The 53,797-nt window shown below is 44.5% G+C and carries 48 protein-coding genes; 20 read left to right on the top strand and 28 right to left on the bottom strand.

Annotated elements, in window-relative coordinates; genetic code table 11:
• Positions 1-28 precede the first annotated feature (28 nt).
• From B3143_RS09165 to B3143_RS09155, 3 genes are read right to left on the bottom strand one after another with little or no spacing between them, the layout of a single operon-like run.
• Positions 29-280, bottom strand: a complete 252-nt coding sequence (locus B3143_RS09165) for a DUF6587 family protein (RefSeq protein WP_286740170.1) — start codon at positions 278-280, stop codon at positions 29-31.
• Positions 281-337: 57 nt separating this feature from the next.
• A complete protein-coding gene (gene feoB, locus B3143_RS09160) occupies positions 338-2,194 on the bottom strand; it encodes a ferrous iron transporter B (protein WP_125279504.1) in 1,857 nt (618 codons plus the stop codon).
• Complete coding sequence (locus tag B3143_RS09155) at positions 2,191-2,451, bottom strand: FeoA family protein (protein WP_034169774.1); 261 nt, start codon at positions 2,449-2,451, stop codon at positions 2,191-2,193. Before B3143_RS09155 ends, feoB begins: the two co-directional genes overlap by 4 nt.
• A gap of 176 nt (positions 2,452-2,627) precedes the next feature.
• Between B3143_RS09155 and xerD the strand changes: the two genes are divergently transcribed.
• The 4 genes from xerD to thrC all read left to right on the top strand — a co-directional run bounded on the left by xerD (position 2,628) and on the right by thrC (position 7,085).
• Positions 2,628-3,545: a site-specific tyrosine recombinase XerD gene (gene xerD / locus B3143_RS09150; RefSeq protein WP_286740167.1), complete on the top strand. Its 918-nt coding sequence runs from the start codon at positions 2,628-2,630 to the stop codon at positions 3,543-3,545.
• A 98-nt stretch (positions 3,546-3,643) separates the two neighbouring features.
• A complete protein-coding gene (locus tag B3143_RS09145; RefSeq protein WP_034703409.1) occupies positions 3,644-4,456 on the top strand; it encodes a DsbC family protein in 813 nt (270 codons plus the stop codon).
• Between the two features lie 127 nt (positions 4,457-4,583).
• Positions 4,584-5,888 (top strand): homoserine dehydrogenase, encoded by a 1,305-nt coding sequence (locus B3143_RS09140; RefSeq protein WP_286740164.1) that lies wholly within the window; start codon positions 4,584-4,586, stop codon positions 5,886-5,888.
• A gap of 57 nt (positions 5,889-5,945) precedes the next feature.
• Positions 5,946-7,085, top strand: coding sequence for a threonine synthase (gene thrC / locus B3143_RS09135; protein WP_034703411.1), 1,140 nt, complete (start codon positions 5,946-5,948; stop codon positions 7,083-7,085).
• Positions 7,086-7,143: 58 nt separating this feature from the next.
• Here thrC and B3143_RS09130 read toward each other — a convergent pair whose 3' ends face one another.
• Positions 7,144-8,196 carry a serine hydrolase gene (locus tag B3143_RS09130; RefSeq protein WP_005233476.1) on the bottom strand — a complete coding sequence of 351 codons (1,053 nt, stop codon included), beginning with the start codon at positions 8,194-8,196 and terminating at the stop codon, positions 7,144-7,146.
• Between the two features lie 216 nt (positions 8,197-8,412).
• On the opposite strand from B3143_RS09130, the gene B3143_RS09125 reads away from it, so the two are divergent.
• The 3 genes from B3143_RS09125 to B3143_RS09115 are packed head-to-tail and all read left to right on the top strand — an operon-like array spanning position 8,413 to position 12,080.
• Positions 8,413-9,048 (top strand): response regulator transcription factor GacA, encoded by a 636-nt coding sequence (locus B3143_RS09125; protein WP_005233474.1) that lies wholly within the window; start codon positions 8,413-8,415, stop codon positions 9,046-9,048.
• Positions 9,049-9,075: 27 nt separating this feature from the next.
• Positions 9,076-10,641, top strand: coding sequence for a sensor histidine kinase (locus B3143_RS09120; RefSeq protein WP_286740162.1), 1,566 nt, complete (start codon positions 9,076-9,078; stop codon positions 10,639-10,641).
• 17 nt (positions 10,642-10,658) lie between these two features.
• The gene (locus B3143_RS09115; protein WP_376745106.1) at positions 10,659-12,080 is read left to right on the top strand and encodes a sigma-54-dependent transcriptional regulator; all 1,422 of its coding nucleotides are present in this window, start codon (positions 10,659-10,661) and stop codon (positions 12,078-12,080) included.
• On the opposite strand, the gene B3143_RS09110 is transcribed toward B3143_RS09115, so the two are convergent.
• From B3143_RS09110 to lptF, 4 genes are all read right to left on the bottom strand, one after another.
• Positions 12,081-13,253, bottom strand: coding sequence for a S41 family peptidase (locus B3143_RS09110; protein ID WP_286740158.1), 1,173 nt, complete (start codon positions 13,251-13,253; stop codon positions 12,081-12,083). It lies immediately after the preceding gene.
• 23 nt (positions 13,254-13,276) lie between these two features.
• Positions 13,277-14,824, bottom strand: a complete 1,548-nt coding sequence (gpmI, locus tag B3143_RS09105) for a 2,3-bisphosphoglycerate-independent phosphoglycerate mutase (RefSeq protein WP_286740157.1) — start codon at positions 14,822-14,824, stop codon at positions 13,277-13,279.
• Between the two features lie 124 nt (positions 14,825-14,948).
• A complete protein-coding gene (lptG, locus tag B3143_RS09100; RefSeq protein WP_286712762.1) occupies positions 14,949-16,019 on the bottom strand; it encodes an LPS export ABC transporter permease LptG in 1,071 nt (356 codons plus the stop codon).
• Between the two features lie 2 nt (positions 16,020-16,021).
• On the bottom strand, positions 16,022-17,122 hold the full coding sequence (lptF, locus tag B3143_RS09095; RefSeq protein ID WP_286740156.1) for an LPS export ABC transporter permease LptF: 1,101 nt from the start codon (positions 17,120-17,122) through the stop codon (positions 16,022-16,024).
• A 156-nt stretch (positions 17,123-17,278) separates the two neighbouring features.
• On the opposite strand from lptF, the gene B3143_RS09090 reads away from it, so the two are divergent.
• From B3143_RS09090 to blhA, 3 genes are read left to right on the top strand one after another with little or no spacing between them, the layout of a single operon-like run.
• On the top strand, positions 17,279-18,727 hold the full coding sequence (locus tag B3143_RS09090; protein ID WP_286740154.1) for a leucyl aminopeptidase: 1,449 nt from the start codon (positions 17,279-17,281) through the stop codon (positions 18,725-18,727).
• Positions 18,720-19,127: a DNA polymerase III subunit chi gene (locus B3143_RS09085; RefSeq protein WP_004787296.1), complete on the top strand. Its 408-nt coding sequence runs from the start codon at positions 18,720-18,722 to the stop codon at positions 19,125-19,127. Before B3143_RS09090 ends, B3143_RS09085 begins: the two co-directional genes overlap by 8 nt.
• Before the next feature lie 26 nt (positions 19,128-19,153).
• Positions 19,154-19,768: a cell division protein BlhA gene (gene blhA, locus B3143_RS09080; RefSeq protein WP_286740151.1), complete on the top strand. Its 615-nt coding sequence runs from the start codon at positions 19,154-19,156 to the stop codon at positions 19,766-19,768.
• A gap of 102 nt (positions 19,769-19,870) precedes the next feature.
• Here the strand turns inward: blhA and B3143_RS09075 are convergent, their stop codons facing one another.
• The 7 genes from B3143_RS09075 to glnK all read right to left on the bottom strand — a co-directional run bounded on the left by B3143_RS09075 (position 19,871) and on the right by glnK (position 26,010).
• Positions 19,871-20,416, bottom strand: a complete 546-nt coding sequence (locus B3143_RS09075; RefSeq protein WP_005233462.1) for a VTT domain-containing protein — start codon at positions 20,414-20,416, stop codon at positions 19,871-19,873.
• 109 nt (positions 20,417-20,525) lie between these two features.
• On the bottom strand, positions 20,526-21,185 hold the full coding sequence (locus B3143_RS09070) for a riboflavin synthase (RefSeq protein WP_286712766.1): 660 nt from the start codon (positions 21,183-21,185) through the stop codon (positions 20,526-20,528).
• A 23-nt stretch (positions 21,186-21,208) separates the two neighbouring features.
• Positions 21,209-22,501, bottom strand: coding sequence for a DNA adenine methylase (locus B3143_RS09065; protein ID WP_004787305.1), 1,293 nt, complete (start codon positions 22,499-22,501; stop codon positions 21,209-21,211).
• Entirely contained in the window at positions 22,498-23,586 is a 1,089-nt protein-coding gene (ribD, locus tag B3143_RS09060; RefSeq protein ID WP_286740149.1) for a bifunctional diaminohydroxyphosphoribosylaminopyrimidine deaminase/5-amino-6-(5-phosphoribosylamino)uracil reductase RibD, read from the bottom strand. The genes B3143_RS09065 and ribD overlap by 4 nt, the downstream gene beginning before the upstream one ends.
• 2 nt (positions 23,587-23,588) lie before the next feature.
• On the bottom strand, positions 23,589-24,056 hold the full coding sequence (nrdR, locus tag B3143_RS09055; RefSeq protein WP_004787309.1) for a transcriptional regulator NrdR: 468 nt from the start codon (positions 24,054-24,056) through the stop codon (positions 23,589-23,591).
• A gap of 139 nt (positions 24,057-24,195) precedes the next feature.
• Complete coding sequence (locus B3143_RS09050) at positions 24,196-25,611, bottom strand: ammonium transporter (protein ID WP_286740147.1); 1,416 nt, start codon at positions 25,609-25,611, stop codon at positions 24,196-24,198.
• Positions 25,612-25,671: 60 nt separating this feature from the next.
• Positions 25,672-26,010 (bottom strand): P-II family nitrogen regulator, encoded by a 339-nt coding sequence (gene glnK, locus B3143_RS09045; protein WP_004650081.1) that lies wholly within the window; start codon positions 26,008-26,010, stop codon positions 25,672-25,674.
• Between the two features lie 278 nt (positions 26,011-26,288).
• Here glnK and B3143_RS09040 point away from each other — a divergent pair, with 278 nt between their 5' ends.
• Together B3143_RS09040 and B3143_RS09035 are read left to right on the top strand one after the other, a co-directional pair.
• On the top strand, positions 26,289-26,516 hold the full coding sequence (locus B3143_RS09040) for an accessory factor UbiK family protein (protein WP_034169813.1): 228 nt from the start codon (positions 26,289-26,291) through the stop codon (positions 26,514-26,516).
• 65 nt (positions 26,517-26,581) lie between these two features.
• Positions 26,582-28,069 carry a YifB family Mg chelatase-like AAA ATPase gene (locus B3143_RS09035; protein WP_286740146.1) on the top strand — a complete coding sequence of 496 codons (1,488 nt, stop codon included), beginning with the start codon at positions 26,582-26,584 and terminating at the stop codon, positions 28,067-28,069.
• Positions 28,070-28,114: 45 nt separating this feature from the next.
• Here the strand turns inward: B3143_RS09035 and B3143_RS09030 are convergent, their stop codons facing one another.
• The gene (locus B3143_RS09030) at positions 28,115-28,846 is read right to left on the bottom strand and encodes a TorF family putative porin (protein ID WP_125279424.1); all 732 of its coding nucleotides are present in this window, start codon (positions 28,844-28,846) and stop codon (positions 28,115-28,117) included.
• A gap of 867 nt (positions 28,847-29,713) precedes the next feature.
• On the opposite strand from B3143_RS09030, the gene B3143_RS09025 reads away from it, so the two are divergent.
• A complete protein-coding gene (locus B3143_RS09025; RefSeq protein WP_286740144.1) occupies positions 29,714-31,051 on the top strand; it encodes an OprD family outer membrane porin in 1,338 nt (445 codons plus the stop codon).
• Between the two features lie 100 nt (positions 31,052-31,151).
• Here B3143_RS09025 and ppa read toward each other — a convergent pair whose 3' ends face one another.
• Positions 31,152-31,688, bottom strand: coding sequence for an inorganic diphosphatase (gene ppa, locus B3143_RS09020; protein WP_005233448.1), 537 nt, complete (start codon positions 31,686-31,688; stop codon positions 31,152-31,154).
• A gap of 120 nt (positions 31,689-31,808) precedes the next feature.
• Positions 31,809-32,207, bottom strand: a complete 399-nt coding sequence (locus B3143_RS09015) for an MAPEG family protein (RefSeq protein ID WP_034169791.1) — start codon at positions 32,205-32,207, stop codon at positions 31,809-31,811.
• 100 nt (positions 32,208-32,307) lie between these two features.
• On the opposite strand from B3143_RS09015, the gene B3143_RS09010 reads away from it, so the two are divergent.
• Positions 32,308-32,694: a hypothetical protein gene (locus tag B3143_RS09010; RefSeq protein WP_004787363.1), complete on the top strand. Its 387-nt coding sequence runs from the start codon at positions 32,308-32,310 to the stop codon at positions 32,692-32,694.
• Positions 32,695-32,731: 37 nt separating this feature from the next.
• Here B3143_RS09010 and B3143_RS09005 read toward each other — a convergent pair whose 3' ends face one another.
• The 6 genes from B3143_RS09005 to B3143_RS08980 all read right to left on the bottom strand — a co-directional run bounded on the left by B3143_RS09005 (position 32,732) and on the right by B3143_RS08980 (position 41,219).
• A complete protein-coding gene (locus B3143_RS09005; RefSeq protein WP_005233446.1) occupies positions 32,732-34,408 on the bottom strand; it encodes a long-chain-fatty-acid--CoA ligase in 1,677 nt (558 codons plus the stop codon).
• Positions 34,409-34,558: 150 nt separating this feature from the next.
• Positions 34,559-36,778: a DNA topoisomerase IV subunit A gene (parC, locus tag B3143_RS09000; RefSeq protein WP_286740141.1), complete on the bottom strand. Its 2,220-nt coding sequence runs from the start codon at positions 36,776-36,778 to the stop codon at positions 34,559-34,561.
• 163 nt (positions 36,779-36,941) lie between these two features.
• Complete coding sequence (locus B3143_RS08995; protein WP_286740140.1) at positions 36,942-38,261, bottom strand: MFS transporter; 1,320 nt, start codon at positions 38,259-38,261, stop codon at positions 36,942-36,944.
• Positions 38,262-38,392: 131 nt separating this feature from the next.
• Positions 38,393-39,037 (bottom strand): trimeric intracellular cation channel family protein, encoded by a 645-nt coding sequence (locus B3143_RS08990; RefSeq protein ID WP_104426945.1) that lies wholly within the window; start codon positions 39,035-39,037, stop codon positions 38,393-38,395.
• Positions 39,038-39,098: 61 nt separating this feature from the next.
• Entirely contained in the window at positions 39,099-39,563 is a 465-nt protein-coding gene (locus B3143_RS08985) for a YchJ family protein (RefSeq protein WP_005233442.1), read from the bottom strand.
• Positions 39,564-39,638: 75 nt separating this feature from the next.
• Positions 39,639-41,219, bottom strand: coding sequence for a TerC family protein (locus B3143_RS08980; RefSeq protein ID WP_005233441.1), 1,581 nt, complete (start codon positions 41,217-41,219; stop codon positions 39,639-39,641).
• A gap of 323 nt (positions 41,220-41,542) precedes the next feature.
• Here B3143_RS08980 and B3143_RS08975 point away from each other — a divergent pair, with 323 nt between their 5' ends.
• Entirely contained in the window at positions 41,543-42,163 is a 621-nt protein-coding gene (locus B3143_RS08975) for a TIGR00730 family Rossman fold protein (RefSeq protein ID WP_004787380.1), read from the top strand.
• A gap of 89 nt (positions 42,164-42,252) precedes the next feature.
• Here B3143_RS08975 and B3143_RS08970 read toward each other — a convergent pair whose 3' ends face one another.
• Positions 42,253-43,218 (bottom strand): hypothetical protein, encoded by a 966-nt coding sequence (locus tag B3143_RS08970; protein ID WP_125279419.1) that lies wholly within the window; start codon positions 43,216-43,218, stop codon positions 42,253-42,255.
• 352 nt (positions 43,219-43,570) lie between these two features.
• Between B3143_RS08970 and mdtD the strand changes: the two genes are divergently transcribed.
• The 5 genes from mdtD to B3143_RS08945 all read left to right on the top strand — a co-directional run bounded on the left by mdtD (position 43,571) and on the right by B3143_RS08945 (position 48,876).
• A complete protein-coding gene (gene mdtD / locus B3143_RS08965; protein ID WP_179992221.1) occupies positions 43,571-44,962 on the top strand; it encodes a multidrug transporter subunit MdtD in 1,392 nt (463 codons plus the stop codon).
• Between the two features lie 50 nt (positions 44,963-45,012).
• Positions 45,013-45,774 carry a GH25 family lysozyme gene (locus B3143_RS08960; protein WP_104426941.1) on the top strand — a complete coding sequence of 254 codons (762 nt, stop codon included), beginning with the start codon at positions 45,013-45,015 and terminating at the stop codon, positions 45,772-45,774.
• A 167-nt stretch (positions 45,775-45,941) separates the two neighbouring features.
• On the top strand, positions 45,942-46,997 hold the full coding sequence (gene dinB, locus B3143_RS08955; RefSeq protein ID WP_286740137.1) for a DNA polymerase IV: 1,056 nt from the start codon (positions 45,942-45,944) through the stop codon (positions 46,995-46,997).
• Between the two features lie 222 nt (positions 46,998-47,219).
• The gene (gene shiA / locus B3143_RS08950) at positions 47,220-48,515 is read left to right on the top strand and encodes a shikimate transporter (RefSeq protein WP_004787389.1); all 1,296 of its coding nucleotides are present in this window, start codon (positions 47,220-47,222) and stop codon (positions 48,513-48,515) included.
• A 4-nt stretch (positions 48,516-48,519) separates the two neighbouring features.
• Positions 48,520-48,876: a RidA family protein gene (locus B3143_RS08945; protein ID WP_286740135.1), complete on the top strand. Its 357-nt coding sequence runs from the start codon at positions 48,520-48,522 to the stop codon at positions 48,874-48,876.
• An 80-nt stretch (positions 48,877-48,956) separates the two neighbouring features.
• On the opposite strand, the gene B3143_RS08940 is transcribed toward B3143_RS08945, so the two are convergent.
• From B3143_RS08940 to B3143_RS08930, 3 genes are all read right to left on the bottom strand, one after another.
• Positions 48,957-49,505, bottom strand: a complete 549-nt coding sequence (locus tag B3143_RS08940; RefSeq protein ID WP_286740133.1) for a DUF2726 domain-containing protein — start codon at positions 49,503-49,505, stop codon at positions 48,957-48,959.
• A 398-nt stretch (positions 49,506-49,903) separates the two neighbouring features.
• The gene (locus tag B3143_RS08935; RefSeq protein ID WP_286740172.1) at positions 49,904-52,294 is read right to left on the bottom strand and encodes a YgiQ family radical SAM protein; all 2,391 of its coding nucleotides are present in this window, start codon (positions 52,292-52,294) and stop codon (positions 49,904-49,906) included.
• Positions 52,295-52,437: 143 nt separating this feature from the next.
• The gene (locus tag B3143_RS08930) at positions 52,438-53,652 is read right to left on the bottom strand and encodes an MFS transporter (protein WP_286740131.1); all 1,215 of its coding nucleotides are present in this window, start codon (positions 53,650-53,652) and stop codon (positions 52,438-52,440) included.
• Positions 53,653-53,797: the final 145 nt, after the last annotated feature.

Raw genomic sequence — 53,797 nt, 5'->3', positions numbered from 1 at the left:
CTACTTTCGCAAGAGGTCCAATGAAAATTTACTTCCATTTCACTGCCTGAGCTTTAGGCTTAGCATCCGAACTTTGTTCCGATGCCGGGCAGGCACAGTTACCACCACAGCCACTGGCCATAGCCGGTTTTAACCATTTCGCCAGCGTATGCCAGCCCTTGACTGCACAGGCATCAGACAACTTCTGGAAGACTGAGCGTGAAGTATTCGGAAATACCTTTTTAAATACCACTAGTGCACTCCAGACAACCAGTACCGCTACAATCAGAATTTCAATCATCTCAATCTCCCATTCACATGATCATTCAGATCTAGCCAAGGTTTCCCTTCAGCCAGTTTAACCCAAATAATGTGATGCAATTTGATAAGTCAGGAATGACATGAAATATGCCAAACCAAACAGGTAGAAGGTCATAAAGCTGACCGTTTTCCATGAACCGGTTTCACGCTTCACAGTGGCTAAGGTCGCCAGACAATGTGGTGCATAAATAAACCAGACCAGTAGAGACAAGCCGGTCGCGATCGACCAGCCCAAATCACCGCCGCCACTAATCAGTGCCGCCAGACCCTCAGACATAGCATCTTCATCAACTGCAGACAAGGCATAAACCGTACCCAATGCTGCCACGACAACTTCACGCGCTGCCATCGCCGGAATCAGTGCAATACAGATCTGCCAGTTAAAGCCCAATGGTGCAAAAATAGGTTGCATCACATGGCCGAGCATCCCGGCAAAGGAATAATCGATATCCGGTAAAGTTGCACCTTCTGGCGGTTGCGGGAACGTACACAAGAACCAAAGCAGGATAGATAACGCAAAGATGATGCCACCGACACGCTTCAAGAAGATTCTGCCGCGATCAAGCAAACCAATCCAGACGTTTTTAACATCCGGGAAACGGTAACTTGGCAGCTCCATCAACAGCATGTGCTGAGACTTGTCTTTATGGAAAAATTTCAGGATAAAGGAAACAATCAGTGCACTTAGAATACCGGCCATATACAGACCAAATAACACCAGACCTTGCAGGTTCATGAAGCCCCACACGGTTTGCTCAGGAATGAAGGCTGCAATCAGCAACGCATATACTGGCAGACGTGCAGAACAGGTCATCAGTGGTGCTACAAAAATTGTGGTCAGACGGTCACGTGGATCACTAATCGTTCTTGAAGCCATAATCCCCGGCACGGCACAGGCAAAGCTGGACAATAGAGGGATGAAAGCACGACCCGAAAGACCTGCCTTAAACATCAATTTATCTAGCAGGAAGGCGGCACGTGGTAAATACCCGGACTCTTCCAAAACCAGAATAAAGAAGAACAGAATCAGAATCTGCGGCAGGAAGACCACGACCCCACCCGCACCGGCAATAATCCCGTCAACCACCAAGCTGTTTAATAAAGGATGAGCGATCAGTCCACCCATGTACTCGCCCAGCCAGCCGAAGAAAGTTTCAATTCCGTCCATAAATGGTGCAGCCCAGGCAAAGACCGCCTGAAACACCACAAACATCATGATGGCTAGGCTAAGTAGGCCCAATACCGGATGCAGGAATATCTTGTCCAGGAAATCAGTACGTTTATCTTCCTGATCGGCATAATTCACCACATCTTTCAGAATACTGGCAATCTGATGATGGTGATCGCCACTCAAACCGCTGAGTTCAGTTTGCGGAGCAGAAAACTTGTTTTTATCCAGTGCATTTTTCAGGTTTTCAACGCCTGAAGTACGCACGGCAACAGTTTCAACCACAGGTACACCCAGACGTTCAGATAGTTTCTGGGTGTTGATCTGCATCCCGCGACGGCGTGCTTCATCCATCATGTTCAGCACTACCAGCATTGGACGACCCAGTTGAATCATTTCCAGTACCAGTCCCAGATGCAGTTTTAGGTTGGTTGCATCTACAACACACAGGAAAGTATCTTGCTGGCCTTCTTCTGCAATTTTACCCTGAACCACATTACGGGTAATTTCTTCGTCCGGGCTGGTCGCATCCAGACTATAAGTTCCTGGCAGATCCAGTACACGTACCGGTTTGCCTGAAGGAAGTGTAAAATTCCCGACTTTACGCTCAACCGTAACCCCGGCATAGTTTCCGACTTTTTGACGGGAGCCGGTTAAATGGTTGAATAAAGAAGTTTTACCGCAGTTTGGGTTACCGACAAGGGCAATACGTAAGGTATCACTCATGCCGCGGCTCCCTGTTCAATTTCAATCTTGGCCGCTTCCGATTTTCGTAAAGCAAAACGCGTAAACCCCACCTGAATAAGAATCGGATCCCCACCAAAAATACCTTTGGTAATGACTTGTACCTGAGTCCCTGGTACAAAACCTAAAGTTTCCAAGCGACTGGCCACAACATCGTGGGAAGCGCCTTTACCATCAGTAGTTCGATTAACTTTTCGAATGATGGCAGTTTGTTTTACTTTCAAATCAGACAAACGCACCGTGAAAATTCCTAAGACTTTTGTACAGTATACAAACAAATGAGAATAATTAACAAATAAGTATTAATTACATTTCTTCTTGGCTGTATAGCACATCGACATGTTCGTAAAATTAAACTAGAGTGGAGAATAGCAATCAGGCTTCTCGCTTTTAAAAATTATCTTCATTAAACATCATGCTGAATAAAAAACCTCGCATTCCTAGTCCAGTTCAGATTCCTGAAGCTTTCAGTTACTTACAGGGTTTTCGTGATTATCTGATTGCCCAGACAGTGAGTCCCCATACCCGGAATGCCTATTTGTCTGATCTGATCCAGTGTGCCGAATGTCTGGTTAAACCTTTACCGGAATGGGACCATGATGATATTTCCGATGTGCTGATTGAACTGACCAAACAGCAAAAAAGTCCACGTTCAATTGCACGATGTTTATCCGCCTTACGTTCTTTTTATAAATTCCTGCGGGAACAAAAACTGCGGAGTGACAATCCGGTCGCTGCCCATAAAACACCAAAACTGGGCCGTGCCCTGCCCAAAGACCTGTCTGAAGCTGATGTCGAAGCATTGATTCATGCACCCGATATTAATAGCGCATTGGGTTTACGTGATCGTGCCATGTTTGAAGTGCTTTATGCCTGTGGTTTACGGGTGACGGAACTGATTAACCTGCGTCTCGATCTGATTAATTTAAAACAAGGCTATTTGCGTATTGTCGGTAAAGGCAATAAAGAACGTCTGGTGCCAATGGGACAGATGGCCTGTGAATGGCTAGAAAAATACCTACAGGAAGCACGCCCCCAATTGTATAAGACAGCGACTGATTATCTGTTCCTCACCCAGCATGGCGGGATCATGAGCCGACAGAATTTCTGGTATGCCATTAAACGCTATGCACTACAAGCCGGAATTCAGGCTGAACTGTCTCCGCATACTTTGCGTCATGCCTTCGCCACGCATTTACTCAATCATGGCGCTGACTTACGGGTAGTACAAATGTTGCTAGGTCATAGTGATTTATCAACCACACAGATCTATACCCATGTGGCACAAGTCAGAATGCAGCAACTGCATGCAACCCATCATCCACGGGCTTAAGAGCTGATTCAAATAGAATAAACTGAGAAGTTTGACGTAGCTCTATCTTTTTTTGCTATGCTAATGCTCTGTTTTTAGTCCAAGAAAAAAGGGTTATTATGACATTTGCCCGCACCAAAATTTTTATCGCTTGTCTGCTTGCTACCGGTCTGGGACTGAGCGCATGTTCCAATTCCAATAATTCAGATAAAAAGCAAGATACGCTTACAGCAAGTGCACCGGCGACGGGTGAAGCCTCTAACCTTAGCGAACGCAATGCACAGCAACGCCTGATTTCAACGCTCGAAGGTCATTTCAAAAAAGCGGGGATTAATGCAAAAATCACGGGTATTAAAACCACTGAAGTACCAAACATGTCTTGGGTCAGCCTAGAAGGTATGGCACCCGTCTATGTGACAAATGACGGTAAATATCTGATTCAGGGCGATGTCATTCGTCTTGGAGACAAAGAGCTGCATAATGTCAGCGAAACCCTGCAATCTGACGTGAACAAGAAAATCTTTGCAAACCTTAAAGCGGAAGACCTGTTGATCTACCCAGCCAAAGGTAAAACCAAACATGTGATCTATGTGTTTACCGATGTCAGCTGTCCGTATTGTCACAAATTCCATGAGCAGATGGATGAGATGAACAGCAAAGGTATCGAAGTACGTTATATTGCCTGGCCACGTGGCGAGCAGCATATGCCTGCCATGGAAGCCATCTGGTGTAATTCCGACCGTCGTGCAGCCTTCGACCAAGCCATTGCCGGTGGATCTATCACGCCGACTACTTGTAAAAATCCTGTGAAAGATCAATATCAAATGGGTCTTAATATTGGTGTGAATGGCACCCCGGGTGTATACAGTTCTGAAGGACTTTATCTCGGTGGCTATATGAGCACATCAGAATTATTGGATCGACTTAAATAACTCATTTTAATTAGTTATTTAACTTTATTTTATAGATAAAGATATTCTGAAATGACCCTAGAGTCAGGCCGCTTTTTTAGCTATGATCTAGGCTCTCGTAAAAAACTGTTTATATTTGGAGTGTGACGTGAAACCAGTTCGTCTGGCAATCCTCGGTCTTGGTACTGTGGGTGGTGGTGCCCTTAAACTATTAAAAGAAAATGCTGCTGAGATTAAACGTCGCACCGGTCGTGAAATTCAAATTACCCATGTTGGTACGCGTCGCCCGCGTCCTGATCTGGATCTACCTGAATCAGTCAAACAAAGTGCAGATCTGCTCGACATCGTACGTCAACCTGATGTAGATGTAGTGGTTGAAGTCATGGGCGGTATTCACCCTGCTTATGAAGTGATCAAAGAAGCCATTCTGCATGGCAAACAGGTCGTGACTGCCAACAAGGCCTTATTGGCTGAACATGGGAATGAACTGTTCAAACTTGCCGATGACAACGCTGTGCAAATTGCTTACGAGGCAGCGGTGGCTGGCGGCATTCCAATTATTAAAGTGATGCGTGAAGGTCTGGCAGCCAACAAGATCGACTGGCTGGCTGGCATCATCAACGGTACAGGCAACTTTATTCTGACTGAAATGCGAGATAAAGGCCGTGCCTTTGTTGATGTACTGAAAGAAGCACAAGAACTGGGTTATGCAGAAGCAGATCCAACCTTCGACGTAGAAGGTATCGATGCAGCACATAAACTGACATTACTGGCCTCTATTGCTTTTGGTATTCCGTTGCAGTTTGATAAAGTCTTTACTGAAGGCATCAGCAAAATTACTGCACAAGACGTGAAATATGCTGAAGACTTGGGCTTCCGTATCAAACATCTCGGTATTGCGCGTCGTGCTGAAACCGGTATCGAACTCCGCGTGCATCCGACCCTGATTCCTGAAGAGCAATTGATCGCTAATGTCAATGGTGTGAAAAATGCAGTTCTAGTTCAAGCCAATGCGGTTGGTCCTACACTGTATTACGGTGCGGGTGCTGGCGCGGGCCCTACAGCTTCTGCAGTAGTTGCAGATGTCGTGGATATCGTACGTGATATTTCTTATACTGAGGATGGTGCTGGTACGATTCCGCAACTGGCTTTTGAAAGCTTAAGTGACCTGCCAATCCTGCCACGTGAAGAAATGACGACTGGATACTACATCCGGATCAATGCTGAAGATCAAACCGGAGTACTGGCTGAAGTAACCTCTATTCTAAGCCGTGAAGGCATCAGTATTGATGCAATTCTGCAGCAGTCACGTCTGAAAGATCTTATTCCTATCGTGATCCTGACTGATCCTGTCAAGGAAGCGAAAATGGATGAAGCGTTAAAACAAATTCAAGCTCTTCCTGTCATTCATGGCGAAATTGTACGAATTCGTTTAGAATCGCTTGATAATTAATCGGGTCGAGGGGACACTCTCCCCTTGCCAAGCTCTACACACAATTGGAACATCATCATGTCGAATGCCAATCGTTATACTGGTTTAGTTGACCGCTATCGCGACCGTTTACCAGTGTCTGCAACTACTAAAGCCGTTTCTCTGGGTGAAGGTAACACGCCACTGATTAAGCTTGCGAATATTCCGCGCATTATTGGCAAAAATGTTGAAATTTATGTGAAGTACGAGGGCTTAAACCCGACTGGTTCATTTAAAGACCGTGGTATGACCATGGCGGTAACAAAAGCGGTTGAAGAAGGCTCTAAAGCGATTATCTGTGCATCTACAGGTAATACTTCAGCAGCTGCAGCAGCTTATGCTGCGCGTGCAGGTATCAAAGCATTTGTGTTAATCCCTGAAGGCAAAATTGCGATGGGTAAAATGGCACAAGCAATGATGTATGGTGCAATCACCATGCAAATCCGCGGTAACTTTGATGACGGTATGCGTCTGGTAAAAGAAATCGCTGACAAAGCACCTGTGACGATTGTTAACTCAATTAACCCATACCGTCTGCAAGGTCAAAAAACCATTGCTTACGAAATCGTGGATGAATTGGGCCGTGCACCAGACTACCACTGCCTGCCAGTAGGTAATGCAGGTAACATTACTGCGCACTGGATGGGTTATACCGAAGCAGTTGCGAATCAACCTGCTGATCAATTCGAGCAAGTGGTTTACGATGCTGCCACTGATGCCTTCACTGGCCCTAAACCTGAAGGTCTGCCAACAATGGTAGGTTACCAGGCTTCTGGCGCTGCACCTTTCCTTCGTGGTGCACCTGTTGAAAATCCTGAGACTGTTGCAACTGCAATTCGTATCGGTAATCCACAAAGCTGGAACCACGCGAAAGCGGTTGTTCGTGATTCTAAAGGTTGGTTCGATGAACTGACTGATGCCGAGATTCTGGAAGCGCAACGTCTTCTTTCTATGTATGAAGGCGTATTCGTAGAGCCTGCATCTGCAGCGTCTATCGGTGGCGCAATCCGTGACATTAAAGCAGGTAAAATTGCTGAAGGTTCTGTGATCGTGTGTACTGTAACTGGTAACGGTCTGAAAGATCCGGATACTGCGATCAAACAATGTTCTGATGCTGTAATGCTGTCTATTGACGCAACTTTAGAACAGGTTCGTGAATCAATTCTTTCAAATATGTAAGATACAGAATCAAAAAAGCCCTGCACTTGCAGGGCTTTTTATATGCGCTTAAAAAAGATTAAACACGTTGTTTAGGCAAGCTAGACACCCAGGTCATGAGACGAGTCGCATCATTGGTACGTGCAGCAGTTGAATCCGCACCTAATACCACGACCACCACAGGACGGTTATTCAAGGTCGTGTGCATAACGACACAACGTCCTGCTTCATTGATATAACCGGTTTTAGACAGGTTGATGTTCCAACCACCATTTCGTACCAGTGAATTGGTGTTGTTCGATTTCAATACACGATACCCGAGGTTGAAATCATAGCTAGCAGTGGTAGAGAACTGACGGATCAGACCATACTGTGAAGCGGTATTCACCAGAATCCCCAAATCGCGTGCAGAAGACACATTACCAGGATGCAGGCCGGTAGATTCCATATAATGGGTTGAATTCATGCCCAGCTCTTTAGCTTTGGCATTCATCTTCGCAATGAAGGCTGCACGACCGCCTGGATAGGTACGCGCCAATGCAGCTGCAGCTGGGTTCTCAGATTTCATCAAAGCAAATAATAAAGCTTCAGCACGATTCATGCTGTCCCCGGCTCTTAAGGTAGAACTTGAGCTCTTACAGCCTGCACAGGAAAAATCAGCCTGTTGCAAAGTAATTTTTTCAGACATATTCAAACGCGCATCTGAAATCACCACTGCAGTCATCAATTTGGTAATCGACGCAATCGGATAAGCATTATTGGTATTTTTACTGAATAACACTTCACCCGTCTGTGAATCCATCACCAAAGCTGCACGCGCACTTACAGGAGGTTGATTACTAAAATGACTATTATCAATAATCTGCACAGGTTTTGTCGGTACTGGTGCTGGTGCACCGCCTTGACGAATCGTCGTCGTAACAGTTGCAGAACCTGGTGGTGAAGGTTCTGCAGCAGATACGCTCAAATTATCATTCATGAGCTGATTGACTTCATCAGAAGACCAGCTGATGCTAGATCCGCCCTCTGTTGTGCCAGAATTCATAATGATTTCAGCAAAACTTGTCGTGCTCATGCTGATTAACACGGACAGGCCGAGTAGATGCCTTAAAGACTTGTTTATTTTCTTCACTATTCCTTCACTCAACTAACAGAGGTAAGATTGATTTGCGTATTACCTCTAATATGCCTTACATTTAAACACAATGCCGAACATTTTTTGTTCTTGACACTATGTGATAAGTTTCAGATTTAATCTGCGAATAGGATTGCTAATTTTGTAGTTTCATTGCAAGCTTATTTTGCTTTATGTAACAAAAAAATGATTTTTTAATGAGGGAGAGTCTAGGTGATCACAGTTTTAGTTGTCGACGACCATGAATTAGTTCGTACTGGAATTTGCAGAATGCTGGAAGACCATGCGGATGTTCAGGTGATTGGACAGGCTGAATCTGGTGAAGAAGCAATTACCCTCGTCCGTCAGCATCATCCCAATGTGGTTCTATTAGATGTCAACATGCCAGGTATCGGTGGTGTAGAAACCACACGCCGTTTGCTACAGACTGCTCCTGAAACCAAAGTTCTTGCGGTGAGTGGCCTGGCTGAAGAGCCTTATCCTTCTCTTTTACTTAAGGCAGGTGCCAAAGGCTATATCACCAAGGGTGCACCTGTATCAGAGATGGTTCGTGCCATCAATAAAGTCATGCAGGGCGGTAAATATTTCAGTGCTGATATCGCAGAACAGTTGGCCAGCTCCTACCTGTCTGATACACAGCAGTCTCCTTTCGACGCACTGTCTGAACGTGAAATGCAGGTAGCCATGATGGTAGTGAACTGTATCAGCGCGCAGGAAATTGCCGACAAGCTGTTTGTAAGTGTTAAAACAGTCAATACTTACCGTTACCGGATCTTCGAAAAACTAAATATTGATAGTGATGTTAAACTGACCCATCTTGCAATGCGCTATGGCCTGATTAAACCTTAATTTAACCCTCTGCTTAATGCGGTTTCTATGGCGCAAACATCCAGTTATTCTGAACTGAATCAATATCATCTGGGCCTATGGTATAGCGCCTACCGCCTGATTATCAGCACGGGTCTGTTGCTGATTTTCCTGCTGACTTATCCCGATATGACTGCGGATTATCAGTATCCTAAACTCTATCACTATGCCTTAATGATTGGCGTCGCCGTCAATACTGTGCAGCTGTTTACACTAAGATGGGTAAAGCGCCTGATTCAGCCACAGTTCATTCTAATTTTTGCCAGCGATGTCTTTTTTCTCAGTTTATTGACCTTGGCCAGTCAGGGTCCAAATGTCCATCTCGGACTGATTTTTGTTATTACTATTTTTTCAGCCTCATTATTACTGGATGCCAAGAAAGCCCTGATCATCACTCTGATTGCGGTGATTAGTATTATCTACCAGCATTTTATCGGCAGTATTTTTGCTTTTTCTTCCCTTACCAATATCGGAAACAGTGCCCTGCTGGCCTTTCTGTTTTTTGTCGTCTATGGCTCAGGACAAATTGCGGTACGGCGCTTTCAGATTTTGGAAAACCTGAATTTTTCTCAATCGCTGGAACTATATCGCTTACAAAATATTAACCGCTATATTTTGGAACAGATTGAAACCGGCTATCTGGTCTTAGATGAGAATTACCATGTGGTGCTCAGTAATCCGGCTGCCTGTCATCTGCTCGGCATTGAGCCAATGTATGCCCATGAAAGGTTTTCGTTATACCAATCTCAAAATGACTTGTTTGAACTGATCCGTTTTGAAAATCTGGAAAATGGCGAGCGGTTTCAATTTGAATCCCAGCAGAGTCGTTATAATATTCATGTGCAGGTACAAAAGCTGATTGTGCCGCACCAGACTCTGACTCTCCTCGTGCTGCAAGATGCCCGCAAACTTAATCAGCAGGTGCAACAGTTAAAGCTTGCTGCTCTAGGCCAGCTTTCCGCCAGTATTGCCCATGAAATTCGCAATCCTCTGGCTGCCATTGTACAGGCCAATGATCTTTATCTCGATTCTGAACCTGAACAGCAGCAGGTCCTGCATCAGATGATTAGCCGACAAACCACCCGTATTGACCGGATTATTCAGGACACCCTGAATATGGTGAAGAATAAAGAAACCCATCCGGTCGTAATTCAGCTGAATGAATTTATACCACTATTTATTCAGGAAGATTTAGCAGATGTGGCCGACCAGATTCAATTTAATATTGATGTACCACTGGCAATTCATTTCGATGAAGCCCAGTTACGTCAGATTCTAATTAACCTGATTCGTAATGCTATCCGTCATAATTCACCGGATTCGCCCCATATTCAATTGAATATTCACCCATATGAACATAAGGTATGGATAGATGTTCGGGATTTTGGCTCTGGTATTGCCACCCATGATCAGGAATTATTATTTAAACCTTTTTTCAGCACGTCTATCCATGGAACGGGACTCGGACTATATTTATCACACAGTTTTTGTGAAGCCAATCAGGCACAACTCAACTACATTTCACAAGAACAGGGCGCATGCTTTCGGATTAGCTGTCAATGTGTAACAGCATAAAAGGAATAAGGGGAAATATTGTGGAACAACAACCACTGGTCTTATTGGTGGATGATGAGGAAGATCTATGTACCCTCATGCAAATGTCATTGATGCGCATGGGAATCCGTACACATATTGCCCATCGTCTGGAAGATGCAAAAAAATTTCTGACAGATCATCAATATGATGCCTGTCTGACGGATCTAAATCTTCCTGATGGCAATGGTTTGCAATTACTGGACTGGATTAACCAGCATTCTCCTCACCTTCCGGTAGCTGTTTTAACGGCCTATGGCAATATGGAAATTGCGATTGCTGCACTCAAGGCAGGTGCATTTGACTTTGTCAGCAAACCGATCAATCAAAAGCATCTTGAGCAACTGCTGCAAAAAGCACTAAATAAACCAGTAGACTATTATCAGAATAATTCCAATGATTCACTAGAACATAAACTGCTGATTGGACAATCTCTGCCTATTCAGCAATTGCGTGTCACCTTGAAAAAAATTGCCCGTTCCCAGGCACCCGTGTTTATTACTGGCGAATCAGGTACCGGGAAAGAAGTTGTCGCCAATCTGGTTCATCGTCTCAGCAATCGCAATGAAGGACCTTTAATCGCAATTAACTGCGGTGCAATCCCGACTGAACTGATGGAAAGTGAACTGTTTGGCCATAAGAAAGGCAGCTTTACTGGCGCGACACAGGACAAACAAGGACTAGTTCAGTCTGCCCATGGGGGTAGCCTATTCTTAGATGAGATTGCTGAATTACCCCTGTCTATGCAGGTCAAACTGTTACGTGCTGTTCAGGAAAAACGCATTCGTCCAGTCGGTTCCGATACTGAAATTGATGTCGATTTCCGTGTCATCAGTGCCAGCCATCAGGATCTCGATGCGCTGGTACAACAAGGCAAATTCCGTCAGGACTTGTTCTTCCGTATTCATGTGATGGATCTGGTCTTACCACCCCTGCGTGAGCGCGGCCAGGATATTCTGCTCCTCGCTGAGCATTTTATTCAAAAGATCTGCCAAGAATGGGAAATTCCTGCGAAAAAGTTGACGGAACGGAGTAAAGAATTTTTACTCGAGCAATATTATCCAGGCAATGTACGCGAACTGCGTAACATTATTGAACGAGCGATTACTTTGAGTGATGAAGATAAGATTGATCTTCAGCATCTGCAAACTGCTCCACTGCGTCATATGGCTCCCGTCTTATCAGAAACTACCAATCTGGCAGAGCCGACTTCATCTTCGGATCAGATCATTATTCCGAAAAAATTACCTGAAGAAGGTCTGGAACTGTATTTAGAAAAGATTGAAAAAGAAATTCTGTTGAATGCTTTGAATCTGACCCATTGGAACCGTACATTGGCCGCGAAGAAACTGGGGATGTCATTTCGGTCTTTACGTTATCGTCTAAAAAAATTTGGACTGGATACTGAAGAAGAGGAATGATTATTTCTGCAGGAGCAGCAAGTCTGTGACGTGATCCAGATAGCTCTCCTCACGCGCATCCTGACCTAGGGGATAGGTGAAATGTGGTTGAATCCCATATCCTTCGATCATATTGCCGCTCGGGCTAAAGTATTGCGACACCGTCATCTGTAAAGCGGAGCCATTGCTCAAAGGAAATAATTTCTGTACCACCCCTTTACCATAGCTCTTTTCTCCTACCACCCAAGCACGATTATGTTCTTTCAGAGCAGCAGTAAATACTTCTGCAGCAGAAGCAGAACGGTTATTGATCAGAATCCCGACTTTTAGGTTCTGAAACTCAATTCCTGGTAGTGCCTGAAATTGCTGATTGCCTTCAGAACGGCTCTTGGTCGAGACAATAATACCCTGATTCAGAAACAAATCTGCTGATTCAACAGCTGCAGATAATAAACCACCCGGATTATTACGCAGGTCAAACAGCACCGCTTTCAGGCGATTAGTTGAATAACTTTCAATAATCCGTTTGATTTCATTAGCGGTATCCTGCTGGAAGACTTTGACCTGTAGCACCAAAACCTGATTGCTGTGTAAGGTCGATTTAATCTCGGTATCCACTTTGGTATTGCGGACCAGTGTAATCGGTACACTTTGCGCAGAAAGCTGTAGCGTTAAAGTAGAGCCAATAGCACCAGTCAATAAATCTCGCACCTGCTCACGTTTCAGTGCACTCAAGACCTGATCATCAATCTTGTAAACTGTGACACCATTGCGAAGGCCTTGTTTGGCAGAATCAGCATCCGGACTCAAGCCTTGTACCATCCATTGTTTTAGCTGCGGATTAAAATGCAGATCAAAATCAATACTGGCCAGATCACCTTCGGTATATTCACGCAGCTGCTTATAGTCTTCAGGAGATAAATAGCGGGAATAGCGGTCTAAGCCACTTACCAGACCTTGAATGGCCTGCTGGAAAAGCACATCGTCATTTTTGTCTTGAATATAATTATCTTTGACGATGCCATAAATCTGAACAAATTCCTGGATGGATGTAACAGGAATTTCATTATAGACCTGTTCGTCCATTTCCAGTTCATCGAGTGCCATCTCGGTTGAAACAGCACTCCAAGCGGAATGACTCAAACACATCAGTAAGCAGGATAAGACTACAGACTTGCCATGTGTTTTTATCATTCTTATACCTGTTTTATAAAAGATTAAGCGTGCAGCTCAATAAGATTGCGACCCTGCATTTCAGCTGGTACCGAAATTTGCATCAGGTTCAGCAGGGTTGGTGCGACATCAGCCAATACACCACCTTCTGCGATTGTTGCAGAACTTGGACCCACATAAATAAATGGAACCAGTTCAGTGGTATGCTGGGTATGCACCTGACCACTCTGATAATCCTGCATTTGCTCCACATTACCATGATCGGCAGTAATAATCATATGACCTTTTTTCGCCATCACAGCCTCATAAACACGGCCTAAGCAAGTATCCACGGCTTCAACGGCTTTCACTGCTGCATCAAATACACCGGTATGACCGACCATATCACCGTTGGCATAGTTCACAACCAGTAGGTCAAACTCGCCTGAATTGATCGCTGCCACCAGTTCATCAGTGACTTCATAGGCACTCATTTCCGGTTTCAGGTCATAAGTCGCAACATTTGGAGATGGGATCAGGATACGTTTTTCACCTGGATATTCATCTTCACGGCCACCGCTAAAGAAGAAGGTTACATGCGCATATTTCTCGGTTTCTGCAATACGTAGCTGAGTTTTACCCAGGTTCGACAGATACTCACCTAAAGAATTTACCAGCGCTTCTGGCATATAGGCTATTGGCGCATCAATGGTCGCCTGATAACGGGTCAACATCACGAATTTCGCCAGATTCGGTACAACCTTACGTTCAAAACCGGCAAAATCTTTTTCAACAAAGGCACGAGTCAATTCACGGGCACGGTCAGCACGGAAGTTCATGAATACGACGCTGTCGCCATCCTGAATCTTCACAGTGTCGCCAATGCGAGTCGCTTTTACAAATTCGTCTGATTCCTCTGCAGCATAAGCCTGTTCCAGACCTTCAACTGCACTAGCTGCAGTACGCACTGCTTCACCTTCAGTCAGCAGACGATACGCTTGCTCTACACGATCCCAACGGTTGTCACGGTCCATGGCAAAATAACGACCGATCATGCTGACAATACGACCCTGGCCCGGATATTGAGCAAATAATGCATCCAGTTTTTCTAAAGAGGGTTGCGCACTTTTTGGTGGTGTATCACGGCCATCGAGGAACGCATGCAGATAAACCTGAGCACCGCGTTTTAAAGCCAGTTCAGCCATCGCAACGATATGATCTTCGTGTGAGTGCACACCGCCTTCAGACAGCAGACCCATAATGTGGACTGCGCCATTTGCTGCTTTGGCTTTCTCAACCGCATCTACCAGCACTTCATGTTCGAAGAAAGCCCCAGTACGGATATCTTTGGTAATACGGGTAAAGTCCTGATACAGCACACGGCCAGCACCAAGATTCATATGACCGACTTCAGAGTTCCCCATCTGACCATCAGGCAGGCCGACATCTTCACCTGAACCTGAGATCAAACCATGCGGATGCTTTTCCTGCATAGCAGTTAAATTTGGTCGTTTAGCCGCTAAAAACGCATTGTCTTCGACCGCTTCGCGATGACCCACACCATCCATAATCACCAAAACGTGAGGGATTTTGCCAGCAGTTGCATCCGTCATAATGAAATACTCTTTTCGTCTACGAATTAATCGCTCTAGTTTACCGAATTTTGCAAAAAGAGGCCATGACCAGACGATGGTTTAAGCCTCTTGTTGCGATTGATTTCTTCTATTTTCCTGTAGCTTAGCGGGCCCGATGGAGCAAGTAGCCGCCAATAGCAAACATCAGCAAAATAGGAATAAATACGAACCATGCCGGTGACGGCGCATAGACCAGACTGGCATAGCCAAGAAAATCCTGCAGGTAGAAGAAGCCTAAACCTGCGAATAATGCAATCACCAAACGGAAACCCATGGATTGCTGACGCAATGGTCCGAAAATAAATGAACAGGCAATCACTACCAGCGCAATCAGGGCAAATGGCGAACCGACTTTCTGCCAGAAGGCCAGCTGATAGGTTTTAGGTACCTGACTATATTCATGCATATAGCTCATAAAGCTCACCAGCTGGCTTGGCGATAAATCTTCCGGATCAATCGTGACCATATGCACATATTTTGGCTGCAAGGCCAAAGCCAGTGGCTGCTCATCATGCTGTACCAGTGTCGCATTACCGTTTTGTAAAATATCAAACTGTTCTGTGCTATCTAGTTTCCAAGCCCCATCTTTGACAAACTCACCCTGTTTGGCATCCAGAGTACCCCGCAGACGGTAATTGTCATCGAAGTCCAGCATCTGTACATTTTTCAGCTGGCCTTTGGCATTTGCATAATCAATATAGATAAAGCGATTCCCCTCACGCGTCCAGTAACCTTTAACTTCACCAATTTTGACCGGTTTGTTATAGCTTTTGACTGCTTTGGCCTGTTCATTGGTATATGGAATCACCCATTCGCTCAGGGCAAACGACAATACGACCAATAGCAATGCTGATCGAATAACCCAGCCGACAATACGCCACAGGCTAATGCCGACTGAACGCATTACGATCAGCTCACTATTGGAAGCTAATGTACCCAAACCGAGTACCGCACCAATCAGTGCCGAAATTGGCAGGATTTCATACAAATAATTGGGTGCGCCCCAGAGTACATATTTCAAGGCATCCCAGGCACCATAGCCTTCTTTCAGGGAACCCAATTCACCTAAATACGTAAATAAGACCTGCAGACCTGAAAGAACAGCGGTTGCCCCAAGCATCGCCAGCGCAGTGGTTCCGGTCACATGTTTGGCAACTATACGACGTGCTAACATTGTTAAGACCTCACTCGCTGAATCCGTTTTTTAATTTTTGGCGCCAAATTCTGTTTACGTGAGAACAATGCACCGGCTATAGCATAAATGATCAGGACTAATGGATAAGCCCAAATGCCCATTTCCGCCTTACTGACCCGGGTTTTGATTGCCATCAGGGCGACAATCAGGCTGGCAAAGATCATCAGTGCCGGGAACAATTTGAGATAGCGACCTTGACGTGGGCTCACTTCAGATAGCGCCACAGACAAAATCAGGGCAATCACAATGGCAAATGGCACAAAGACACGCCAGCCAAACTCACTGGCTACGACAGGATCCTGACGATTTTTCCAAAGCTGTCCGGTCGGCAAGGCTTCAACTTCATCACTGGCCAGTGATGCTTCTTTATCACTTTCGATCCGTAAACGATAGCTTTCAAATTCAGCCTGGGTATATTGCGGCGTGCCTGGATAAATTTCATAGCGGCGACCATTGACTAGGTCGACCACATTAGCTGCATCATTCGGCATTTCAATCCGGGTCGCTTCCTGCGCCAGAATCATCACATCTGGCTTGCCTTCTTTTTCCGCACGCTGATAGAAGAAGATATCTTTCAGGTTTTTGCGATCTTCGGATAGATCTCCGGCATAAATGGTATAAGGTCCGGAAGAGATAAATTCTTTGGGCCGAACCAGATCAAAGCCGGTTCGTACTGCCTGCTCACTGGTCAAGGCTTCGAACTGTCGAATCCCCCACGGTGAAGCCCACAACATGAGAAAGCCTTGTGCAAGGAGATAGACCAAAGTCATCGGAATCAAAAGACGTGCCAGCTGATGCCGGCTAATTCCGCTACCATTTAAGACCGCCATCTCATGATCAACATAGAGACGACCAAAGACCAGCATTAAACCAATAAAGAACCCAAGTGGAAGAATCAAGGTCAGGAATTCAGGCAAACGATAACCAATGATGCTGAACAGGATTCCAGCATCCAGACGCCCCTGTGCGGCCACACCAAAATACTTGATCAAACGACCGCCCATCATGATAAGGGTCAGTAAGGCAATCACCACCAAGGAGGTCGATACCACTTGCTTGACCAGATAACGCCGAATAATCAAATTAGTTCTTCCAAAATGAGCTCCATAAAACGAGTGCTAGTTTACCCGAATAGCAAAAATATAAAACCTAGGTGGCTCTGCCCATTGAAAATCTATTCGGATAAATGTTTCAATGCTTGAATGATTTGCAAATCTAAACAGGCGTGAAAACAAGATATGAACCTTACAATTAATACGTCATTCCCAGAGAATGGATCAAGTCAATCTTTGTTGATTTTAGTCAACTCAGAGCAAATTCAGAGCGCTGCATCAACATACCAAATCAACAACCTAGACACATTAGTTGAAGCCTCCCAATTCAAGGCCGGTCTAGCAGAAAGTTTAAGCCTGATTGGACAGGTCAGCCAGTCTCAGCATGCGGCCCTTATCGGCCTCGGCAAGACTGCCGAATTACAAGCGGGAAAACTGGCGAAAATTGCCCAAGCCATTATTAAAGCCTCTCAAAAAAAATTCAAACAGATTTCTGTTGATCTGACACAACTTCCACAAGAATTGCACTATCTGTTTGCATTGGCTTTAACACAGGCCAGCTATGGCTATGACGAATACAAGTCGAAAAAGAACGAATTTATTCTACAGCAGATCGACTTCATCGCTGCCGAAACTACGCTAACAGCTGAACAGTTGCAATTGATTCAGGCCGTACAGACTGGCCAGAATCTGGCGCGTGATCTGGGTAACCGTCCTGGCAATATCTGTTTCCCGGAATATCTGGCAGAACAGGCCCAAGCGCTGGCGGCTCAATATCCGGATCTACTTAAAGTAACTGTGCTCAATGAACAGCAAATGGCTGACCTTGGCATGGGGGCCTTCCTTGCAGTCAGCAAAGGTTCAGACCGTCCAGGCCGTATTATTACGATTGAATATCTGGCGCATCGTCAAGAAGCACCAGTGGTATTACTGGGTAAAGGCATTACTTTTGATACCGGTGGTATTTCATTAAAACCAGGCGCTGGCATGGACGAAATGAAATACGATATGTGCGGTGCAGCTTCAGTTCTGGGCACGCTTCGTGCACTATGTGAATCTCGTTTACCAATTCACGTTGTAGGTGCGATTGCTGCAGCGGAAAATATGCCGTCTGGCAAAGCAACACGTCCAGGTGACATCGTCACCACCATGAGTGGTCAAACCGTTGAAATTTTAAATACTGATGCTGAAGGCCGTCTGGTACTCTGCGATGCATTAACTTATGTGAAACGCTTTAATCCTGCTCTGGTGATTGATATTGCAACTCTAACCGGTGCTTGTGTAGTGGCGTTAGGTTCAGTCTTGACCGGTATGTTTACGCCAGACAATGAGCTGGCTGCAGAACTTGAAACCGCCGGCCAAAACGCATTTGACCGTGTATGGCGCATGCCGGTACTGGACGACTATCAGGAACAACTGGATTCTCCATTTGCGGATATTGCCAATATTGGTGGTCCTAAAGCTGGTTCTGTAACAGCTGCATGCTTCCTGCAACGTTTTACACGTGACTATCGCTGGGCTCACCTGGATATTGCAGGTACTGCATGGAATTCAGGTCCAAATAAAGGCGCAACTGGCCGTCCAGTACCTCTATTAATGCAATTCCTGGCTAATCGCGTTCAAAAGCATGGCTAAGGTCAGCTTTTATTTATTTGAAAAAAGTCCTGAACGACAAGTGGACAGCACTTGTCGTTTATGCCGTAAAATTTTGCGTCAGCCAGAGCGCATCTGGCTGCTGTGTGCTGATCCTGCTTTACAGCAGGAACTGGATGAAAAGCTATGGAACTTTGATCCTGCCAGCTTTATTCCGCATGGAATCGATCAGCCAGATGCAACCGTTTGTATCTCGGCTCAATTACCAGAGCAGTCGGGCTGGATTATTTTTAATTTTAATCCGGAAGCACTTGAACCTGATGCGAAATTTAGTCACATTATTGAGATTATTGAAAACAATGAACCGGCCAAACAGCTGGGACGTGAAAAATATAAACAATATCGTCGCTTTGGCATTCAGCCAAATACCTTTAAGCTCTAAGTAATCACGTGAACAAGGAGATGCAAGTGGCATTAAATGTAGGTCCAGATTTTAAACAGCGCTGGTTAAACACACCTGAGGCTGTACGTCAGACCTTTATCGATGACCTCTCGCGCATCTGTGAAGTACTTAAGCCTGAAACCGCTGTAGAAGAATGGCTGGTCCGCGACCAGCAGTTACAGAAAGAGTCTGAGCGTAAAATTGAAGCAGCGTATGCACAGCGCAAGGCCGAACTGATTGAAGAAGCACGCATTCGCAGACAACGGGCACTCGAAAAAGCCTTAGCCGAAAAACGTGCTGAAGAACAGGCTTATGCCGAACAGCTACGCCGTGATGAAGAGCGAAAATTTGCCGAGCAAACCCAGAAGCTTGCTGAAATGCGTCATATACTGGATACTGAAGTTCAGGATTATGCCGCACGCTATCAGAAAAATCCGGATCAGGTTCTCGACTTTGCCAAAGGTCGCTTAAATATCGATGATACCCAGATTTTGTCTGAGCTGGAAAGCTTACGGTTACGTCTGGAACTCGAAGCAGAAACTGTGATTGAACAAACCATCAATGCACTGCGTGAGAAATTACGCGCTGCAGCCAAAGAAGAAATTGACTATATTCTGAAAAATTCTGATCTGGCTGAGTAAAGTTGATCGTCATTTGGCTGAAATAGTCTTTTTATTTTTCAGCCTTAACTCCTTGCTTGCCTTGTTTAAACTTATTCTATCTAGCTAAAATCTACTTTAAAATTAAAACAAGTCAGCCAGTAAAAATGCGGTATTACCAAGCAGATAGCCCACCCCTAGCAAAGTGCTGATCCAGAGAATTCCCCCAGTTACATTATAAAAACTGAAAGTCGCAAAGCTCATATGGCCAGAACCTGCCGCAAAAGGACCGAAGGAACGTACAAAGGGAATAAAACGCGCAATTAAGATCGTCTTGCCACCATGTTTCATAAAATAATGATTGGTTTTGACCATATATTCGGGTTTGAAAAACCGTGAATGTTCATTGAAATACTTTAATCCGAGCACCCTGCCCGAATAATAATTCACGGTATAACCCAAGATCGAAGCAATCAGCAGCAATAATCCCATGGAGTGCAAGGTAATCAGATCGGAGCTGGAACACAGCGCACCGACAGCAATCAACAAACTGTCACCTGGCAAAAAGAAGAAAAACGGCGAACCTGTTTCCGCAAAAATCACCAGGAACAAAATTGCATAGATCCATACCCCATACTGCTCCAGTAATAAGGGTAAAGACTGTTCAAGATGAAGTAAAAAATCGAGCATTCGACCTGTCCACTGGGGCTAAAATCGCGAGTTGAGCCACGTATTATCCCGAAAAATAAAAAAACAGTCTAATTTTTCAATTAGATTGTCTGGTAATTGTGTAGCTAATTTATTTCAAAAAGCCATTTTCGGCTAAGAAGTCCATGCTGATTTTAGACTGTTGTGTAGTTTCTGCGGCCTTGTCACCAAGCAATAAACGCTCGATATAACGCGCCAGTATATCCACTTCCAGATTGACTCTAGTGCCTAGCTTCCAGGTACTAATATTGGTACGTTCGGCTGTATGCGGGATCAGATTCAAACTAAGGATATTTCCACGTAAGTGATTGATGGTCAGGCTGATGCCATCTACTGTTATAGAGCCCTTCTCTGCCAGATATTTGGCAATTTCTTTTGGTGCAGTCACTTCAAAGTAGATGGAACGGGCATCGGAACGTACCACCGTAATTTCACCCACAGCATCGACATGACCAGAAACAATATGTCCACCAAAGCGTGTAGTTGGCAGCATCGCCTTTTCGACATTTACAGGTTGGCCGACTTTCCAGTTAGCCAGTGTAGTCCGGTCCAGACTTTCACGTGATACGTCTGCAGCATACCAGTTCTCACCCCAGTCAATTACGGTCAGACAGATGCCATTGGTGGCAATCGAATCACCTAGATGTACATCAGACATATCCAGATCCGTCTGGATGCGTAAACGCACATCACCACCAACGCTTTGCAGGCTCTCGACCTTGCCCAGACTTTCAATAATACCTGTAAACATCTTTATTTCCTTTTTCTCTGCGCTTACCACAAGGCCAATTGGGTACTCACCCCGGTCGTATCCACACCGCCCAGCTCGGCATAATGATGCAACTGGCTCAGTAACTGACGAATTGGTGGACCTGACTTGGCATGTGTGTCGGTAATTACAATAAATTCCAGTACACGTGCACGTTCAGACTGGCGCTGTTTGCTGACACGATAACGTGGCACATCCTGAGTGAGCAAGGTTACACGGCCGCGTTTCAGGTTGGCCTGCAACAAATCTGTGGCACTGATATTACCATCAGTCGAATAACTGGTCAGGATAAAACGCGCATTAATGGTCGCCAACAAAGTTTCATAGGCCTCTTTGGCATGCTTGGACGAGTTGTACTGACTTGGACGTTCTTTGCGCCATGCACGGTCAATTCCGCTCTTGAAGCCTTTAGTGTCTGGCGTAGGCAGATCTACCTGATCCCATAGTGTTAAAGCATTCAGCACATGATAGTTGCTGCTATAGGCATGCTGGTTATACGGTGGATCCAGATAAGCTACATCGACTTCAAAACCACTCATCTGATTGGCCAGATGCTGGGCATCGACACACCACATTTCTGCGGCAGGCCCTTGATGCTTAGCATCTTCACAGAAACGACTTGGGGTTAACCAAAGTAAAGATTCAATACGTTCTAGTGCAGTCTGGGTTTTACCGCCCCAACCATGGTGGAAACTTTTAAATACGCCTGAGGTATTGCTGACAAAACTGGCTGAATAAAGTAATGGTGCCAGCAAGGCACTCATTTCCACGTCATCAATCGCACCTTGCGCTTGCCAGGTGGCAATCTGCTGACGGATGGCATCGATACGCATGCCGTTACGGCGTTTGAAGAATAAACGGTCACGGGTCGGATCATAGATTTCGTCATTGCGTGGACACAGATTATGCGTCACCCAGCCTTTGACTTCAGGCAGACGGTTCAGATAATCAATTGCTTTCTGATAGCCACCCAGTTCTTTAAATGCAGGTGCATCAGTACAAGCCAGAACTGCATGATTCAGCGCATGGCTATACGGTTCCCAGTCATTGGCAATCACACGATAGCCATTTTGACGTGCTAAACGCGACACCACACCAGAACCAGCAAAGAAATCGGCAAAAATAGGCGCACGACCATCTTCACGTTTTAAGGTTCCCGTGCTCTCAAGTGCTTCCAGAATTAAATGTAGTAAACGGCGCTTGTTCCCCAAATAAGGAACCAACTGATGGAAAAGATATTCATCGGTAGTACGTGCCGCATGGCGGCGTTTGTGATAAACCGTAGACTCTGAATTCATAGTGTCTCTTGAGAAGGAATTAACCTGAAGCGCACGTCATCACCCACGCGAGTGACATCCTGTAGCTTGAATCGAAGTTGTTCTGCCATTCGGCTAAATTCTGCATTGAACATACTACGCGCAGTTTGCCCCAATAAGGTCGGTGCAACATAACTGATGAGTTCATCCACCAGTCCTGCCTGTAAAAATGCGGTAGATAAGGTTGCGCCTGACTCAACCAGCACATCATAAATCTGATGCAGCTGAACCAGTTGCTGTAATAATTCTTTTAAAGGCTGAATTTCGAGTTGGATCACACCCAACTCAGCCAGCTCCTGACGATAAGGCCCCATGACCATGACAGTTTCTGGATTTTCTAAAATTTTGGCAGTCAGTGGCAAACGCCCCTGACGATCCAGAATAATCCGTTTTGGCTGAACGATTGTGCTGATGTCATCAACTTCTTTCAGACTACGAACATTGAGCTGGCAGTCATCTGCTAATACCGTATCAATCCCGGTAATTACTGCACCGGAAATCGCACGCCAATGTTGTACATCCTGTCGAGCCTCTACACCAGTAATCCATTTTGATTCACCCGATGCCATTGCCGTACGGCCATCCAGACTGGATGCAATTTTTAGACGCACATAAGGCATACCGGTTGCCATGGCTTTCAGGAAGCCATCATTTAGTAGATGCGCTTCATCTTCACAGATGCCAACTTCCACTTCGATACCGGCCTCTTTCAGGATCTGCACACCTTTTCCAGCGACCAGTGGATTCGGATCAGGACAAGCCACAATCACTTTGGCTAAGCCTGCTTCAACCAGACCTTTGGCACACGGCGGTGTACGGCCATAATGTGCGCACGGCTCCAGAGTGACATAAGCCGTTGCTCCACGTGCCTGTTCACCCGCCTGACGCATGGCAAAAACTTCCGCATGAGGTTGACCTGCTTTAGGGTGAAAACCTTCACCTACGATTATGCCATCTTTGACAATGACACAGCCGACATTCGGGTTGGGTTTAGTGGAGTACTGTCCCTGACGTGCCAGTTCGATGGCACGGCGCATCCAGATTTGATCTTGAGTGAGTTCAGTCATGCTTATTCTTGAAACTCACCGCGTTGCTGCATTTGTTCAATCTGACGACGAAAGGCTTCGACATCCTGGAAGTCCTGATAGACTGAAGCAAAACGGACATAAGCGACATGATCAAGTGCAAATAGAGATTGCATGACAATTTCACCAATCGTGCGTGATTTCACATCACGTTCACCCAAACGGCGAATCTGTAATTGAATATCACTGAGCACCGTTTCAATCTGTTCTTGCGTCACAGGACGTTTCTGCAAGGCATGCATCAGTGAACGGCGTAATTTGGCTTCATCAAAGGGTTCATTCTTGCCATCAGATTTAATGACACGCGGCATCACCACTTCATAACTTTCAAAGGTGGTAAAGCGTTCATTACAACTGACGCATTCACGACGGCGGCGAATCTGGCAACCTTCAGCGGCCAGGCGTGAATCAATCACTTTACTGTCTGGTGTATTGCAAAATGGGCAATGCATAGCGGTTTAATTGAACAAATCCTGATGATTTCCGAGTGTAGCAAAAATTCCAAACTTTGTAGAGTTTTACGCAACATATAGAAAAAAAACAGCCCATATGGGCTGTTTTACACAATATATTGATTATTGTTTTAGCAGATTATTCTACGCGTTCGCCATGTTGACTCAAGTCCAGACCCATACGTTCATCATCAGAAGAAACACGGATACCGATGATCAGATCGATCACCTTAAGAATCACAAAAGTTAATACTGCAGAGTAAGCGATGGTTGCAAGTACACCTTCAACTTGAACCCAAAGTTGGCTCATTACATTTGCTGGAGCAGCATCACCCATGATGAATTCGCTTGCAAAGAATGCTGTCAGAATCGCACCAACGATACCACCGACGCCATGCAGACCAAAGGCATCTAGAGAATCGTCGGCTTTCAGTACACGTTTCAAGGCAGTAATACCCCAGAAACATACCACACCACCGATCAGACCCATTGCCAGTGCACCACCGACAGTAACGAAACCAGCTGCTGGAGTAATCACCACCAGACCTGCTACCGCACCAGAAGCACCGCCTAATACAGAGGCTTTACCACGTACTACTTTTTCAGTAATTAACCAAGAGATTGCTGCTGCCGCTGCTGCAACTTGAGTTACGATCAGTGCATAGCCTGCAGAACCATTTGCACCCAATGCTGAACCACCGTTGAAGCCGAACCAGCCTACCCAAAGTAAGCTTGCACCGACGACGGTTAAAGTCAGATTATGTGGCGCCATTGATTCACGGCCAAGGCCCATACGTTTACCTAGCATGTAGGCTGCAACCAGACCCGCTACACCTGAGTTGATGTGAACGACTGTACCACCAGCAAAGTCAAGCGCACCATCGTTGCCTAACCAGCCACCACCCCATACCCAGTGAGTAATTGGCGCATAAACTAGAATCACCCAAAGTGTAATAAATGCCACAAAAGCACCAAACTTCATACGTTCCGCAATTGAACCGCTGATGATGGCAACCGTAATAATGGCAAACGTCATTTGGAAGATCACGAACAGGATTTCAGGAATTGTGCCGGATAGCGCATCGGTGGTTATTCCAGCCAGCATGAGCTTGTCCAGACTGCCGATAAAGGCATTTCCTTCACCAAAGGCCAAGGTATAGCCAATCACGACCCAAGCAATACTGACTACGGCTGCAGCAACAAAGCTGTGTGCCATTGTTGCCAGCACATTTTTCTTACGAACCATACCGCCATAGAACAGGGCTAAACCTGGAATGGTCATCAGTAATACAAGGGCTGTTGAAGTGAGAATCCAGGCTGTATCGCCAGTATCGAGAGTAGCTTCTTCTTCTGTAGGCGCTGCTGGTTCAGCTGGTGCCACTTCAGCAATCTCTGCTGTAGTTGTGTCTGTTGTTGTAAGTGAAGTATCACCAGTCTCTGCAACAAGTGCGACTTCTTCAGTAGGTGTTGGTGCTGTTACGGCCTCTTCAGCCCACGCAACAGAACCACCTAAAAGAGCGCTGGACAAGCCGAACGCCATTAGCATTTTTTTCATTCGTATCCCCCAACCATGTTTTTTGTGAGTTATTAGGTACTCAGCAAACTTCGTGCCAAATTAAACAGCGTCTGCACCTGTTTCACCGGTACGAATACGGATGACTTGTTCTAAGTTAGTTACGAAAATTTTTCCGTCACCGATTTTGCCAGTGCTTGCAACACGAGTAATTGATTCAATTACCGAATCAACCATTTCGTCGCTGATTGCGATTTCAATTTTGACTTTCGGTAGGAAATCTACAACGTATTCAGCACCACGATAAAGTTCAGTATGGCCTTTTTGACGACCAAAGCCTTTGACTTCAGTCACAGTGATGCCTTGAACACCAATTTCAGATAATGCTTCACGCACATCATCCAATTTGAAAGGTTTTACAATTGCAGTTACGAGCTTCATGTTTGTTTTCCTTCGGCTTATTTCACCAGTAAGGTTTTATGTTCAAATTTCATGCCAAGATTCCTAAGGTCGGGGGAAATTAGAAAGCCCGGCACGATGTTTCTTGCTCCTTTATTTTATACTTATAACGTATTGGAATCTGCACAAATTGGATATTTTTTATGTGGATTTTTACAATATTACTAATCGAAGCAGCCTATATTTTATCTGAAATACTGTCAGTCACTCTTGCAGCAATGCTACACTGTCCGCGCATTTATATGGCGATGGATCGGATTATGATTGAAACCCTGTTACAAGCAATTTTGCAGCAAGTTGAACAACCTAAAAAGGATCTGGAACACAATCTGCGTGCCCTGCTCAATGAAGCCGTTAGCAAGATGGATTTAGTGTCTAAAGAAGAGCTTGAACGCCAACGCACTGCCCTAAATAATGCCAATCAGCGTTTAAATGATTTACTAAAACAAGTCGAAGAGCTAGAAGAAAAAATCTCGATTAAAAAATAAGCACAACTACAGTGCACAAAAGACACGAGAACAATAAAAATAATGCACTATATTGGAACAACAATATGTCTTTTGCCAAAATTTATACGCGAGGCCTGTTAGGCCTGCATGCACCTTTAATTGAAGTCGAAGTCCATGTCAGTTCTGGCATGCCTTCCCTCACCATTGTGGGGCTTCCTGAAGCCGCAGTCAGAGAAAGTAAGGATCGGGTTCGCTCTGCCATTCTGAATAGTGGCTTTCAGTTTCCGACTAAACGCCTGACGATTAATCTGGCACCTGCCGATCTACCTAAAGATGGCTCACGTTTAGACTTGCCGATTGCGCTAGGAATTTTACTGGCCTCAGGGCAGCTTCCAGAAAATTGTACTGATAATCTTGAGTTTATTGGGGAGCTGGCCCTAGATGGTCAATTGCGGCCTGTAACAGGCATCTTGAGCATTGCAATCGCCTGCCAGCAGGCACAGCACCAGCTGATCTTGCCTAGTCCGAATGCTCAGGAAGCCTCTCAGCTCCCGGATTTTCAGGTATTTGCTGCCAATCATTTACAGGAAGTCTGTGCACATCTGGCTCAAGCAGAAACCTTGACCCCGTTTAAGACCAGTCCATTAGATCAGCACTCTTTTTATAAATTTGATCTAGCGGATGTGAAAGGACAATTGCGACCACGACGTGCCTTAGAAATTGCAGCTGCAGGTGGCCATTCCCTGCTGTTCCGCGGCCCACCTGGTACAGGTAAAACCTTGTTAGCATCGCGCCTTGCCAGTATTTTACCGCCCTTAAATACTCAGGAAAATCTGGAAGTTGCCAGTATCTATTCAATTGCTAATGCCAATCATCCCTTTGGCCAGCGGCCATTTCGGGCACCGCATCATACTGCCTCTGCCATTGCACTGGTCGGCGGTGGCTCACATCCTAAACCTGGAGAGATCACACTGGCACATTTGGGCGTGTTATTTCTGGACGAACTGCCTGAGTTTGACCGCAAGGTACTCGAAGTATTACGTCAGCCGCTTGAGTCCAAAGAAATTGTGATTTCGCGTGCTTCCCGGCAAATTACCTTTCCAGCCAATTTTCAGCTGGTGGCAGCCATGAATCCTTGTCCATGCGGTTATGCATTTAATCAGGACATCCGCTGTCAATGTTCACCTGAAACCATCAAGCGTTATCAGAACCGGATTTCTGGTCCATTACTGGATCGGATTGACCTGCATATTGACGTACCACCTTTACAGGCACAGGAGTTACAGGACAATAAACCTGTCGAAAACTCTGAAACGGTCAGACAACGCGTGATTACCGCTTATAACATTCAGATCAAACGGCAAAATGCCTTAAACATGAGTCTTAGCCCAAAACAACTGGAACAATATGCCCCTCTCGATCCACCAGCTCAAAAAATGATTGAACTGGCTCAGCAGAAACTGAATTTATCAGCACGAGGCTATCATCGGATTTTGCGTGTTGCCCGAACCATTGCCGATCTTAACCAAAGTCTAGATATTCAGACTGGGCATTTATCGGAAGCCCTGTCTTATCGCGGGCAACACATTTAAATAATAAAAAAGGCGACTTAGAGTCGCCTTTTTATTTAGAGAAAATTAGAAGCTATAACCTAATCCGAATACTACTTTGTTCTTTTGTTTCACATCCATACGATCATAACCACCAATAATGTAATTGATGCTTGCAGTCACACCAGTATCTGCAAGAGGTTTACTTAAACCGATGTCAAAATGACGGAAACCAAAACTTTCCGTAGTTCCTTCGATATCACCTGATTTTTCATAAGCATATAAGCCTAAAGCTGTATCCAAGCTGAAATCTTGTGGTAAAGCATAGCTATAAGTAGCTTTTAAATAGGTATCACCTGCATTGCCCCAAGTGGTATCTTCAAGAAGAGTTTGTGCTGTAATACCTAAATCTTTATAGCTCAGACCTAATAACAGCTCAAATCCATTCGTTTCTTCATCAGATTCATAATAATAGTAGTAAGTCGTACCGATCGTTAAACCCAAATCATCATTTACCGAATGGCTGTAGCCTGCATAGAAATTATTTTCAAAAGCATCACGGCCTTCTTCAACCAAAGAATAATCTAAGGTAGAACCCCACCAACCAACATAGAAGCCAGAGGAATGATTATAGTCAAGCCCACCTTGTAAAGTAGCTCCGCTATTTTCAGGTGTGTTGGTAATCCCACGCAGGTTATAGCTTGAAAGTACACTGATATTCCCAGAAACTGAATGTTCAGCAGCTGGTTCATCCGCGAAAGTGAAAGAAGATGCAGCACCTAGTAAAGCAAAAGATAATACTTTTAATGTTGATTTCATTGTATGACTCCCCCAGATCGTTTGAGACGTTTTTATGATATTGATTAAACTCGAGTTCGAAATTTGCAAGAGCTATGCCAATCTGGAATAAAACAACTAAAATCTGATGAATAAAAATAAAATAAATCACTAGGTATTTGTTTTTAAATTATATTTAAATTTTTAAAAAAAGTACTTTGATAGATTCTTTTTAACATTAGCCCTTTTTCAAAGATTTATTTTCTTTTTTCGGCCTTATACATAATCATTTACAAGTTGCGCCATTTTGAAACTTTTTTCGCTTTGATTAAATTTTGTGCTAAAAAAAGGTGCAGAAATAAAAGGTAAAGAAGCAGATTGCTTTATTCGAGTTTTTGATTCTTACCCAAACTCAGAAATTTCTGGATTAAAAAGTTCAAAATAGTGCTAAGCAACAAAAAGTGACTCTCATAGAATGACTTTTTATTATTCGGAAATCTATCAGCATTTTTGGATTTATAAATATTTAAATTAAATATTTATAAATTAAAATTCAATAATTTATAATCAATTCTCACTTTTAAGAAATTATTAATGGATAGTCTGAGACAGAAAATGAAGATTTTGAACACTCAACTTTTTCATTCTAAGAATTTCAATTTTAAATATTATTGATGCACTCATGAGTCATACCCTTCAGAGAATTTAGATTTAAAAAATATCTTTGTTTTTATTTGTTTTTTTACTATATGGTCAGGAGTTAGACTGTTAGATCTCTTACCATTATTCACTTTAGATTAAAAAAATCCCTCGACTTTAGTGGAGTATCGTAAATAAAAATGACATTTATTCAGCGAATCTTATACAATTCCTAAAAATTTTCATCAATTTGTATAAGGCTCTCTCCCAATGCAAAACACAAAAAAATTAACATTGGCAGTTTTGATTCAGGCTGCATTGATCTCAACCACTTTTGCTAGCGAGCAAAGTGAGTCTAAAGGTTTTGTAGAAGATGCAGAAGGATCTGTACTTTTCCGTACAGGTTATTTATCTCGTGATAAGAAAAATGGCGTAGCAGATACAAGTTCAGCTGCACAGACTGCAATCGTAAAACTGGATTCTGGCTTTACTCAAGGTGTAGTCGGTTTTGGTGCCGGGATCATCGGTGATGCATCATTCAAGCTTGGGGAAAATGCGCATGCTGGTAACGGCATGATTCCTCTCCATAATAATGGAGCAAAAGATGAGAATGGTCATGTTGATTCCTATGACCATTGGGCACGTGGTGGTGCTTATGTGAAAGCTCGTGTATCTAATACCACTGCTGTATATGGTACCCAAGTCTTAGATCTTCCTGTATTGGCATCAAATACTGCACGTCTTGTTCCTGAATACTTTGAAGGCGTATTAGTGACGAGTAATGAAATTGACAACCTGTCATTAACAGCTGGTAAATTTACTAAAAACCAATATTCAGACCAAATCAACTCTGATGGTAACGAGCTGGATCGTGCTGTTGTTTGGGGTGCGAAATATAAATTTAGTGATGCTTTAAACGCTTCTTACTATGGTACAGATATTAAAGACCGTTTAGACCGTCATTATGTAAATGCGAACTATAGCTATGCAGTAGCCAATGGCGGCACTTTAACTCACGATTTTAGTGGCTATCATACCGAGTGGGATAAAAAAGCTGACGGTGGTGCATATACTTATTCTCATACCACAAATGACTTAAGTAACTTAAGCAACAATATTTGGGCTATTTCTACCACTTACAATACTGGTCCGCACAATGTCATGGTGGCTTACCAACAAAATACTGGTAACACAGGCTATGACTATGGTTTGGGTCGCGGTGTAGGTGATGGTCATCAAACGATTTATCTACCAAACTCATACCTGTCTGACTTCATTGGTAATAATGAAAAATCAGCACAACTTCAATACACATTTGACTTCGGTGCTGTAAATGTTCCTGGTCTATCTTGGACTTCAGCATTTGTATATGGTTGGGATATTGATGTAGCAGGTAGTCCAGATCGTTCTCAGTTAGTGACTAATGATGCACAAGAACGTGAATTCTTTAACCAGGTGAAATACACTGTTCAATCTGGTTTTGCTAAAGATGCGAGCTTGCGTTTACGTCACTCTTACTACCGTGCAAGCAATGATTACCAATCTAACTACATTGGTGACACCAACGAATGGCGTATCTGGTTAGACATTCCTGTGAAATTATTCTAATTCACCCGAATTTCAAGCCATAATAAAAAACCTGCACATTGTGCAGGTTTTTTTGTTTAAGCTTTAAAAAGTTAAAGACTCAAACTGAAAAGCAAATGAATTATTTATTTGCTTCTGCATAAGCTGCAATTGAGCTAAGTACTTCCTGTTTTGCAACATCAGCACCTTCCCAACCACTTAACTTAACCCATTTACCTGGTTCCAAGTCTTTGTAGTGCTGGAAGAAGTGTTCGATTTGGCTAATCAGTAATGGAGGAAGATCAGTATATTCTTGAACATCTTTGTAGATCGGAGTCAGTTTGTCGTGTGGAACTGCAACCAGTTTCGCATCAACACCACCGTCATCTTCCATGTTCAGTTTACCAACAGGACGGCAACGAATTACAGAACCTGGCTCTACTGGATGTGGAGTTACCACCAATACGTCTAGAGGGTCGCCATCTAGAGAAAGTGTATTTGGTACATAACCATAGTTTGCTGGGTAGAACATTGCTGTACCCATGAAACGGTCTACAAACAATGCATCAGAATCTTTATCGATTTCATATTTGATTGGTGCTGCATTTGCAGGAATTTCGATAATGACATAGATGTCGTTTGGCGCATCTTTACCCGCTGGGATATTGCTGTAGCTCATAGCATCACTCTTTAACAAGTTATATCTTTTAAAAACCGCGACAATTATAACGGTTTTTACAGATTTTTTTTGATTTTAAAATACCGAACTGTAAATATCTCAAACTGCTTTATTTTTGGCTTAAGAGATTTTGATAATTAACAGCAGTAAGGTTATTGGACATAATAAGGATAACAGCCAGACAATTGAACGTAAGGTCGACCAGTTCGCCAGATAACAGATCCCATAGATGACCCGAAAAACTAGATAGGCAATCCCAAAGGTCATGACCAGACTTTGTGTAACGACCATATATTCTGCCATCAGAATCGAGGCGATAAAGAGCGGTAAGCTTTCAAAGCTGTTCTGCTGAGCAGCATTGGCGCGACTGGCCAGGCCTGTGGACTTTTCTAAAAATGCCCGTGGATTCTGATTGTCTTTTGCACGAAACCCTGCCGATTTTTTCGCAATCAAGGTAAAAACATAAGGTAAAAGACAAGCTGCCAAAATGAGATAGATAACCCCACTAATGCTATGCATCTGATTTTTCTCTTGAGAATTTTTATGTCTATCATAGCATGGCGTTTCGTGAATAAATTTTGTTAAATAGAGTGTTTTTATAAATGATTAAGGATTCACTATGGTCAGCCCTGATCAAAATGAAATGTTCGATGTCCTCGAGAAACAGCGCCAGCATCAACGTCAAGTGGATCGCGTATTAAAAATCGTATTACCGATTGTTGCATTTCTGATGGCCGTCATTTGTGCCAATATGAATATCTGGTCTCCCCTCTTTACCTTTGCCATCTTATGGATTGCTTTTTATGCGGTAGGCATCAAGCGTATGCCGATCTGGCACTGGGTAGTCGCGATCATCATTTATTGCCTGATAGATAATATTCTCAGTTATGGCAGTTTTAATTTGAGAGGATTTAACCGCCAGTTTGGCACCATGTTTATTTTCTTGGGTGTGATCGGGGTAGGTCGTCCTTACTTCGACCGCTGGCTAATGAAAAAAGAGAATTAAAAAAAGCGCCCTTAGGCGCTTTTTTTAATTGCAGGATTTATGCAGACTTACGTAGGTCTTTACGCAGGATTTTGCCTACGTTAGATTTCGGTAACTCGTCCATAAATTCCACATAACGTGGGCGTTTATAACCGGTCAGGTTTTCTTTCGCAAATGCCAGAACTTCTTCAGTCGTCAATGAAGGATCTTTCTTCACAACAAACAATTTTGGCACTTCACCTGATTTTTCATCTGGTACACCAATTGCAGCCACTTCCAGTACCTTTGGATGTTTCGCAACGACTTCTTCAATTTCAGAAGGATAAACGTTGAAGCCAGAGACCAGAATCATGTCTTTCTTACGGTCAACGATTTTGATGTAACCACGTGAATCCATAACACCGATATCACCGGTACGGAAGAAGCCATTTACCATCACTTTATCGGTTTCATCCGGACGGTTCCAATAGCCTTTCATCACTTGAGGACCACGGATTGAGATTTCACCCTGCTCACCGAGTGCAACCTCATTACCGTCATCATCCAGAATTGCAACTTCAGTCAAAGGTAACGGAATACCAATCGTACCGCTAAATGCTTCAGATGCTGGCGGGTTCGCAGTTGCTACTGGAGAAGTTTCAGACAGGCCATAACCTTCAATGATGTTAGTGCCAGTAATTTTCTTCCAAGCTTCTGCAGTAGAAGGCAGAACAGCCATACCACCGCCCATCGCCATTTTTAAACGGCTATGATCCAGTTGCTTGAACTCTTCGTTGTTTACAAGCGCATTAAACAGCGTGTTCACAGCAGGAAAGAATGTTGGCTGGTATTTACGTAATTCTTTCATCACCGCAGGCAGATCACGCGGGTTAGGAATCAGAACGTTCGCCTGACCTTTATACATGCCGTAAAGTGCACAGACCATGAAAGCAAAGATGTGATAAAGCGGTAAAGCACAGAAAATACGGTCATCTGGCTGGCCATCTTGCGCACCGAATTTGCTCTGGAAGATACCGTCACACTGCAACAGGTTAGCAACTAGGTTACGATGGGTCAGTTCAGCACCTTTAGAAACACCAGTAGTACCACCTGTGTACTGAAGTACAGCAGTATCACTCAAAGTCAATTCAGGGCGTTTATAGTTGCTTGGGTTAACTTTATTCAGGGCTGCATTGAACTTGATGTGACCTGGAATATCCCATGCCGGAATCTGCTTACGTACTGAACGTAATACAAAGTTCACCAAAGTACCTTTTAAAGCACCCAGCATGTCACCCACAGAAGCAACCACGACGTGCTTCACAGGTGTTTTGCCAATAATTGACTGATAAACGCTTGCAAAGTTCTCAATAATGACCAGAACTTCAGCGCCAGAATCTTTTAATTGATGCTCAAGCTCACGTGATGTATACAGTGGATTTACATTCACCAGTACTAAACCAGCGCGGAACACCCCCAATGCTACGACCGGATACTGAAGAACGTTTGGCATCATTACGGCAACACGTGTGCCTTTTGCCAGACCCAAACTTTGCAAATATGCTGCGAATTTACGACTAGCTTCTTCCAACTCATTGAACGTTAAAGTCTTATCCATAAAGATAAAGGCATCACGTGAGCCAAATTTTTGGAAATTGCGTTCAAAAATATCAACCAGAGATGTATTTTCTGCTGGTAATTCTACAGTTTCTGGAATCCCTGTTTTTTGGTATTCAGCGAACCAAATCTTTTCCATAATGCCAATCTCTCCAATCATAATCCTTAGTAGTTCAACTGTTTTTTTCAATGCTGCACGTCATTTTTTAGACTTGTATATGTGCAACATTGCATCCATTTGTCGAATCGTTACTCATATATAACGTATTTCGATTCATGGATGCTAGTATTATCTTTGAATCAACAGTTTATTTGCTTTTTGATATCCACGTGGTAACAGGGTTCCTTTAGAGCCTCGTTTCCCAATATATTTTTGCAGGTCATCCCCTTTAAGTTTTAATTGTTGCTGTCCTGCAAGCACTTGAATTATTTCATCAAGTTTCAATATTGTCATGGATAAAATTTGATCTTTATTTTCAAGTTGTATCAATTTATTACCTTTACCTTTATTGAGTACAGGTAATTCCGACAGATCAACAACCAGTAGACGGCCAGCTGAACTGAGTAGTGCAACATGAGTTGCGTCTTCCAGCGGTTGCAGGTTCATGACCTGTGCACCTTCAGATAGGTTCAGGAAAGCCTTACCAGCTTTGGCATTGGTATCCAGCTGCTTGGCCTGGGTTTTAAATCCATAACCTTTACTGCTGACTGCCAAGATTTCCGCATCATCTTCAGCGACCAACACCTGCTTGAAGCCTACCCCACTTGCCGGAGACAGTTTTGAACTCAATGGTTCACCAAGTCCTCGTGCCGATGGCAGGCTATTGATTGGCAAACCATAGCTACGACCACTATCGTCTAATACATAGACGCGTTGATTAGACTTACCTTGGGCATGACTGAGATACTGATCGCCCACACGGAAATTCAGATTTTCAGCATCCACCTCATGCCCTTTGGCACAGCGAATCCAGCCCGCTTCAGACAATACGACCGTTACAGGATCCGCTGGCAGCATTTCAGTTTCATCAATTGCAGCGGCTTCGGCACGTTGTACGATTGGAGAACGGCGATCATCCCCAAATTTCTTGGCATCTTCTTTTAATTCATTGATGATCAAGGTTTTTAAAGACTCAGGATTCGCCAACTGTTCACGAATCACCGCAGCTTTGGCTTCCAGCTCTTCCTGTTCGCGGCGCAGTTCCATTTCTTCGAGTTTGGCCAGATGACGCAGCTTGAGTTCTAAAATGGCTTCGGCCTGAATCTCATCAATACCGAACCGTTCCATCAACACCGGTTTAGGCTGATCTTCCTCACGAATAATCCGAATCACTTCATCAATATTTAGGTAAGCAATGATCAAACCGCCGAGAATATGCAGGCGTTTTTCGATCTTGTTCAGATGATATTGCAGACGGCGAGTAACAGTAGTCTTACGGATTTCGATCCATTCCAGCAGAATACGACGAATCGATTTCACTTGTGGACGGCCATCCGCGCCAATCATGTTCATATTGACGCGATAGCTGGATTCGAGATCAGTGGTCGCAAATAGGTGGCTCATTACCGCTTCCGCATCAATACGGTTCGAACGCAGTACCACCACTAAACGTGTTGGATTCTCATGATCCGATTCATCACGAACATCAGTGACAAATGGCAGCTTTTTTGCCTGCATTTGATCTGCAATCTGGCTGATGATTTTTGAACCGGATACCTGATACGGCAATTCGGTAATCACGATTTCATTTTTATCAATGGTATATACCGCACGCATGCGATAGCTGCCACGACCTGTCGTCTGAATTTTAAGCAGCTCTGATGGTGGGGTGATGATTTCTGCTTTGGTCGGTAAATCCGGTCCCGGAATGTATTCTGCCATTTTGGCATCGGTCAGGTTCGGATTACGGATCAGGGCGATAGTACCTTTCACCACTTCGCGCAAGTTGTGCGGCGGAATATCGGTCGCCATCCCCACAGCAATCCCGGTGGTACCATTTAGCAGGATATTGGGAACACGTGCCGGCAAGTTGATCGGTTCTTTCATCGAACCATCAAAGTTATCCTGCCAGTCACAGGTACCCTGTCCTAGTTCGGATAAAAGCAGTTCACTATATTGCGATAGCTTGGCTTCAGTATAACGCATCGCTGCAAAGGATTTAGGATCATCCGGTGACCCCCAGTTGCCCTGTCCTTCAATAAATGGATAGCGATAACTGAATGGCTGCGCCATCAGGACCATGGCTTCATAACAAGCCGAGTCACCATGTGGGTGGTATTTACCCAGTACATCCCCGACAGTACGTGCCGATTTTTTCGGTTTACTGGTCCATTTCAGACCCAGTTCACTCATGGCATAGACAATACGGCGCTGTACCGGTTTCAAACCGTCACTGATATGTGGCAATGCACGATCCATAATCACGTACATGGCATAATTTAAATAAGCTTGTTCGGTAAATTCGGCTACGGAACGGTTTTCTGTCGCATGATGCGCAAGGCTTGTCATAACAACCTATAATCCTAAAATTCGTTTTTGTATCAATGTTTCTTATGCTAAGTCGCGGCTGTGTGCTGCACAAGGGCAGTAAACTACACAGCGCGACAAATCGTGTCTTATGGGCTAAAAATATCCACTTTATAGCAGCTGAGCAACTAAAAAATCACCAACCTTATAAACCCATGGATTCTAGCGTCTTGCCCTTGGTCTCTTCACCCAGAACTAAAATGACCACAGCTACTGCGATTAATACTGCAGTAAACATGGTAAAGACGTAACTGAAACCATTTGGCATCCCCATCAAATGGGTTACGGCAAAAGGTGCAGCAATCCCGCCAATACGGCCAATTGCACCGGCCCAGCCTGAACCAAAAGCACGGATATTGGTTGGATACTGTTCTGGTGTATAGGTATAAAGAACGCCCCATGCTCCCAGATTAAAGAAGGACATCAGACAACCCCAGATCACGATCTCGGTGACACTACCGGACTGGCCAAAGAAATAAGCAGAGATGGCACACATGCCAATAAAGCCAGCTAAAGTTGCCTTACGACCGAGTTTTTCGACCAGCCATGCTGCCGCAATATAACCCGGCAATTGCGCCAGAATCATAACTAGGACGTATTCAAACGACTGCACGATGGTATAGCCTTCCTTGACCAGAAGGCTTGGTAACCAGGTAAAAATACCATAATAGGAGAAAACGATTCCAAACCAGATCAGCCACAGCATCAAGGTTCGGCGGGCAAAAATACCACTCCAGAGCTGGGTAAACGAGATATTCTGCTTGGCAGCCACGGGTTTAACTTCAAAGATTTCCATGACTTCGACGCCGCATTTGCGCTCAATCTTTTTGACCAGAGCCTGCGCTTCATCTATCCGGCCACGATTGATCAGATACGGCACCGACTCAGGCACCAGTTTCCAGATTACGATGGCATACAATGCAGGTATCCCGCCAATCATGAATGCAGCTTGCCAGCCAAAATCAGGAATCACAAAACGTGACACCAGTGCAGCCACCAGCCAGCCCAAGCCCCAGAAACTTTCCAGCAGCACAATGAAACGGCCACGTACCCTTGCCGGAATATATTCACTGACCAGTGTCACCGCAACCGGCAACTGACCACCCAATCCCAGACCGACAATAAAACGGAATACCAGTAACCAAGTCAGATTCGGCGCAAAGGCACAGGCAGCGGTTGCCAGACTATACACCACCAGCGTACTGGCAAATACCGTTTTACGTCCCCAGCGATCTGCCAGTCCACCTGAGAAAATCGCCCCAATGGCCATACCGATAAAACCGATCGAGACCACCCAGCTTTTCTGGTCACCGGTCATCTGCCAGTCTTCAGCCATTTTCGCCAGAATAAAGGAAATCAATCCCGTATCCATGGCATCAAACATCCAGCCAAGACCAATCACCCATAAAAGAGTGTAGTGGAACTTACCGATCGGCAAGCGCTGTATCCGAGAAACTAAATCCATAACAAAAATCTCTGATCAGGTGAAACGGGAGGTGCTGCTGTCCCAACAGGAGGTTTGATTTTTTATTTTTTTATACTACGAATGCGTACACCTGCGGGAAGTTTTCCCTCCCACAGTTACCATAATTCATATCAAGATTCGTCTTTGGATGAAGCAGACTGTTCGTCATCATCCTTATAGATAAACTTCGGCATTTCCAGACCGAAATAGATTGCAATCAAACGCAAACTAAAGCCAAAAATCAGGGTGGAAATAATGGTCAATTCGAGTGACAGACCGAAATTGCTGCAGAGCCAATAGAAAATGACCGCCACAAAGGAAATACTGGCATACAGTTCACGACGGAAGACCAAGGGCACATCATTACATAAAATGTCACGTAAAATACCGCCCGATACTCCGGTCAGAACCCCGGCGACCGCACTGACTACAAAGCCATGCCCCATTTCCAGTGCAATCTGACAGCCAATGATGGTAAAGCCGATGAGGCCCAAAGCATCCAGTACCAGGAAGATATTGCGTAAATGACGCATCCATTTGGCAATCAGGATGGTGATAAAGGCGGCACAACAGGTCAGCACCAGATATTCCGGGTGTTTGACCCAGGTCAAGGGATAGTGGCCAAGCAGTACATCACGTACCGAGCCACCACCGAGCGCCGTGACACAAGCAATAATCGTAACCCCGAACCAGTCCATACTACGCCGACCGGCAGACAAGGCTCCGGTCATGGCTTCAGCGGTAATTGCAATAATATAGATGACGGTCAGTAACATCGCCCTGTTTCCACCTGAGGCTTTGAGATGGCGGCTATTCTAAGCTAAATCTATATGAAAATTATAAAAAATGCGCACAACATTGCTTAAATTTTTTCCCGGAGCCACAGATGCACGGCTGTTTCATTGTAAGCTGTTGATCTGTCGTTGGATCCAGAAAGTACCAGCGATTCTCGAACTTCACAAAATGTGAAATTTCATGATGAATCTGGGCCTGCTTGCCATCGTGATAATGTGCTTTGAACTCGACCAGCGCATGGGTCTTGTCCAGTTTTTCATTCGCCTGCACGATTTCCAGCTTCAGCCATTGATTACTTCGGCTCCATTCAGCAATGGCTGGCATGTCCAAAGCCTTCTGCTGTCCACGGGCAGTAGTCTGCTGGATATAATCAATTTCATGCTTGGCAAAGGCACTATAACGCGAGCGCATTAATTGCTCGGCGCTTTGGGCAAATTGCTGCCCCTGATGCAGTGGCTGGCAACAGCTTGCGTATTCACCTCGTCCACATGGACATGCTTCTGACATATTGATTCCATAAAAAATAGCCCGACAATGCGGGCTATTTTAGCAAAATTTTAGCTTTGCCCTTCGGGCGTTGAATTAGTCTTTCCGGTTCGCTGGGGCAATAATATGCACCTTATCAATCTTGTGGCCGTCCATAGTAACCACCTCAAAGATATAGTCATCTGATTCGAGTTTTTCACCATTTTCCGGCAAGCGCCCCAGATGGAACAGGATATAACCCGACAATGTCGAGTATTCTTCAGTTTCATTGACCAGATCACGATCCAGAAGCAGTGACACATGGCGAATATCAGTTGAACCATCCAGAATCAGGCTGCCATCTTCCAGGCTTTCTACGGCTGCTTCTAGTTGGTCTTCATCCGGGAATTCACCGGCAATTGCTTCCAGCACATCAATCGGTGTCGCTACCCCTTCAATGGAACCATATTCATTCAATACCAGTGCCATTTGTAGCGGTGCCTGACGCAACTGATCCATCACCATTAAGACCTGAGCATTTTCATGCACAATTACTGGTTCACGCAGATGTTTTTCGAAGTCCAAAATACCTGTTTCGATGTATTCATTCAGGACTTTATGGGTCAATACCACACCGGCAATATTGTCCAGTTCACCACGCGCCACAATCAGGCGTGAATGGCTCATATGCAATAACTGCTCTTTGATACTGGCATGATCATCTTCCAGATCAATCCATTCCAGTTCAGGACGTGGTGTCATCACCGACTTCACTGGGCGTTCTGACAAGCCAAGTACGCCCTGCACCATAACGCTATGGTAGACCCCACTTTCATTATCATCAAAGACTTCATCAGCAAAGGCACGAGTCGCCAGTACATCTTCCGGTTCAGAAGAATCATTGTCCTGAGCCGGTTTCCCGCCCAGCATACGCATTACGGCAGACGCAGTACGGTAACGCATATCAGTCGTGGTGACCATTTTTTCCTGATTGCGTTTCATGGTCTGGTTAATGAACTCGACAATTACCGAGAAACCAATCGCGGCATATAGATAGCCTTTTGGAATATGGAAACCGAAGCCTTCAACCACCAGCGAGAAGCCAATCATCATCAGGAAGCCCAGACAGAGAATCACTACTGTCGGGTGCTTGTTGACGAAATCCATCAGCGCTTTAGAGGCCCACAACATGATACCGACTGCGATAATCACCGCGATCATCATCACAGACAGGTCTTTAACCATGCCAACTGCAGTAATCACACTGTCGAGCGAGAACACGGCGTCCAGTACCACGATCTGCACAATCACCATCCAGAACACCGCCTGAACCGGATTTTCTTCCTTGGTTACAGGTTTAGCTTCCAGACGCTCATGCAATTCCATGGTGCCTTTAAACAGCAGGAATACACCACCGAATAATAAGATCAGGTCGCGTCCTGAAAATGGATGCTCAAAGATATGGAATAGCGGTTCGGTAAGCGTTACGACCCAGGCAATCGATGCCAGTAACACCAGTCGCATTAACAGCGCTAAACCCAGACCGGTAATACGCGCCGCATTACGCTGTTCGGGTGGAAGTTTTTCAGCCAGAATTGCAATAAAGACCAGGTTATCGATCCCGAGTACAATTTCAAGAACAATCAGTGTGAGTAAGCCAATCCAGGCAGAGGGATCTGACATCCATTCAAAAATCATCGCATCTGCTCCTCTAACCGAGGAGAAAGGCAAGTATTTGCATGATGAGATACAGGTTGATACCCGACTTGAATTAAAGACTTGATAATGTGACGTTTTATTAAATTAAAGCGCCAACTTCGACTACCCATATGAGTTCTATTGTAGTAAGACAGACTTTCAGTATATCAAGAACACCATGAAATTCACCTGTTTTCATCTGGGATTATGGATGAATTTGAATGAAAGATTTTGTCCTAAAATGAGGTCAGCTCATGGAATTGTCATATTTGTTAACTAAGTTATAGTAAGTAGATAAAAAAATGATAAGGTGAAAAAAATAAATGCAAAGTGTAATGAAAATGACCGATTATTTTAATGATAACTCCCCAAAAACAACACGCCCGCTAGTGGCTTTATACTGTGGCTCTCGTGCCGGCAACAAACCGATTTATCTGGAAAAAGCGATTCAACTTTCTCAAGGTCTGGCCGAACATGGTTTTGGTCTGGTCTATGGCGGCGCCAGTATTGGTCTGATGGGTCAGGTGGCAGACACCATGATTCAGCATGGCGGTGAAGCGGTGGGCGTGATTCCGGAATTTATGCTGGATTATGAGATTGCTCATCCTCAGCTAACAGAACTGCATATCGTCACCAGCATGCATCAGCGTAAGGCCATGATGGCAGACCGGGCCTGTGCCTTTGTCGCCTTGCCGGGTGGTTTGGGCACTTTTGAAGAAATTCTGGAAATTGCGACCTGGGGTCAGCTGAACCAGCATCAAAAACCGATGATGCTGTATAACGTTAATGGTTTTTATAATCCACTGATTGCCCAGCTTGATCTTGCCGTGCAGGAAGGATTTTTGCCGCCCCAGCATCGGGCTAAACTGATTGTCTGTGAGCATGCAGATCAGATTTATACCACCTTGCTGAATCTGGATGCTCCGCAACGTTTTGTGGTTTAAATTTTCTCGTCTACTTTAGATAACAATTTTTTAAAGCCATAAAAAAGCGAGCTTGATGCTCGCTTTTTTCATTTATACATACAAAGACATTAACCTGAAATCGTGTGATAGAACCAAGGCAAAGTCGTCGCCAGAAACACACTAATGGCTAGGCCAAACATCAGTTTCATCGCGTCTTTGCTGACATTACGTGAAGTACGGTGCTTGTTGACTTCAGTCACCAGCATTGAAATGGCAAATTCACGACCAGCCAATAACCCCAAGAATACCCAAGTGGTACTCATCGGGATGTTACTCCACTCTTTGAACACCAGCAGAATCAGCGCATAAATGAAGTCGATAATCGTAGCAGAACGGACATCGGTCACTCCGGTCTTGGTATCGACAATATTCTGGATAGCTCCACCACGCTGGTAAAGAATCATGCCTAGCAGGATGACAAATACAGAAATGGCAAAGATCAGGAACTCAAACGGCACCTGACGCGGCACATAAACAAAGATATTGGCCAAATCCTGGATCAGCCACTGGCTCCACAGAAATGCCGTAGATAACCATTGCAAGGCCATCCACATCGGAGAATGTTGCTGATCTCGGGTTTCACTGAAATAGACCGCGAGTTTTTTCATAACCAGACGATAGATAATAATCGCCACAAAGAAAGCGACGGCGTAACCCATCATTGACTTGGTCAGCATGGAACCCAGACTGCTCGGGGAGAAGATCGTGAGCACCAAGAAAGTAGTACTCACCGGAATGCCATATTTGGTCAAAATGATCAGTAAAAGAGGCGGTACTACATATAGCCAGGTGACCCCATCTTCAGGGAAAGGAATGGTTTCCAGACGTCCATAAGAAGCATCCCCTACTCCAGAGGCAAACCAGCCATAAATTAACACCACAACCAGAATAGTACTGATGTAAATCCAGAGTACCCACCATGGGCGATGTGAGTTCGATGAAATAAATGTTCCTAATGTTTGCGGAACATCATTCCCCACGATGGAATAGGCGGCCAAACAGAAGCCAACTACCATCAGAATCTCGATGGTCATAAGTACAAAACCTTTTACTAGACAGTTCCCAGTACAGCAGTTCTGGAAGTTTGCCCCAGATTATGACGGTTTTATTTCATTTTCATGACATTTCTGTCATATTTTTTTGTAGCCTGCTCCTTACAAAGAAGCTTGAAGTGTTCCAAAAATGACCTATTTATGAATCCGTATAAGTTTGAGATGTTCGCAGTATAGAAATATATTTTTTACCCTTTCTCTTCAATAACTGAAATCAGGCTGTGAATTCATTAGCATTTTGTCTACACGACTCCTATTCACAATCGTTTTTATTTCAGTCACACTGCTGCATAGATTTCTTTAAACTATTCAAAATAGATGATTTTTTAAATCCATGAATGTCACGCCTACGCATCAATCTCTACAACCTGAATTCAGACTGCTGGTCTTGCTGGTGTCGATTGGCTTTTTCATGCAGGGCCTCGATACCACGATTATCAATACGGCCTTACCTGCGATTGCCAGTAATCTGCAGGAAGATCCGTTACGGATGCATAGTGTGGTGGTGGCCTATGTGCTTTCTGTGGCAGCCTGCATTCCCTTGAGTGGCTGGCTGGCAGATCGCTTTGGGGTTCGAAATATCTATTTTGCAGCGATCATTATTTTTGCTCTGGCCTCACTGGGCTGTGCCTGGTCTGAGAATCTGAATGAACTGCTGGTTTATCGGGTATTTCAAGGTATTGGTGGTGCTTTGCTGCTTCCAGTCGGACGACTGGCCATGCTGAAAATCATTCCTCGTACCCAGTTTTTGTCCGCCATGAGCCTGATGAGTCTGGCTGGATTGATGGGTCCTCTGATCGGTCCGACCTTAGGTGGCTGGATGGTGGAGTATCTATCCTGGCACTGGATTTTCCTGATCAATCTGCCAATTGGTCTGCTGGGTGCATTGATTACCTTTAAAGCTATGCCGAATATCACTGAACCGACAGTACAGCGATTTGATTTTGGCGGTTTTATTCTGCTGGTCATTGCGATGATTGGTTTGTGTCTGGGGATCGAAAACTTTGCCAATCCACAATATCCCCTCTGGTGGAGCTTAAGTCTGGTCGGAAGTGGTCTGATTGCCTCACTCATCTATGCCTATCATTCGCATACTCATCTGAACGCGCTTTTTCGCAGTAAATTATTTAAAAATAAAATTTATTCGATTGGCATTCTAGGTAACTTCTTTGCCCGACTCGGCGGCAACTCGATTCCGTTTTTATTGCCTTTAATGTTGCAGGTCGCTTTTGGTTTCGAACCTTTTATTACCGGTTTACTGATGATTCCAACCGTACTCGGTTCTTTAGCATCTAAGCCGATTATCCGCAAAATCATTCAGCGTTTCGGTTATCGTAGAGTCTTGTTGATCAATACCTTGCTGGTCGGCCTGTGTATCGCCAGTTTTGCTCTGACGACGGCGGAGACTCCAATCTGGCTAAGAGCCATTCATTTCTTTGTGTTCGGGATTCTGAATTCCCTGCAATTTGTCTCGATGAATACGCTGACTTTAAAAGATTTAAGCCAGCAGGATGCCAGCAGTGGTAACAGTTTCCTGTCGATGATCATGATGCTGTCGATGAGTATCGGGGTGGCACTGGCAGGTACGCTGGTGAATATGTTTAGTGCCTACTTCGGCCCTGAACAACTGGACAATGCCTTCCACGTTTCTCTGCTCTGTCTGGGCTGTATTAATATTATTGCTGCCTATATTTTCTGGCATATCCCCAAAAATACGCCAGTCTAGGGCAGAATATATACTCAATATGAATATCCGTAAATCAGGCCACCGTGCAGATGAAAGCAGCTCCCACCTCTAGCAACTGGAAAAAATACTCAGTGATTGCAGTCGGGCTGCTGATTACACTTGTGGTGACGACTGTGCTTTATCTGCTGGTTTTCAAACAGCCGTCAGCGCATGCAGCAGATTATCCGATTCATGGTTTCGATGTTTCTCATCATCAGAAAGAAATAGACTGGAAGAAAATTCCGAAACAGAAATATAAATTTGTCTATTTAAAATCTACAGAAGGCGGTGATTTTAAAGATACCAAGTTTCAGGAATACTGGCTGCAGGCCCGCGAACAGGGTTTTCTGGTCGGTGCTTATCATTTTTACCGGCTTTGCCGCGATGGCAATATTCAGGCTCAGAATTTTATAGAGTCGGTTCCGCGTAAAATGGATGCCCTGCCTCCTGTCATGGATCTGGAATATGACAGCAAATGCATCAATCACTATTCCAAAGAGCAGCTGCTCAAAGAAATCCGAATCATGCATGATGCCTTAAAACACCATTATGGTAAGCAGCCGATCTTCTATGTGTCCAAATCTTTTTATAACATTGTGCTGGCGGGAGAGTTTGCTGACGTACCGCTCTGGGTACGTGAATACCAGGGTTTGCCAGATTTAAAGGGTCAGCCTAAATGGACCTTCTGGCAGCATAGTAGTCAGGGTGAAATTCCCGGCATTGCCCGTACTGTGGATCTGAATGTGTTTTATGGCTCGGAGCAGGACTGGATCAAATTTTTACAGCAGAACAGTATTCCCACCCAAGATTAGCCCAAGCCTCCGGCCAAGAAATAAACCCTATTTCTCCCTGATTCAACCATGAAATGGATATTGAATCCTTTAGGCAGGATATGCTTCATATTGAATAATGCTTTAGCTTGTTTACTTATCAATCTGGTCTCTTCCCAATCCAACTAAAGCCACTTAAGATACTGGATATGCGCAAAATTATTCATATCGATATGGATGCTTTCTACGCCTCGGTCGAGCTGCGTGAACGTCCGGAGCTGAAAACTTTGCCTGTGGTGATTGCCTCACATCATCCCCGGGCAGTAGTGGCGGCTGCCTCCTATCCGGCCCGCGAGTTCGGACTGCGTTCTGCCATGCCGATGACTCAAGCACGTAAACTCTGTCCTCAGGTCATCGTGATTGAACCGGATTTTGCCAAATACCGTCAGGTTTCTAGTCAGATTCATCAGATATTTCAAATTTACACTAAAGTGATCGAACCGCTTTCACTAGATGAAGCTTATCTGGATGTCACCGGAAATTTACAGCAGATTCCAAGTGCCACTGAAGTAGCAATGTGCATTCGTAAAGATATTTTTCAAATTACCGGACTAACTGCTTCTGCCGGCGTGGCGCCGAATAAATTTCTCGCAAAGATTGCCTCCGACTGGCATAAACCGAATGGAATCTGTGTTATCAAACCTTCACAAGTACAAAGTTTTATTCAAGATCTTCCACTCAAGAAAATTCCCGGTGTAGGCAAAGTCACTCAAGAAAAACTAAAAAGTTTGAATCTGGAAACCTTGGGAGATTTACAGCAGATTGAAGAAGCAATCCTGATTCAGCATTTTGGCAAATATGGACGGCGTCTTTTTCTTTATGCTCAAGGCATTGATGATCGGCCAGTCGAAGCTGAACGGGAACGCCAGCAGATTTCCAAAGAAACCACTTTCGATGATGATCTGTATTTACCGCAATGCCAACCTTACTGGCAGCCATTAATTACCCAGCTTTGGCAAAGTCTGGAAAAAAAGCAGCTTTCTGCCCGCGGAGTTACTGTGAAGCTGAGAATGAAAAATTTTCAGACCATGCAGCATAGTAAAAGCTTCAGCCAGCTGCTGCGTAGCCCGCAAGAACTGGAGCAGGCTTTACACTTATTGCTTCAAGAGATGCATATTACTCCTCAACTGCAGTTTCGGCTGATTGGGCTTGGCGTTTATCAGCTCGCTGCACGTAAAACAGAAACACAATTGCTGCTGCTTTAGGCCTATTTTGTACAAGTATTAGACGTTAGTTTAAAAATACGGCAACTTTGTTTTTACATTTTGAATTTTTGGAGTACTCTATCTGCGCAATGCATTATCCATGTATGTGCTGAGATGCTGAAAATCACCTTTACTTTCAGCATACTGTCCTGTGATTGGCGTGACGATCAAATCCGAATATTACAGGGCAACTCTGATGTATCTCATGGAATCCCTCCCTGCATGTCCTCTGTAAATTCTTCTGTTATTCAAGAACGACGCGCGCGTAAAGCGGCGTTATCCAGTTTTGTTGGTGCTGTTGTCGATTGGTATGATTTTCTCCTTTACGGCATTGTTGCAGCCTTAATTTTTAAAGACCAGTTTTTCCCCAGCATTGGTGCCAATATGGGCACCTTGGCGGCACTAGCGACCTTTGGTGTTGGCTTTCTGTTTCGCCCTCTAGGCGGTGTGGTATTTGGTCATTTCGGCGACAAGCTCGGCCGCAAGAAAATGCTGGTTCTGACTGTCGTCCTGATGGGGATTTCCACCGTCGGGATTGGTTTTTTACCTAATTTTGAAGCTATTGGCTGGTGGGCACCGGTTTTACTGGTGACCCTGCGTGCCATTCAAGGCTTTGCAGTGGGTGGTGAATGGGGCGGTGCTGCCCTGATGGCGGTAGAAAATGCCCCTAAAGGCAAAAAAGCCTTTTATAGCAGTGGCGTTCAGGTCGGCTATGGCGTAGGTCTGGTACTGGCAACGGGTGCAGTATCCCTTATTATTGCTACACTGGGTGAAGAGGCTTTTGCTGAATGGGCGTGGCGTATTCCATTTATTGCCAGTATCGTGCTGATCGGAATTGCGATGTGGATTCGCCGTGATCAGGATGAATCCCAAGAATTCGTAGAGAAAGTGATTAAAGCAGATCATCATCCAGAAAAACTGCCGATCCTGCAGGCAATCAGCAAACATCCGAAAGCTTTCTTTTATATTATTGCCTTACGTTTGACCGAACTGCTGACCATGTATCTGGTCACCAACTTTGCCCTGAACTATTCCACTAACAACTTGGGCATGGATAAACAATTCTTCCTGAATATTACCCTGATGGTTGGTGCGATCAGCTGTTTCAGTATTCCTTTCTTTGCCTGGCTCTCCGATAAAATCCAGCATAAAACCATGTGTGTCTGGGGTGGCCTGATCGGTGCACTGTCTGCCTTTCCGTTCTTTATGGCACTGGATGCACAAAATACCTGGATGATTATTGTTGGCGCCATTCTACTGGCCAATGTCGCGCATGACATGGTGGTCAGCGTGCATCAACCGATTTTTACCTCGCTATTTGGTACGGAATACCGCTATAGCGGTGCCGGAGTCGGTTATCAGGTCGCCAGTATTATTGGCGGTGGTTTTACCCCAATGATTGCAGCCTCCTTAGTGATTTGGGGTGATGGTTCATGGCATTATGTAGCCATCTATCTTGCGATAGGCTGCCTATTGACTGCATTAGTCGCAGCCTTGATGCCAAAAACCAAGGATTAAGCTGATGTCTGTTCAACGTTTGCATGTTTCACAACGCTTTTCTGAGATCGCCATTGCCGGCAATCTGGTTCATCTCGCCGGTCAGCTGGCCACAGACCTAGATCTGGATATCAAAGGTCAAACCCAGCAGACACTGAATATTATCGATCAGTTCCTGGCGGATGCCGGTACCGATAAAAGCCAGATCATGTCTGTGACGATTTATCTCAAAGATATTGAAAAAGATTATGCAGCGTTTAATGAAGTCTGGGATGCCTGGGTATCGGATATTCAAGCCCTGCCCCGCACCTGTGTCGAAGCTAAACTGTATGATCCACACGTGTTAGTGGAACTGACTGTCGTAGCCGTCAAACCTGAATAGACTTCTATTCAGGCCTAATTGCTACTCATCTAAAATAGAAAAAAGTATGCACTTGGCATACTTTTTTCATTTAGGTTCTATCAGCTTAATGCTTTGACTTTACGTCGTTCCAGATCTGAATAGAGATGATATTTTTTGAGATCATTCACAGCAGTAAATCTCTGGTCTTTACTGGAATGCTCCTGCTCACGCAGGAAATCTCCTCGTAACTGATAATATTCCGGTACATCTTCATAGCGAATGACCCGATAACCGGCCATAGTCAACAAGGCATCCTGAAATTGTGCCTGCTGTGGACGTTTTAAAATCACCGGATCATCGACGGCTACAATGGCAACAATCTGGTATTGCTGATCCAGAATCACAAAATCTGCAATCAGATCACGATACTTGTGCCGGGTACGACCAAATTTGGTGGTAAGTAGTGCATCATAAGAAACATGTGCCAGTACAATGTAATCTGGCAACACTTCTTTAAGGCGTGTAAACGTCAGTTGTTCATTTGGATTAAAAATAGCGCGCTGTCTTAAGGCACTGTCTTGTGGTTTTGGGCTATTCCTTAGCTGCTTCCATGCCATGAGCACGACACAGAACACCAAGAAACTCCCTATAATCATATAGGTGGTCATGACTCAATCCTTGCATTCTTATAATCATTCTTGTTTTATTGTTATCTAGTATAAACGCATACTATTTTTAAAATTGCCCTGCTACCATTCTGTGTAGAGACCAATACAATTCGTAGCAAAACTTGATTGTCAGTTACTTAAAAACCGCTTTTTGCTATTTCAATAGAAATTAGGGTTAAATCCTTATACGCGACTGTAAAATAGTCTCCTGATAGATCGCAATATAAATCGGTTGAACTGTAAGACAATTCCGACAAAGTGTTATTTTTATATCATTTTTCAAAAATTTAAATCGACTAAAAATAAAATATTTTACATTTTAATTGAGAACCCGAAAGCTGCATCAATAAAGTCTGAACATAAAAAAAGACACCGAAATGTCTTTTTTATCAGCTTAATCAAGCACGTGATTTTGGCTTTGATTTTCCTTTCGGTTTAGGGCCACCGAATGGCTTTTTCGCATCACCGGTTTCATGCGGTGGCAGACCGGTATGCTGGTTCAGAATCTGGCCTTTTTTCGGACGATTATTCTGAGCTTGGCCTCTATTACCTGGGTTACCGGTACGTTTCTGTGAATCGCCTGCAACCGTCGAGTTCTTCTTACGTGCAGACTGGTATTGCCCATCCGTACCTGCAGGTTGATAAGTCGGAATCAGATGCTGCTTGGAGTTACCAATCAGATCCTGACGCCCCATTTCCTTTAAAGCTTCACGCAATAAAGGCCAGTTGTTTGGATCATGGTAACGCAAGAAGGCTTTATGCAGACGACGACGTTTCTCACCTTTCACGATGTCCACATCTTCAGTATAACGCGCGACTTTCGCCAGCGGATTTTTACCGGTGTAGTACATGGTCGTTGCAGTCGCCATCGGTGACGGATAGAAGGTTTGTACCTGATCGGCACGGAAACCATTCTTTTTCAACCAGATCGCCAAATTCATCATGTCGTAATCGGTGGTACCCGGATGCGCCGCGATGAAGTAAGGAATCAGATACTGTTCCTTACCGGCTTCCTTACTGAAACGGTCAAACATCTGCTTGAAGCGATCATACGTTCCGATGCCCGGTTTCATCATCTTGGATAATGGACCTTTCTCTGTATGCTCTGGCGCAATCTTCAGATAACCGCCGACGTGATGGGTGACCAGCTCTCTAACATATTCCGGGTTCAGTACAGCTAGGTCATAACGCAGACCTGATCCAATCAGAATCTTTTTAATACCCGGTAAAGCACGTGCCTTACGATACAATTGGGTCAGTGGTGCATGATCGGTATGCAGGTTTTGACACACGCCCGGGAACACACAAGACGGCTTACGACAATTCTTCTCAATCTCAGGATCTTTACATGCCAAACGGTACATGTTGGCTGTTGGGCCACCTAAATCCGAGATAATGCCGGTAAAGCCGGGTGCGGTATCACGAATTTTTTCTACTTCACGCAGGATTGATTCTTCAGAACGGTTCTGGATGATACGGCCTTCATGCTCGGTGATCGAACAGAAAGTACAGCCACCGAAACAGCCACGCATGATGTTCACCGAGAACTTGATCATGTCAAAGGCCGGAAAGCGTGCATTACCATAGGATGGATGCGGCAGACGTGCATAAGGCAGGTCGAACACATAATCCATTTCTTCGGTAGTTAATGGAATCGGTGGTGGATTGATCCACACATCACGTTCACCATGTTTTTGGACTAAGGCACGCGCGTTCCCTGGGTTAGTTTCCAGATGCAGAATTCGGTTGGCATGGGCGTATAGCACCGGATCATTAGCAACTTCTTCAAAAGAAGGCAACCGAATCACTGCCAATTCACGTGGTGGTAATTTATGTTTAATCGCTTTAGATGCCGGTTGTAGCTGCACGATTTGCGTATCTGGGTCCAGGTTATCCCCTTCACGCACGATTGGATTCGCTACGATTTCTTTCTGGAAATTCTGGTATTGGCTTAAGCTGTTGCCTTTATCTTTTTCGATTTCACAGCCATCAATATCTTCGCTCATTACATACGGGTTGATGATCGGATCGACACGGCCAATGGTATCGACATCATTGGATGCGATTTCGACAAACTGGGCTTTTGCTGCACGATTATGTTTATTAATAATAAATGCGGTACCACGAACATCGGTAATCTGATGAATCTTTTCACCCTTGGCCAGACGATGCATGATTTCAATGATCGAGCGTTCGCCATTACCGTACATCAACAGATCCGCTTTAGAATCCATCAGAATCGAACGACGAACTTTATCTGACCAATAGTCATAATGCGCGATACGACGCAATGAACCTTCAATCCCACCAAGCAATACCGGCACATCCGGGAAAGCTTCACGACAACGTTGGCAATAGACTGTTGCGGCACGGTCTGGACGTTTATTCGGCTGGTTATCTGGTGAGTAAGCATCATCTGAACGAATCTTACGATCTGCCGTATAACGGTTAATCATCGAGTCCATATTACCGGCAGACACACCCCAGGCAATATTCGGCTTACCAAGTACACGAAAGGCTTCTACATTGGTCCAGTCAGGTTGGGCAATAATCCCGACGCGGAAACCTTGCGCTTCGAGCACACGTCCAATAATGCCTGTCACAAATGACGGGTGGTCAATATACGCATCACCGCAGACAAAAATAAAGTCACAGCTGTCCCAACCGAGTTGGTCCATTTCCTCGCGTGACATCGGCAAAAAAGGCGCGGGTTCAAAACATGACGCCCAATATTTGTCGTAATCAAACAACGCTTTAGGCGCAGTCTGAGCGGTATAAGCAGTAGACATGGCTAGCAATTCTCGGCTGGCAGATGGAAGATCAGGAAAGTGATCAAAGATGAAAGCCGAGTATTTTAGCATGAATTCAGCTTAGGTTGCTTGATTATAATTTATACGAAAACAGCTTTAAGACCTTTATTAGGAATATATACTTATCCTGATTTTGAAGAATCATTTATAGGTTTTAAGCGCTGTGCCATCAGCAAGCCTAATCCTAAAATAATAGCGATAAATACACTTAGTCCTAACCATCCGGCATTTTCCCAGACTAGTCCACTCGAACTTCCAAGTAAGCTTGAACCGAGGTAGTAACAGAACAAATAAAGGGACGAACCTACCGCACGATACTGTAAGGATTGCACCGATACCCAGCTACTGGCAGTTGAATGAGCCGCAAAAAAGGAAAAAGTAAAAATCAGCAAACCAATAAAAACCAAAGCCAAGTTATCAATCAACATTAAGGCTAAGCCGAACAGCATGGTACAAAGCATGGCGGCAAGCACCTTATAACGTCCAAACTTTCTGCTCCAAGCTGCGGCTCGTGGAGAGCTATAAATTCCGGCCAGATAAGTAATCGAAATCAACCCTATCCAGACATGAGACAGTTCAAATGGCACTTGAATCAAACGATAACTCAGATAGTTAAATACCGAGACAAAGCCCCCCATCAAGATAAAGCCCTGTAGAAACAGAATTCTTAATTTGGGATCACTCAGATTCTGCTGAAATGCTCTGATAAAACGGCTGAATTGTATTGGATAAGCTTTGAAATGCCTGGACTTCGGTAGTAGAAAGTAGAAAGTTGCCGCGATACATAGATTCAGCAATCCAATAATCAAAGTCGCGGATTGCCAGGAAATAAAATCCACCAATGTTCCAGCAATCAATCGACCACTCATACCACCAATCGCAGTTCCGGAAATATATAGTCCCATGGCAAAGCCCACATCCTGCTCTGCCACTTCCTCTCCGATATAGGTCATTGCCACTGCCGCTACGCCACTGACTGTGAGACCTATTAGCACTCGTGTTGCCAGAAATATCGACCAGATCGGCAGTAAAGCACTGAGTAACAGTAAGACTGAAACTGAAAATAAAGACCAGACCATAATCGGCTTACGGCCAAAACGATCTGAAATCAGACCAGTAAAGATCAAGCCAACAGCTAGTGCAATCGTAGAGAATGAAAGCGGAAAACTACTTTGTGTCGGAGAAATATGAAAATAGTCTGCCAGAATCGGCATCATGGGCTGGACACAATACAGCGATGAGAAAATCGCAAAACCCGCCAGAAATAAGGAGAATAAAATAGCTTTAAAAGCAGATGAACCATATGCGATATGGCTTGAAGATGAATTTGAGGACATATGCGCTCCATGAACCTGCTCAGTATACCCCTCTCAATTCGCCTTTTATGTGATGATTCAGTTTAAATAACCATCGAATAATTAATTTTCCTAAATCCCACGCATAAAAAAAGCCCCCTGCTTATGCAGAGGGCTTTTGGAATAA

It is taken from the genome of Acinetobacter sp. UBA1496 (genome assembly GCF_002324975.1).
GTDB classification, from domain to species: domain Bacteria; phylum Pseudomonadota; class Gammaproteobacteria; order Pseudomonadales; family Moraxellaceae; genus Acinetobacter; species Acinetobacter variabilis.
Note: the sequence above shows the minus strand (reverse complement) of the source record. Positions and strands in the feature narration are given on the sequence as shown.

What these genes read in the sequence shown, in the direction of transcription:
- B3143_RS09165 (WP_286740170.1), bottom strand. Translation starts at nt 280, where the DNA reads ATGATTGAAATTCTGATTGTAGCGGTACTGGTTGTCTGGAGTGCACTA.
- feoB (WP_125279504.1), bottom strand. Translation starts at nt 2,194, where the DNA reads ATGAGTGATACCTTACGTATTGCCCTTGTCGGTAACCCAAACTGCGGT.
- xerD (WP_286740167.1), top strand. Translation starts at nt 2,628, where the DNA reads ATGCTGAATAAAAAACCTCGCATTCCTAGTCCAGTTCAGATTCCTGAA.
- B3143_RS09145 (WP_034703409.1), top strand. Translation starts at nt 3,644, where the DNA reads ATGACATTTGCCCGCACCAAAATTTTTATCGCTTGTCTGCTTGCTACC.
- thrC (WP_034703411.1), top strand. Translation starts at nt 5,946, where the DNA reads ATGTCGAATGCCAATCGTTATACTGGTTTAGTTGACCGCTATCGCGAC.
- B3143_RS09120 (WP_286740162.1), top strand. Translation starts at nt 9,076, where the DNA reads ATGGCGCAAACATCCAGTTATTCTGAACTGAATCAATATCATCTGGGC.
- B3143_RS09110 (WP_286740158.1), bottom strand. Translation starts at nt 13,253, where the DNA reads ATGATAAAAACACATGGCAAGTCTGTAGTCTTATCCTGCTTACTGATG.
- gpmI (WP_286740157.1), bottom strand. Translation starts at nt 14,824, where the DNA reads ATGACGGATGCAACTGCTGGCAAAATCCCTCACGTTTTGGTGATTATG.
- lptG (WP_286712762.1), bottom strand. Translation starts at nt 16,019, where the DNA reads ATGTTAGCACGTCGTATAGTTGCCAAACATGTGACCGGAACCACTGCG.
- B3143_RS09090 (WP_286740154.1), top strand. Translation starts at nt 17,279, where the DNA reads ATGAACCTTACAATTAATACGTCATTCCCAGAGAATGGATCAAGTCAA.
- B3143_RS09085 (WP_004787296.1), top strand. Translation starts at nt 18,720, where the DNA reads ATGGCTAAGGTCAGCTTTTATTTATTTGAAAAAAGTCCTGAACGACAA.
- B3143_RS09075 (WP_005233462.1), bottom strand. Translation starts at nt 20,416, where the DNA reads ATGCTCGATTTTTTACTTCATCTTGAACAGTCTTTACCCTTATTACTG.
- B3143_RS09070 (WP_286712766.1), bottom strand. Translation starts at nt 21,185, where the DNA reads ATGTTTACAGGTATTATTGAAAGTCTGGGCAAGGTCGAGAGCCTGCAA.
- B3143_RS09065 (WP_004787305.1), bottom strand. Translation starts at nt 22,501, where the DNA reads ATGAATTCAGAGTCTACGGTTTATCACAAACGCCGCCATGCGGCACGT.
- ribD (WP_286740149.1), bottom strand. Translation starts at nt 23,586, where the DNA reads ATGACTGAACTCACTCAAGATCAAATCTGGATGCGCCGTGCCATCGAA.
- nrdR (WP_004787309.1), bottom strand. Translation starts at nt 24,056, where the DNA reads ATGCATTGCCCATTTTGCAATACACCAGACAGTAAAGTGATTGATTCA.
- B3143_RS09050 (WP_286740147.1), bottom strand. Translation starts at nt 25,611, where the DNA reads ATGAAAAAAATGCTAATGGCGTTCGGCTTGTCCAGCGCTCTTTTAGGT.
- glnK (WP_004650081.1), bottom strand. Translation starts at nt 26,010, where the DNA reads ATGAAGCTCGTAACTGCAATTGTAAAACCTTTCAAATTGGATGATGTG.
- B3143_RS09040 (WP_034169813.1), top strand. Translation starts at nt 26,289, where the DNA reads ATGATTGAAACCCTGTTACAAGCAATTTTGCAGCAAGTTGAACAACCT.
- B3143_RS09035 (WP_286740146.1), top strand. Translation starts at nt 26,582, where the DNA reads ATGTCTTTTGCCAAAATTTATACGCGAGGCCTGTTAGGCCTGCATGCA.
- B3143_RS09030 (WP_125279424.1), bottom strand. Translation starts at nt 28,846, where the DNA reads ATGAAATCAACATTAAAAGTATTATCTTTTGCTTTACTAGGTGCTGCA.
- B3143_RS09025 (WP_286740144.1), top strand. Translation starts at nt 29,714, where the DNA reads ATGCAAAACACAAAAAAATTAACATTGGCAGTTTTGATTCAGGCTGCA.
- ppa (WP_005233448.1), bottom strand. Translation starts at nt 31,688, where the DNA reads ATGAGCTACAGCAATATCCCAGCGGGTAAAGATGCGCCAAACGACATC.
- B3143_RS09015 (WP_034169791.1), bottom strand. Translation starts at nt 32,207, where the DNA reads ATGCATAGCATTAGTGGGGTTATCTATCTCATTTTGGCAGCTTGTCTT.
- B3143_RS09010 (WP_004787363.1), top strand. Translation starts at nt 32,308, where the DNA reads ATGGTCAGCCCTGATCAAAATGAAATGTTCGATGTCCTCGAGAAACAG.
- B3143_RS09005 (WP_005233446.1), bottom strand. Translation starts at nt 34,408, where the DNA reads ATGGAAAAGATTTGGTTCGCTGAATACCAAAAAACAGGGATTCCAGAA.
- parC (WP_286740141.1), bottom strand. Translation starts at nt 36,778, where the DNA reads ATGACAAGCCTTGCGCATCATGCGACAGAAAACCGTTCCGTAGCCGAA.
- B3143_RS08995 (WP_286740140.1), bottom strand. Translation starts at nt 38,261, where the DNA reads ATGGATTTAGTTTCTCGGATACAGCGCTTGCCGATCGGTAAGTTCCAC.
- B3143_RS08990 (WP_104426945.1), bottom strand. Translation starts at nt 39,037, where the DNA reads ATGTTACTGACCGTCATCTATATTATTGCAATTACCGCTGAAGCCATG.
- B3143_RS08985 (WP_005233442.1), bottom strand. Translation starts at nt 39,563, where the DNA reads ATGTCAGAAGCATGTCCATGTGGACGAGGTGAATACGCAAGCTGTTGC.
- B3143_RS08980 (WP_005233441.1), bottom strand. Translation starts at nt 41,219, where the DNA reads ATGATTTTTGAATGGATGTCAGATCCCTCTGCCTGGATTGGCTTACTC.
- B3143_RS08975 (WP_004787380.1), top strand. Translation starts at nt 41,543, where the DNA reads ATGCAAAGTGTAATGAAAATGACCGATTATTTTAATGATAACTCCCCA.
- B3143_RS08970 (WP_125279419.1), bottom strand. Translation starts at nt 43,218, where the DNA reads ATGACCATCGAGATTCTGATGGTAGTTGGCTTCTGTTTGGCCGCCTAT.
- mdtD (WP_179992221.1), top strand. Translation starts at nt 43,571, where the DNA reads ATGAATGTCACGCCTACGCATCAATCTCTACAACCTGAATTCAGACTG.
- B3143_RS08960 (WP_104426941.1), top strand. Translation starts at nt 45,013, where the DNA reads ATGAAAGCAGCTCCCACCTCTAGCAACTGGAAAAAATACTCAGTGATT.
- dinB (WP_286740137.1), top strand. Translation starts at nt 45,942, where the DNA reads ATGCGCAAAATTATTCATATCGATATGGATGCTTTCTACGCCTCGGTC.
- shiA (WP_004787389.1), top strand. Translation starts at nt 47,220, where the DNA reads ATGTCCTCTGTAAATTCTTCTGTTATTCAAGAACGACGCGCGCGTAAA.
- B3143_RS08945 (WP_286740135.1), top strand. Translation starts at nt 48,520, where the DNA reads ATGTCTGTTCAACGTTTGCATGTTTCACAACGCTTTTCTGAGATCGCC.
- B3143_RS08940 (WP_286740133.1), bottom strand. Translation starts at nt 49,505, where the DNA reads ATGACCACCTATATGATTATAGGGAGTTTCTTGGTGTTCTGTGTCGTG.
- B3143_RS08935 (WP_286740172.1), bottom strand. Translation starts at nt 52,294, where the DNA reads ATGTCTACTGCTTATACCGCTCAGACTGCGCCTAAAGCGTTGTTTGAT.
- B3143_RS08930 (WP_286740131.1), bottom strand. Translation starts at nt 53,652, where the DNA reads ATGTCCTCAAATTCATCTTCAAGCCATATCGCATATGGTTCATCTGCT.